This is a genomic window from Streptomyces lunalinharesii, from assembly GCF_039532155.1.
Lineage (GTDB): Bacteria > Actinomycetota > Actinomycetes > Streptomycetales > Streptomycetaceae > Streptomyces > Streptomyces lunalinharesii.
The window spans coordinates 1-56,991 of sequence record NZ_BAAARK010000032.1 but is presented as its reverse complement, the minus strand read 5'-3'; the positions used below and the strand labels follow the sequence as shown (position 1 = coordinate 56,991).

The following is a 56,991-nucleotide window of genomic DNA, read 5'->3' as shown; positions in this document are numbered from 1 at the left end:
CTGGTGCTCGTGGCGGCCTGCACCACCCTGCTGTCGCTGGTCTTCCAGTGGCTCTGGTCGCCCGGCCACGAGCTGATCGTCGGCGGCGACTGGCTCAGCAGCGGCCCGTTCGACGTCACCGGCCCGGTGCTGGTCGCCAAGACCCTGTTCTTCACCGCCTGCGGCATCGCCCTCGGCAAGCTCATCAAGCGGATGATCCCGGCGATGGTGGCCACCGCGTTCACCGTGGTGGTGGTGAACGTGATCTGGGAGGACAAGGTGCGGCCGAAGCTGGGCACGCTGCACGCCCTCACCTACCCGGTCAACGGCGACGGCCCCGGCGTGCCGCGCGGCGCGATCTCGATGGACGACTGGGTGGCCACCGCCGACGGCCGGCTCTTCGGCTTCAGCACCTGCGTCGGCGACGCCAAGCCCGACGCCTGCCGCGCCGCCAAGGGCATCGTCAACCACGTCACCCAGTACTACGACTTCGACCAGATGCCGGGGATGCAGTGGCTCGGCGCGGGCATCCTGCTGGCGCTGACCGCCCTGGTGCTGGCGTTCGTGGTCTGGCGGGCCAGCCGGCGGCCGCTCTGAAACGGGACCGGCCGCGCCGCGGGGGGCGCTTTGACACCCGCCACGGACGGCCCGATCATCAAGCGGTCGGCCGGCGCGGCCCCCGTGGACGGACCGGCCGCACCGAACCGACGACAAGGGCAGAGAGGTGGTGAGCGCCGTCGAGTTCCGCATCGACCGTCGCAGCGGTGTCGCCACCTACCTCCAGATCGTCCAGCAGGTCCAGCAGGCGCTGCGGCTGGGCATCCTGGTCGAGGGCGACCGGCTGCCCACGGCCGCACAGGTCGCCGCCTCGACCAAGGTCAACCCGAACACCACCCTCAAGGCGTACCGGGAGCTGGAGCGCGAGGGCCTGGTCGAGCCGCGGCCCGGGCTCGGCACGTTCGTCAGCCGCACCCTGGCCCGGCCCGACTCCGCGGCCGACGCCGTGCTGCGCGAGGAACTGCGCGCCTGGATGGAGCGTGCCCGGGTCGAGGGCCTGGACCGCGAGGACGTCCGGGCGCTGCTGAACTCCGTCCTGGAGGACCGCTTCCCGGGGGCGTGAGCCGGCGGGCCGGCCGAGCCGCCGGCTTGGGGCGGACGGTACGGACGGACGGTGCGGGACGGACGCGGTGCGGGACGGACGTCCGCGGCCGGCCGCCCGGGCTCACCGCCCCTCCGCCTCCGCCGGCTCACCGCCCGTCCGCGGCCCCGCCCGCTCCGCTCTCCCCGGCCCCGGCCGCCCCGTCGGTCGCGCCAGCACCCCCGGCCCCGCCGTCCCGCTCCGGGCACAGCGCCCCCCGCAGGTCGACGGTGGCCTGCGCGCCGCCCGCGGACGGATTGGCGAAGCGCAGCCCGGCGCCCAGCACCCGGGCCTGACCCGCGGCGATGGTCAACCCGAGGCCCAGCCCCGGCCCGCCCCGGCCGCCGCTCGTACGGAACCGCTGCGGACCGTGCGCCAACAGCGCCTCCGGGAAGCCCGGCCCGGCGTCCCGCACCCGTATCAGCCCGCCGTCGACCTCGACCGTCACCGGTTCCGCGCCGTGCCGCCGGGCATTGCTGATCAGATTGACCAGGATCCGCTCGACCCGCCGCGGATCGGTCTCCACCAACCCGTCGGCCAGCACCCGGACCCGTACGGGACCGTCCACCGCCGCCGGGCCGTCCACCGCCGCCGGGCCGGCCGCCCGCTCCGCACCCGGAGCCCCCCGCCCGGCCGTGCTCCCGCCGGTCCCGGCCGCGGTGCCGCCCCCCTGGCCACCGGCCTGGCCGGACGCCGAAACCGCCCGCCGCACCAGCTCCCCCAACGGACGCACCTCCTGGTCCGCCTCCTCCGTGCGGGCGTCCAGCCGGGCCACCTCCAGCACGTCCTCCATCAGCCCGCGCACCCGCTCGGCCCGCTCCCGCACCATCTCGGCGGGCCGGGACGGCGGCAGCAGCCCGGCCGCGGTCACCAGCCCGGCGACCGGGGTCCGCAGTTCGTGGGCGATGTTCGCAGTGACGTCGCGCTCCGCCCGCAACCGGCCCGCCAGCGTCTCCGCCATGGTGTTCACCGCCGCGGTGAGCTGCGCGATCTCGTCGTTCCCGGTGCGCGGCAGCCGGGCGCCCAGATCGCCCTCCGCGATCCGCTGGGCGGTCGCCGCCGAGACCGTCAGCCGCCGCCCGAGCCGGTGCGCGACCAGCAACCCGACCACGCAGCCCAGCCCGGTGCCGGCCGCCCCGGCCGCCCACAGCATCCGGTCCAGCGCCCGGACGGTCTGCTGCTCCCGGTCGTAGGGGCGCTTGAGCGCGACGATGTCCGGCCCCAGCTTCGTCGCCGCCCACAGGTACGGCGTACGGCCGCCCAGCTCCAGGTAGACGCCCCGCCGACCGTGCTCCACCAGGGCCCGCAGCGGGCCCGGCAGGTCCTTGGGGTTGATCAGCCCCCGCCCGGTGTCGATGCCCGCGGCCCGGTCCTGGACGGTGGTCTGCAACCGGCTGTCGAGGGTGTGCCCGGACAGGTCGAGCTGCGCGTTGACGGTGCGGTGGTGGACGAGCACGCCGACGAGCACCGCGACCACCGCCGCGGTGGCGGCGATGGCGATACCGATCTTGACGCGCAGCCCCATCCGTTCCCTTCTCCGTTCCGTTCGTCCCCCGGTCGCGACCCCGCCCGCGAGCACACCGCCCGCCGCCCGGCCCGGGCCCGGCGGCGGACCGTCCGAGCTATTCGACGTCGGGCAGGTGCAGGCTCACCCGCCCCAGCTCGGCGGCCTTCGCGCCGTGCACCTCGGGCGCGACCACCCCGGCGCTGGAGTAGTACGCGAATCCGCGCTGTCTTTGCAGTCCGCTCAAGGTGACCGTCACCTGGTACGGCGTGCGCACGCACTGCGGCGCGCACCAGTCCCCGACCAGTCCGCCGGCGGCCACCGCGGTCGGCCCGCCCCACGACTTCCAGCGCAGCCCGGTCAGCCGCGCGGTGTCGCCCAGCGGGAGCGCGTCCGGGCGCTCCAGCGGCTGCCCCGCGTCGCCCGCCGCATAGACCGGACCACTGCGCGCGGGGGCGGACGGCGCCACCGGCGGCCCCTCGTCCCGCAGCAGCGGAGCCGGCCCGCCGCACCCCGTGAGCACCGCACCGAGCAACCCCGCGAGCAGCACGGCGAGCAGCACGGCGAGCAGCGCGGCGCCGACGGCCCAGGTGGCTCGGGCGGTGCGGATTGCTGGTCTCACGAAGTCCTCGGGCAGCGGCGGACGGACGGGCGGACGGGCTGCGCACCAGGTGCACGCTGTGCACACAAGCTCGTACAGGATGCGCACACGCGAGCGAATACCTGTTTCCCGACAAATGTAACGGCGGTCCCGCCGATCCGACGTTCCCCTCTCACATACCGACACCGCCCGCCGCCGCCTCCCCTTGACCCTCACGTCACGTCAGGCCACACCCTTGATCCACACCGCGTCCGGCGCCACCCCCGCCGCACCACCACCCACCAGCGAAAGGCACCCCATGGGATACCCGGTAGGCCAGGTCTCCGCCGTCGCCGGGGTCACCGTGCGCACCCTGCACCACTACGACCGCACCGGCCTGCTGCGCCCCAGCGACCGCAGCCCCGCCGGCTACCGCCTCTACAGCGACGCCGACCTCGCCCGGCTCCAACAGATCCTCTTCTACCGGGAACTCGGGTTTCCCCTCGACGAGATCGCCACGATCCTCGCCGACCCCCAGGCCGACGCCCTCGCCCGGCTCCGCGCCCGGCACCGCCGGCTCACCGAGGAGATCCACCGGCTCCAGCGCCTGGTCGAGGTCGCCGAGCAGGCCATGGAGGTGCAGCAGACCGGCGTCCGCCTCACCCCGCAGGAACGCTTCGAGGTCTTCGGCGAGATCGCCTTCGACCTGACCTACGCCACCGAAGCCGACCACAGGTGGCGCGAGAGCGACGGCTACCGCCACTCCATGGCCCGGGCCGCCACGCACACCAAGGACGACTGGGCGCAGCTCATGGCCGAGGCCGCCGCCTGGCGGGCCCGGCTGACCGCCGCCTTCGACGCCGGCGAACCGGCCGACGGCGAACGCGCCATGGACCTCGCCGAGGAACACCGCCGCCACCTCACCCGCTGGTTCACCCCCTGCCCCACCGACATGCACGGCCGGATCGCCGACGACTTCGCCGCCGACCCCCGCGCCTTCGCCCTGCTCGTCCCGCCCGCCGAACAGCGCCCGGGCCTCGCCCCGTACCTGCGCACCGCCGTCCACGCCAACGCGGTCCGCCAGTCGCCCCCGGCCCCCACCGCCGAGCCCACGACCGGCCCCGCTGCCCCCCGACCCGAGGCCGCCCCATGAACATCCTGCTCACCGCCGCCGGCTCGCACGGCGACGTCGCCCCGTACACCGGCCTCGGCGCCCGCCTCCGGGCCGCCGGCCACCAGGTCACCCTCGCCACCCACGACAGCCACGCCCCACTGGTGCGCGCCGCCGGCCTGGGCTTCCGCAGCCTGCCCGGCGGCACCCCGGCCCACCGCGCGGACCGCGACGCCCCGGGCACCCCCACCACCCGCCGCGCCCTGATGCAGCGCGCCGCCGCCTTCGTCGCGCAACTCGGCACCGGCCTGGCCGACGCCGTCGCCCCGGACACCGAACTGCTGCTGCTGTCCACCACCACGGCCCCGCTCGGCTGGCACGTCGCCGAGGCCCTGGGCCTCCCGTCCGCCGGCGCCTACCTCGTCCCCACCGCGCCGACCCGCGCCTTCTCCCCCGTCCTCAGCGGCGGTCGCCGGCTCGGCGGCTGGGGCAACCGCGCCGCCGGCCGCCTCTCCCTACGCGTCGTGGACCGCCTCCACACCGACGCCGCCCGCGCCCTCCGCGCCCACCTGGGCCTGCCGCCCGCCACCCCCGCCGCGGTCCGGCGCCGCGTCGAGGCCGCCAACTGGCCCGTCCTGCACGGCTTCAGCGAACGCGTCGTCCCCCGCCCCGCGGACTGGCGTCCCGGCCTCGACGTCACCGGCTACTGGTGGCCCCACCTCGCACCGGACGCCCACCTCCCGGCCGCCGTCGAAGACTTCCTCGCCGCCGGCCCGCCCCCGGTCTCCATCGGCTTCGGCAGCATGGCCGCAGCCGACGCCGAACGCCTGAGCACCATCGCGGTCCGCGCCCTGCGCCGCGCCGGCCTGCGCGGCCTCCTCCTCTCCGGCAACGCCGGCCTGACCGCCGCCGACGCCCCCACCGACGACGTCCTCACGGTCCCCACCCCGGTCCCGCACGCCCTCCTCTTCCCCCGCGTCGCCGCCGCCGTCCACCACTGCGGCGCCGGCACCGCCGCCGCCGCGCTCCGCGCCGGCATCCCGTCCGTCCCCGTCCCGTTCACCGCCGACCAACCCTTCTGGGCCGCCCGCCTGGCCGCCCTGGGCGCCGCCACCCCCGCCCTCCCCGTCACCACCCTCACCAAGACCCTCACCCCCGACGACGCCGCCACCCGCCTCGCCGCAGCCCTCACCGAGGCCACCACCACCCCGTCCTTGCGCACCCGCGCCCGCACCACCGCCCACCACCTCACCACCGAAGACGGCCCCACCACCGCCCTCGACGCCCTCACCCGCCTCGCCCCGTAACCACATGCAAAAAGCCCCCACCGGATCTCCCGGTGGGGGCTCTACTACACAGCGGACCTGAGCGGACTCGACCCCCTGCCCCCTCATTGCGAACTACGGGCGGGGGTGCGAAGACCCTCCCGCCCGATCACCCGGCCTGCACAGGACGACGACGGTCACCGGAAGCCATCACGGTTGCCGTACTTCGCGCCCGTACAGCGCAGCCAGGCCGCCTCGGGAACTACGAGGCGGGCCCCTTTATCTCCTCGGGCAGGAAGGTCTCGTCGTCCCCGAAGTCCGGGGCCTGGAAGGGGTTTGTCGTCGGAGGCGGCGATGCTGCGGTGACACAGCGGGGTTGCCCTTCCGGGGCGGAGAACAGCGACGTCACGTCGATGAGAGATCTCCCTTTCGTTGCGGGTCCCCGAAGGGGCCTGGCATGCCGTAACCGGGCACGACGGTCCTACAGCTTGGTCATCTTGGCGTACGGGCTCAGGATCCGCATCTGCGCCGAACCGAAGTCCACGAGCGCCGCGATTCCCTCCTCGACGTCGATCACTCGACCGAGGCCATAGATGTCGTGCGTGACCTGGTCGCCCTTGGCAAAGTGCTTGGGCGCGAGCGCGACCGGGGCCTTGAAGGGGCTGGTGGGCAAATGACGCTTCGGTGCATCGGGCTTTGTCATTGCCCCCAGTATGCGCCTACCTGCGTCCCGTTGGCTGCGGCCGTCCGCGTCCAATGCTCTCCACCGCCCCGACGGCAACCCCCCGCTTCAGCGGCAAGCCAGCCAGCCACCCCCTCTGACCTGGCCGTTCGCAGCGCCTGCCAGCGAACCCCCGAGCACCCGCAAGAGCCTGTCGCCTCCCTTGGTTCCCCGCCCTGCACACACACCCCATCGAAACCGACGCGGACGACACGGGCACGGGCACCGCGCAAGCTCGGCACAACCCCCCAAGTAGTCGCTGCACCCCACTACCGCACGACGAGAGAGAGCCCCTACCGGATCTCTCCGGCAGGGGCTCTGACGTCGGTGGACCTGAGGGGACTCGAACCCCTGACCCCCTCGTTGCGAACGAGGTGCGCTACCAGCTGCGCCACAGGCCCTTGCGACGAGTGAAACTCTAGCATCTCGTTCGCCGTGCTCGGAAATCGCTTCCGGCGCTGGTCAGCGGGTGGGCCTCACTCGTTCGCCGCGCGCGGGCGGTCCTCGTCCTCGTACTGGTCGAAGAGGGGGGTGCGACCGCGGGCACGGCGGCCCGGGTGGGTGGGGCGGTCCTGCGAGGCGTCGGGGCGCGGGCGCTCGGGAACGGAGCTGGAGCGGGCGGAACTCCAGGCGTCGTCGGCGTCCAGGTCGACGTGACTGGTGGCGCGCGGGGCGACCGGGGCGGTCACGTAGGTGGGCAGCGGGACCGGGACGGGCTCCCAGCTGCCGGCGGCCGGCCGGGGGCGCTCGCGCTGCTGGTCGACCCACTCGGCGTGGTCGGTCTCCTCGACGAGGGCGCGGGCACCGGTGGCGTGCGGGGGCGGCGCCGGGCGGGACGGCTCGGGGGCGATCTCGGCGGCGTCAGCGCGGGCGTCGGACTGGTGGTCGGCGGCGGGCGGCTGGTCGGCCGCCTGGCGAGGGCGGGGGCGACCCTCCCGCAGTCGTCGTGCTGCCGCCTCCGCCTTGCGCTGGTCCATGGTGAAGGTGAAGCGGCGGCGCTCCTGGGCGCGCAGGTACAGGATGTAGGCGGTCAGCAGCACGGCCGGGAGGGCGGGGGCCCAGAAGAAGGGCAGCCCGCCGACGGCCACGGCGATGGCGCCGGCGGTGAAGACGACGAACAGGACGGTGATGGTGCGCCGGCGGCGGGCCAGGACCTTCGCGCGCTTGGTGCGCTCGGCCAGGGACGGGCGCAGGGGCGCGGCGACCTGGGCGCGGGTGGGCATGTCGTCCGGGGGCGCCGGGGCCGGTGCGGGGTCGACGAAGGACCGGGCGCCGGGCGGGTCGTCCGTGACGTCCGGTTCCTGCTCCTCGGCCGCATCGTCGGCGGGGCGCGCCCCGTGCTCCTTGTCGTAGCGGCGCTGCATGGCTGCGCGCCCCGACAGGAGCCGGATGGCCGTGCTGAAGCGCTCGGTGGGACGGGCCTCGTTGAGCTCGTCCTGCCTACGGAGCCACATCGGCACCAAATAGGCGGCCCAGGCCCCGACGATGACTGCGTAGATGAGGCCGCTGCTTCTCACAACTCACACGGTAGAGGGGTTTCCGTGGGGCCATCCGCCAATTGGGCCGGTGTGTCGCACGATCTGGCTGATATCTCGAACTTTTTTTGTGATTGTTGCGATGAAGTTGTGGTGAATGCAGCGTCGGTCACCGATTAATTCGAACAGGTTTTTTATTTGTGGGATGCGTCGGGTCGGCCGGAGGTGCCGGGTCGGTGGCTCTGCCAGCGGGCGAGGAGCCCTTCCGGCACTTCCTCCGCGGTCAGCGCGAAGACCGCGTGGTCGCGCCAGGCGCCGTCGATGTGGAGGTAGCGCGGGCGGAGACCTTCCTCGCGGAAGCCGAGTTTCTCCACCACGCGTCGACTGGGGACGTTTTCCGGCCGAATGCAGACCTCGATGCGGTGCAGTCCGACGGTGCGGAAACAGTGGTCGACGGCGAGCGCCACGGCGGTCGGCATGACGCCGCGGCCGGCGACTTCCCGGTCGACCCAGTAACCGATATGGCCCGAGCACATCGAGCCCCAGGTGATGCCGGCGACGGTGAGTTGTCCGACGAGGCGACCGCGGTATTCGACGACGAACGGCAGCATCCGACCGGCGTGCGCCTCGGCCCGTAGGTGACGGACCATCTGCCGGAAGGTGGGGCGGTGCGGCACCGGGGCGCCCGGCGGGGGCGGCGGGACGGTCGCCTCCCAGGGGCGCAGCCAGTCGCGGTTGCGGCGGTTGACCTCGCGCCAGGGGCGTTGGTCACGCAGTTTTATGGGGCGGAGGCACACGTCTCCGTCCGTCAGGACCACCGGCCAGGGCGTGTTCAGCTGGGGCTCCCGGAAGGTCTGGGGTGGTCGCCGCCGCGGATCTGGTCGACGGCGTGCGGGAGGATCTCGGCGAGCACGGCCAGGCCGTCGCGCACGCCGCCGGTCGAGCCGGGGAGGTTGACGATCAGGGTGCGGCCGGCGACGCCCGCCAGGCCGCGGGAGAGGGCCGCGGTGGGGACCTTGGCGCGGCCGGCGGCGCGGATCGCCTCCGGGAGGCCGGGGACGTCGTAGTCGAGGACCCGGCGAGTGGCCTCGGGGGTGCGGTCGGTGGGCGAGATGCCGGTGCCGCCGGTGGTGAGGACGACGTCGTAGCCGGCGGCGACGGCGGCGCGCAGGGCGGCCTCCACCGGGTCGCCGTCGGGCACCACTTGGGGGCCGTCGACGGCGAAGCCCATGGCGGTCAGGCCCTCGGCGAGGAGCGGGCCGCCCTTGTCCGCGTAGACGCCGGCGGCGGCGCGGTTGGAGGCGGTGACGACCAGGGCGCGGGCGGGGTTCACGGCCGCCGCCAGTCGCCGGACTTGCCGCCGGTCTTCTCCTCGACGCGGATGTCGGAGATGACCGCGGCCTTGTCGACCGCCTTGACCATGTCGACGACGGTGAGCGCGGCGACCGAGACCGCGGTCAGCGCCTCCATCTCGACGCCGGTGCGGTCGGTGGTCTTGACCGTGGCGGTGATCTCGACGGCGTCGTCGGCGACCGCGAGGTCCACGGTGACGCCGGAGACCGCCAGCGGGTGGCACAGCGGGATCAGGTCCGGGGTGCGCTTGGCGCCCAGGATGCCGGCGATGCGGGCGGTGGCGAGGGCGTCGCCCTTCGGGACGCCCTCGCCGCGCAGCAGCTCGACGACGCGCGGCGCGACCAGCACGCGGCCGCGGGCCCGGGCGGTGCGGGCGGTGACGTCCTTGTCGGAGACGTCGACCATGCGGGCCGCGCCGGCCGCGTCGAGGTGGGTGAGGTGTTGCTGACCGCTGCTCATCGTTCTCCCGGTCCATACTGCCGTTTGTGGGACGACACCGTACCGCTGGGCCCCTTAGGGCATTCGCTACGGGCCGCCCGCTCCCGCCCGCCCGGGGCGGGCGGGTCAGCAGGGGCCGAGCGGGAGGACGTCCACGACGGCGTCGGCGGGCACTTCGGTGGTGTCCTCGGGGATGACGATCAGGGCGTCGGCGTGCGCCATGGCCTTGATGAGGTGGGAGCCGGTGCCGCCGACGGGGGTGACCGTGCCGGCCACCGGGTCGTGGGCGCCGCGGAGGAACTGCCGCTTGCCGCGGGGCGAGGAGCCGAGCGACGCGGTGACGCGGGCGGGGACGGGGCGGCGGTGCACCTCGGGGTGGCCCATGAGCGTGCGGATCACCGGGCGGACGAACAGCTCGAAGGAGACGTAGGAGCTGACCGGGTTGCCGGGCAGGGCGAGCAGCGGGATGCGGTCGGGCCCGATCAGGCCGAAGCCCTGCGGCTTGCCGGGCTGCATGGCGAGCTTGCGGAACTCGACCCGGCCCTCGTCGGTGCCGAGGCCGGCCAGGGTCTCCTTGACCACGTCGTAGGCGCCGACGCTGACGCCGCCGCTGGTGACCAGGACGTCGGCGCGGGCGTACTGGTCCTCCAGGGTGGTGCGCAGCGTCTTCGCGTCGTCGGCGACGGCGCCGACGCGGTAGGCGAGGGCGCCGGCCGCGCGGGCGGCGGCGGTGAGCTGGAAGCTGTTGGAGTCGTGGATCTGGCCCGGGCCCAACGGCTCGCCGGGCTGGACCAGTTCGCTGCCGGTGGAGAGCACCACGACCCGGGGGCGGCGGCGGACCGTGACGGTGTCCAGGCCGAGGGCGGCGAGCAGGCCGAGCTGGGTGGGGCCGAGGACGGTGCCGGCGGACAGGGCCGGCTCACCGGCGCGGGCGTCGCTGCCGGCCCGGCGGACGTGGGCGCCGTCGGCGGCCGGGCGGTGCACCCGGACCTCGCCGCCGGCGTCCTGCGGGGCGTGGCTGTGGGCGCGCATGGTGGCGGCCGGCCCCAGGCCGGTGCCGCCGTCGGTCCACTCGACGGGGACCACCGCGTCGGCACCGGGCGGCACCGGGGCGCCGGTCATGATGCGGGCGGCCTGGCCGGGCTCGACGGTGGGGAGTTCCCCGCTGCCGGCGGCGACGTCGCCGATGACGGTGAGGGTGACCGGGGAGCCCTCGGTGGCGGCCGCGACGTCGGCGGCGCGGACCGCGTAGCCGTCCATGGAGCTGTTGTCGAACGGCGGCAGCGGCAGCGGCACGGTGAGGTCCTCGGCGAGGACGCAGCCCTGGGCGTCGAGGAGTTGCCGGCTGACCGGGGCCGGCAGCTGGAGCTTGGCCAGGATGTCGTCGAGGTGGTCGGCCACCGACCAGACGCGGTCAGGGTGGTGGGCCTGGTCGGTGGTGCCGTTCAACGTCCTACATCTCCTCGGTGACGTAACTGCGCAGCCAGGCCCGGAAGTCGGGGCCCAGGTCCTCACGTTCGCATGCCAGTCTGACAATGGCACGCAGGTAGTCGCCGCGGTCACCGGTGTCATAGCGGCGGCCCTTGAAGACCACGCCGTGCACCGGGCCGCCCAGTTCGGGGTGGGCGGCCAGCACCTGGAGGGCGTCGGTGAGCTGGATCTCGCCGCCGCGGCCGGGGTCGGTCTTGCGCAGCACCTCGAAGACGGCCGGGTCGAGGATGTAGCGGCCGATGATGGCGAGGTTGCTGGGCGCCTCGGCCGGCTCGGGCTTCTCGACCAGGTCGGAGACGGTGACCACGTCGTCGTCGCCGGTGGGAGCGGCGGCCGCGCAGCCGTAGAGGTGGATGTTGGCCGGATCCACCTCCATCAAGGCGACAACCGATCCCCCGTGTTCTTCGCGGACCTCGATCATCCGGCGCAGCAGGGGGTCGCGGGGGTCGATGAGGTCGTCGCCGAGGAGGACCGCGAAGGGCTGGTCGCCGACGTGCGGCGCGGCGCAGAGCACCGCGTGGCCGAGGCCCTTGGGGTTGCCCTGGCGGACGTAGTGGATGGTGGCCAGGTCGCTGGACTCCTGGACCTTGGCGAGCCGGGACCCGTCGCCCTTGCGGTGCAGGGCCTCTTCCAGCTCGTAGTTGCGGTCGAAGTGGTCCTCCAGCGGGCGCTTGTTCCGACCGGTCACCATGAGGACGTCGGTGAGTCCGGCCCCGGCCGCTTCCTCCACCACGTACTGGATGGCGGGCTTGTCGACGACCGGCAGCATTTCCTTGGGCGTGGCCTTGGTCGCCGGCAGGAACCGGGTGCCGAGCCCTGCTGCCGGGATGACAGCCTTGCTGATCCGTGCGTGCGATGGGGTCATGCGCGCCACCCTAACCGGCCCGCACGGACCGGTGATGAGCGTCCGGTTAAGAGATCATGAGAGCCCGAGCGAGGCCCACGATGAGTGTTGAGCACGAGGAAAAGCGCAGGTTGCGGCGGCGTCTCCTGGAGGTGAGGAGAGCGTTGCCGGCCGATGTCGTCGCGGCCCGGGGCGCCGCGCTGGCCCGGCGGGTGCGGGAGCTGGACGAGCTGCGGACGGCGGCTCCGGCGGCGGGTGCCGGGCACCCCGTGGAGGCCGCGCCGACCGTTGCCGCGTACGTGTCGATCGGTGGGGAGCCGGACACCGGGGCCCTGCTCGACGCGCTGCGGGCGGCCGGGGTGCGGGTGCTGCTCCCGGTGCTGCTGCCGGACAACGACCTGGACTGGGCCGTATACGAGGGCCCCGAGCGGCTGGTGCCGGCGGCCTGGGGGCTGCGCGAGCCGGACGGGCCGCGGCTGACCCCGGAGGCGGTGACCGGGGCGGACGTGGTGCTGCTGCCGGGGCTGGCGGTGGACCGGACCGGGCTGCGGCTGGGCCGGGGCGGCGGCTCGTACGACCGGGTGCTGGCCCGGCTGGAGCGGTCCGGCCGGCGGACGTCGCTGGTGGTGCTGCTCTACGACGACGAGGTGGTGGACGCGGTCCCGGCCGAACCGCACGACCGCCGGGTGCACGCCGCGGTGACCCCGTCGGGGGTGCACCGCTTCCGGCACTGACCGTCGTCCCGCGGCGCGGTGTTTCACGTGAAACACCGTCGGGCGGGCCGGAGGTGTCCGGCCCGCCCGATGCGGTGGTGGTTCTGCCGTCCGTTACGGCGACAGGGTCAGGGTGTCCTTTCCGGCCTTCTTCACCGCGTCCTCGCTGAACGCCCAGGGCAGCAGTTCGCCCTTGGCCCACTTGTCGGTCTGGTCGTAGTAGTGGGCTTCGTAGGCGTGCCCGGAGGCGCCGGTGAGGTTGATCCAGCGGGACTTGTCGAGGTCGGCGAGGTTGACCACCATCCGCATGGACGGGACCCAGGTGACCTTGTAGCCGCCGGCGGCGTTCCAGCCGGTGGCGTCGACCGCGGCCTCACCGCCGCCGAGGTTCCACGGCCCGCGGTTGAGCAGGCTCTGGAGGAAGCCCGGGCCCTCCTTGCCGAGGGTCTGGTTGGTGAGGTCCATCTGGTGCAGGCGGCCCCAGGCCCAGTTGTCGATGTTCTTGCCCAGCTTGGACGTCAGCTCGTAGCGGGCGTCCTTCATGGCCTGGGCGAGGAGCTGGTCGCGGTTCTTCAGGCCGGGGTGGCCGGGCCGGTCCTCGGTGTGCCACCACGCGTTGTTCGGGTCGTCGAGGATGTTCCGGACGACCTCGTACCAGCGGTCGCCGCCGTCGGGCTGGGCGGTGTCGCCGGTCCGCTCGCCGCACTCCCGGACCAGCTTGTTCTGGTCGTCGGCCGGACCGGTGTCGCTGGCCGGGCGGACGTAGAGGCACTGGCCCTGGACCCGCAGCTCCTTGGGCATCTTGTTGCCGAAGGCGAGCTTGAGGGTGTTGCGCCAGACCGCGTTGAAGTAGGCGGCCGCGGCGGAGTCCGGCTCCTGGGTGAAGTCCCAGCCGTTGAGCAGCTGCTGGGCGTCGCGGACGTACTTGTCCTTGATGTCGATCTTCGTCAGGTAGGGCGTGAGCAGCCGGGCGATCTCGCTGCTGTTGTCCGTCTGGAACGACTGCATGTCGTCGGTGGAGACCTTGCCGCCGTCCTTGATCTTGGACTCGATCAGGTCGGTGATCCGCTGGCTGCGGGCGCCGTAGCCCCAGTCCTTGGTGATCAGATACGGGTACTTGGCGTTGGTGACGGCCTGGTTGGCGGTGACGATGAAACCGCGCTTGGGGTTGTACTCGTACGGCAGGGCGCTCTGCGGGATGACGCCCTTCCACTGGTAGGCCGGGTCCCAGCCGGGCGCCGGGTAGGTGCCGTCGCCCTTCCCGCGGATCGGGATGGTGCCGGGGGCCTGGTAGCCGATGTTGCCCTTGGTGTCGGCGTAGATGAGGTTCTGCGAGGGGACCTCGAAGTCGGCCGCGGCCTTGCGGAAGCTGGTCCAGTCCTTGGCGCGGTTGAGCTCGAAGACGGCGTCCATGGACTTGCCGGGGCTCAGCGCGGTCCAGCGCAGGGAGACGGCGTAGCCGTCGCCGCGGTCGGGGGCGCCGTTGGTGACCGGGGCGTCCTTGCCGACGCCGGCCAGCTCGTCGTCGCGGTCGGAGACGATCGGGCCGTTGTTGGTGGACCGGACGGTGATCTTGCGGCTCTCGCCGCCGGCGACCTTGATGGTCTCCTGGCGGGTGAGGAACGGCTGCTGCTTGCCGTCGTAGAGGTAGCCGTCGGCGTTGATCTTCTCCAGGTAGAGGTCGCTGACGTCGGCGCCCAGGTTGGTCATGCCCCAGGAGATGTCCTGGTTGTGGCCGATGATGACGCCGGGCATCCCGGAGAAGGTGAAGCCGGCCACGTCGTAGTTGCACTTGGGGCCGGTGGTGCGGCAGTGCAGGCCCATCTGGTACCAGAGCGAGGGCATCTGCGGAGCCAGGTGCGGGTCGTTGGCGAGCAGCGGCTTGCCGGTGGTGGTGTGCTCCCCGGAGACGACCCAGGAATTGGAGCCGATGCCGTTGCCGTTGGGGCCGAGCAGCGCCGGGACCTGTCCGAGGGTCTTGGAGAGCGAGGAGAGCTGCGCCTGGACGCCGGCGGTGGCGTTGCCCGCGGTCCCGGTGCCCGTACCGGTTCCCGCGCCGGTGCCCGTGCCCGTACCGGTTCCCTTGCCCGTGCCGCTGTTGGTGCCGGTGTTGCTGTTGCTGTTGCCCTTGGGGTCGAACTCCTTGGTGGCCGGGTCGACGCTGCCGCCGTCGACGATCGGCCGGTTCCGCTGGTACGGGTACTCCGGGTACAGCTGGGCGATCTGCTGCGGGGTGAACCGACTGGTCATCAGGGACCGGTCGATCTCTTGCTGCATGTTGCCGCGCAGGTCCCAGGCCATCGCCTTGAGCCAGGCCACCGAGTCGACCGGGGTCCAGGGCTCGGGCTTGTAGTCGTTGGTGAAGCCGAGCGCGGCGTACTCCAGGGAGAGCGCCGAACCCTGGTGGTCCTTGAGGTAGGCGTTGACACCGGCGGAGTACGCCTGGAGGTATTTCTTCGTGCTGGCGGAGAGCTTGGTGTCGTATTCCTTCTGCGCCACCTCGTGCCACCCGAGGGTGCGCAGGAACTCGTCCGTCTTGACCTGGCTCTTGCCGAACATCTCGGAGAGCCGGCCGGCCGTCATGTGGCGGCGGACGTCCATCTCCCAGAAGCGGTCCTGCGCCTGCACGTAGCCCTGGGCCCGGAAGAGGTCCTCGTCGGTGTCGGCGTAGATCTGCGGAATGCCGTTGGCATCACGCACGACGTCCACCGGATCGGTCAGGCCCGGGAGTTTGAGCGACCCCGTGGTCTCCGGGAAGGAGGCGCGCACGGTACTGACGCCCCAGTACGCGCCGAAGCCGATGCCCGCCACGAGCAGCAGCACGACCGTGAGCGCGACGAGGCGGCCTCGCCGCCCTCTCTTCTTTTTGGGGGCTGGACCGGACTTGTTGGCGGGCATCTCTGTCCTTCGAGGGGCAGGGTGGGAGTGCTGGAGCAACCATAGGCGCACCGGTTTGACGACCCCTACGCGGAGTCACCGCCGAGCACATTAAACTTTCAAGCAATGGTAAATTGTTAGGGTCAGTAACTAGATACGGTAAGGACAACCAGCCCATCCCGACCAAGGCGCGTGGAAGGATCAGCTCCTGACTGTCGAACACCTCAACGAACTCCTGCTGATCTGCTCACTCGTACTGCTCATCGCGGTGGCCGCAGTACGACTCTCCTCGCGCAGCGGGCTCCCCAGCCTGCTCATCTACTTGGGGATAGGCATCGCGATAGGGCAGGACGGCGTCGGCGGCGTCATCTTCGACAACGCCGAACTGACCCAACTCCTCGGCTACGCCGCACTGGTGGTGATCCTCGCCGAAGGCGGCCTGGGCACCAAGTGGAAGGAGATCAAACCGGCCCTCCCACGGGCCGCTGTGCTGTCCACGTTCGGCGTCGCGGTGAGCGTGGGGGTCACCGCTGCCGGCGCGCACTACCTCGCCGGCCTCGAATGGCGCCAAGCACTGCTGATCGGCGCGGTGGTGTCGTCCACGGACGCCGCGGCGGTCTTCTCCGTGCTGCGCAGCGTGCCGCTGCCGTCCCGGCTGACCGGCATCCTGGAGGCCGAATCCGGCTTCAACGACGCCCCGGTGGTCATCCTCGTCGTGGCCTTCTCCACCGCCGGCCCGGCCGAACACTGGTACCTGCTGCTCGGCGAGATAGCGCTGGAACTGGCGATCGGCGCCGCCGTCGGCCTGGCCATCGGCTGGCTGGGCGCGTACGGGATGCGGCATGTGGCGCTACCGGCCTCCGGCCTCTACCCGATCGCGGTGATGGCCATCGCGGTCTCCGCGTACGCGGCCGGCGCGCTGGCGCACGGCTCCGGCTTCCTCGCCGTCTACCTGGCCGCGGTCATCCTCGGCAACGCCAAACTCCCGCACGCCCCGGCCACCCGCGGCTTCGCCGAGGGACTCGGCTGGATCGGCCAGATCGGCATGTTCGTCCTGCTCGGCCTGCTGGTCACCCCGCACAACCTGCTCGACGACATCGTGCCGGCGCTGCTCATCGGCATGATCCTCACGCTGGTCGCCCGCCCCCTGTCGGTCTTCACCTCACTACTGCCCTTCCGGGTGCCGTGGCAGGAGAAGACCCTGCTGTCCTGGGCCGGGCTGCGCGGCGCGGTGCCCATCGTGCTGGCCACCATCCCGATGGTGAGCGACGTCCCCGGCAGCGAGACGGTCTTCAACATCGTCTTCGTGCTGGTCGTGGTCTACACCCTCATCCAGGGCCCGACGCTGCCGTGGCTGGCCCGCCGGCTCCAGCTGGGCGAGGGCGAGGAGGCCGCCGACCTGGGCATCGAGTCGGCGCCGCTGGAGCGGCTGCGCGGCCACCTGCTGTCCACGTCGATAGGCCCCACCTCCCTGATGCACGGCGTGGAGGTCGGCGAGCTGCGGATGCCGGCGGGCGCCGCGGTCACCCTCGTCGTGCGGGACGGCACCAGCTTCGTGCCGTCCCCCACCACGGTGCTGCGCCGCGGCGACGAACTGCTGGTGGTCGCCACCGACCCGGTGCGGGACGCGGCCGAGCGGCGGCTCCAGGCGGTGTCCCAGGGCGGCAAGCTGGCCGGCTGGCTGGGGACCGGTGCGCAGCGGCGCCCCCAGGAGGGAGCGGCGGAGCGCGGCCGGCGGCGCGGGGTCGGTTGACCCGACGGGCAGCGGGCCCGCCCCGCTTGCCCGACCGGGCGCCGTATGTGCGCTATCTCTCCACCGATAGCAAGGAAATCTGCGGGAAGCCCTGGTTAATCCCAGGGCTTCTTTGCCTTTTGCCTGTACAATCGAGAAGGAAATTTGTACGGATCACGAACCAACTCTGCCTGACGCAGAGCTGGCGCGACCGCTCGGCGGCCGCGGTCCCCTGCCACACGCAGCCACCCCTTTCGGTGCGGACCATGCGGTATCACTCGGTCCTGCGCGAGAGGACAGCTCTCGGCGCGTAACCGGGACGACCTCTCGGGGCAGCGCTACCAGGCGGCAGAAAGGCCCGGCCGTGGCATCCGCGGTCAAGGACCCCCGTCCCGGTTACGGACAACTGCTGCGCACGCCCAGTGCGTGGACCTTCCTGTTGCCCGGCTTCCTGGCCCGGCAGCCGTTCGCCATGCTGACCATCGGCATCGTCCTGCTGGTCCAGTCCACCACCGGCTCCTACGGCACCGCCGGCGCGGTCTCCGCCGCCACCGGCGTCTCGATGGCGCTGTTCGCCCCGCAGGGCGGCAAGCTCGCCGACCGCTTCGGCCAACGCGCCGTGCTCGTTCCCGGCGTCCTGGTCCACGTCGCCGGCGTCTCGGCGCTGATCGTCCTGGCCCTCGCGCACGCCCCGTTGTGGGCACTGCTCGCCGTGGCCGTCCCCACGGGCGCCTCGACGCCGCAGGTCGGCCCGATGGTGCGGGCCCGCTGGGCGGCGAAGCTCGGTGGCAGCCCGCTGATGCCCACCGCCGCCGCCTTCGAGTCGGTGACCGACGAGTTCACCTTCGTCGTCGGCCCGGTCCTGGCCACCGCCCTGTGCACCGGCATCCACCCGGCCGCCGGCCTGATCGCCGAGGCCGTGCTGTCGCTGGCCGGCGGTCTGCTGTTCGCCTCCCAGCGGCGCACCCAGCCGCCCGTCCACCGGGACCGGTCCGACGCCCACCTCCGCGTCTCGGCCCTGTCCATCCCCGGCGTGCGCGTCCTGATCGTGGCGTTCCTCGGCATCGGTTCGGTCTTCGGCGGCATGCAGGTCTCGCTGACCGCGCTGACCGAGAGCATCGGCCAGCCCGGCCTCAACGGCGTGCTCTACGGGGTCTTCGCGGGCGGCAACATGCTCGCCGGCATCGCCTGCGGCGCCATCGCCTGGAAGATCGGCCCCCGCCGCCGCCTGCTCGTCGCCTACGGGCTGCTGGCCCTGGCCACCACCCCGCTGTGGGCGGTGACCGCGCTGCCGCTGCTGGGCGCCGTCGGCCTGGTCGTCGGCCTGTGCATCGCCCCCGCGCTGATCACCGGCTACACCCTCGTCGAGTCGCTGGTCCCGGCCGCCGCCCGGACCGAGGCGTTCACCTGGCTGACCGGTGCGGTCGCCCTCGGCCAGGCGGCCGCGGCCACCTCCGCCGGCCAGCTGGCGGACCGCTTCGGCCCGAGCTCCGGCTTCCTGGTGCCGCTGGCCGGCACCGCGCTGGCCCTGGTGGTCCTGCTGAGCCTGCGGGCCCATCTGATGCCCCACACGTCCAAGGTCGTCACCGGGTCGGCGGAGGTCGCCGACACCCCCACCGACGAGCGCGAACGCGAGCTGAGCCACGCCTGAGCGAACGCCCCGGCGGGTCCGCGCACGGGCGTGGAGTCGGTCACCGTGCGACGTTCACGGTGGACTGGCGCGCGGGAATACTGCAAGATGGAGCGTCGTTAGCACTCAATGAGTGAGAGTGCCAGGAGGAAGTCAAGTGCCGACCTACCAGTACCAGTGCACCGCGTGCGGCGAGGGCCTTGAGGCCGTGCAGAAGTTCACCGACGACGCGCTCACCGAGTGCCCCAGCTGCAACGGACGCCTCAAGAAGGTGTTCTCGGCGGTCGGCATCGTCTTCAAGGGCTCCGGCTTCTACCGCAACGACAGCCGCGGCTCGTCGTCCAGCAGCAGCCCGGCCGGCAACTCCTCGACGCCGTCGAACGGCTCGTCGTCGAGCAGCTCCACCCCCTCGACGTCGACGCCCGCCACCTCGTCGTCCTCGTCCTCGTCCTCCGACGGCGCGTCGAAGTCGTCGACCCCGGCGAGTTCCGGCTCGGCCGCCTGACCCGCGGCAGCAGCCCGGCGCGCGACGACACCGGCAACCGGACTTTCGGGCCCCGCCTCCCCCACCAGGGACGGCGGGGCCCGTCCGCGTTCCGGCCCGGGCCCGCGAACCGAGCCCGTTGGCCCGGAGCCAAGCGGCGCGGCCCCTCGGGCTCCGGCGGATCCGACAGCCCGCCAGCGGACCGCCAGCACGCCCCGATAGTGTGACCGCATGGCTGAGGCGGAGATTGGCGTTATCGGCGGGTCGGGCTTCTACTCCTTCCTGGACGACGTGACCGAGGTCACTGTGGACACGCCCTACGGGCCTCCCAGCGACTCCCTGTTCGTCGGCGAGATCGCCGGCCGCTCGGTCGCGTTCCTGCCCCGGCACGGCCGCGGCCACCACCTCGCGCCGCACCGCATCAACTACCGCGCCAACCTCTGGGCCCTGCGCTCCCTCGGCGTGCGGCAGGTCCTCGGCCCGAGCGCGGTCGGCGGCCTGCGCCCCGAGTACGGCCCGGGCACGCTGCTGGTCCCCGATCAACTCGTGGACCGCACCAAGTCCCGCGTCCAGACCTACTTCGACGGCGAACCGCTTCCGGACGGCAGCGTGCCCAACGTCGTCCACCTCACCTTCGCGGACCCGTACTGCCCCACCGGCCGCGTCGCCGCCCTGGGCGCCGCCAGCGGCCGGGACTGGGAGCCGATCGACGGCGGCACCCTCGTGGTGATCGAGGGCCCGCGCTTCTCCACCCGCGCCGAGTCGCGCTGGCACGCCGCGCAGGGCTGGTCGGTGGTCGGCATGACCGGCCACCCCGAAGCCGTCCTGGCCCGCGAGCTGAGCCTCTGCTACACCTCGTTGACGCTGGTCACCGACCTGGACGCGGGCACCGAGACCGGCGAGGGCGTCTCCCACGAGGAGGTCCTGAAGGTCTTCGGCGAGAACATCAGCCGGCTCCGCGAGGTCCTCTTCGACACCGTCGGCGCGCTGCCCTCCAACGAAGAACGCGGGTGCCGGTGCGCCGACGCGCACCAGGGCTGGGACCTGGGCATCGAGCTGCCGTAAGCACGGGAGCAGCACCGGCCGGGACGGCGACGGCTCGAACACCCCTACCGGGTGACGGAGTTGTCCACAACCGCGGGTTCGTCCACAGGCCGGAGCGGGCCGTCGCGTCGTGCGGCACGGTGGTGAGTGCGGGTCCGAACGCCGGTCCCGCTTCCGCACCCCAGGCGGTGACGACCATGCCTCACCTCCACCTTTCCGCGACCTTCCCTCCGACGCCCCGGGCGCCCTGGGCGCCCGGCCCCCTGCTGACCCCTCTGACGACGGCGACGACCGGGACGGCTGTGACGACGGCGACGGCTGTGACGGCTGTGCGGGCCTCGGCGCCCCCGAAGGTCCCGGCGATCCCGTCGCCCCCGGCCTTGCCCACTCCCCTGCAATGTGAAGTGCCGCACTTCACTCCCGTCCGCGTGGGCGGGCTCGGCCCCATCCGATGGCACGGGGCGGCACGGCGGCGACTGCTCACCCTCGCCCTGGCAACGACCGCCGCAGCACTGGCCACCGGCCTGTCGCAGGACCCGGCGCGCACCGCTTCCGCTCCCACCGGCTGCCCCGCCGCGGCGACCTCAGGGGGGCGATGACCATGGCGGACCAGGGCCAAGATCGAGTGGCGTCCGCCGATCGGGCACGCCAGACTTCTCCGAGTGGCGGGGCACCTGCCGCGCGCCGCACCTCCTGGCGCGCCCGCACCACCGATACCGAAGCCGCTATCGGCACCGCCGCACCAATCGCCGCCGCACGGGCCCTGTCGAGCGGCCGGATCCGCCGCCGACCGACGGCTCCCGGTTCCCGCCCGGCCGCCCGGCCGCCCCGTACGAGTCGCCCTCGGCACGGCCCGACCCCCGGGATCCGTCGTACCAGTACGGAAATCCGCACTGACGCTCTGGTCGATCGCCGGTTCGGGTTGCGCGATTGGACACCTCCGCCCCGCCCTGCCGTAAGTTGCGGTGCTGATTGTCGGTGCACCGTCCAAAGCAAGCGTGGAAAGAGGCTGTCAGGTGAGCGAGAACAAGAGCGTCCTTCAGGGATTCAAGGACTTCCTGATGCGCGGCAACGTCATCGAACTCGCGGTGGCGGTCGTCGTCGGTGCGGCGTTCACGAGCATCGTCAACGCGGTGGTCAAGGGCGTCATCAACCCGATCGTCGGTGCCTTCGGCTCGCAGAACCTCGACAACTACCAGACCTGCCTCAGCACGTGCACGGTGGACAAGAAGACCGGCCTGTACGTGGACGGCATCTACGTCCTGTGGGGCTCGGTGCTCAGCGCGGCACTGACCTTCCTGATCACCGCGGGCGTCGTCTACTTCCTCATGATCCTGCCGATGAACAAGTGGAAGGCCCGCCAAGACGCCAAGAAGCCGGCCGACGACGGTACCGCGGCCCCGACCGAGATCGAGCTGCTCACCGAGATCCGCGACGCCCTGATCGCCCAGCGCAACGGCACCTCGGCCGTTCCGGCGACGGCCGCGGCGGCGGCGGCGATCGTCACGCAGAAGACGCAGCAGTAGCGAGCGCTACGGACGGCCGAAGCCGCCCCGTCGCCTCGCTCAGAGGTGGTGGGGCGGCTTTTCGTCGAGGAAGCGGGCGAGGTCGGCGGCACTGTCCGTGCCGGTGGCGCGCTCGCCCCAGCCGCGATCGGTGTCGTCCGAGGACTGCTGGCTCAACGGGTCGTCGAAGATCAGGGCGGCGGCGCTCCTCGGCGCCGGCCGCGCGGTGACCGCGGGCTCGCCGCCGGCCGGCGCCGCGGGGGCCTCGGCCTGGGCTGCGGGCCCTTCGGTCGCGGCCGGAGCCGGAGCCTCGGCCGGGGCTACGGCGTCGGGCGTCGGGCTCGGATCGCCGGTTCGGGTGCCCCGGCCGCCCCGGGCGATCGGCTCGGGCTCGGCGTGGGGCTGGGACGTGGTGCTCACCCCTCCAGGGTACGGGCGGACACCACGCTTGCCCGGCGCACCGGGTCGTTCATGACGCCGGTCGACGGGGGCGGCGGGAGGGGCGGAGGGGCACAGCGGGGAGGGGCGGGGAGGGGAGGGGCAGAGGGGCGGCGAGCCGGAGGGGCGGCGTCTGGTCAACCGGTGTTCGGTTGAGCGCGGTCCGGTTCTGCGGTTTCCGGTGAGCCGGTGGCTGGTTCGGCGTGGGCCGGTTCGGCGACGGCCGGCGGGCGGGCAGGGCGAGGGCCGGGCCTAGGTGCTCCGGCTGCCGTTCTCGTGGGTGGGTATCGGGTGGGGCCGGTGCGCGTCCTGCGGGCGCGTGGGCGGTCCGTGCTCGGCGCACCGCCGCCCGAGCGCCCGCCCACGCGCAGAACCGGGGAGGGAGAGGGGGACGGGGTGGGGGCGGGGGTGGGGGTGATGGCCCCGGGCTTCACGCTTCGGCATCGCTACCCGGCTTCCGTACGGGGTCGGGAAGGCCCACGCTAGGAGCGCTTCCGGGGCCCGGCCCGCTGGGTGGCGCATCGGGGTGTGGGGGCGCGGGGCGTCGTTCCCTGGGTGGCGTTCCGTGGGTGGCGTTCCGTGGGTGGCGGTGCCTGGGAGGTCCATGCCCGCGGTGCCGTTATTACGTCGGTGTGGGGGCCGTTGCGTCGGCGGGGGGCGGGGCGGACGCCCGAGTCCGGATGAGTGCCCAAGTCCGGGCGCGCGCCCGATTCTGGGTGAGTGCCCGGGGCCGGACGAAGACGCGGAGCCGGAGGAGTACCCAGGTCCCGGCGGCCGGAACGAGCTGTCCGAGGGAGCCGGGGCCGGGATGCCTTGCCGTGGTGTGGGCGGCCTCTGAGGGGGCTGGGTGATCACCGTGTGCTGGGCGGGGCGGGCGTTCGTGGGCGGGGTGTCGGGGCGGTCGGCAGCGTGACGCAGGCCGCGGTGGGGACCGCGGCCTGTAGCGCGTGGGTCAGTCGGTGGGTCAGTCGGTGGCGAGGGCCTCGTGCCACCACTTGTCGCGGCCGGGCTTCCAGGAGACCGGGCGGGAGCAGCGGTTCACCACCAGGACGGTGTGCTGCGGGCTGCCCGCGGTGGCGGTGCGCGCCAGTGCGTGGTCCAGGATCGGCTTCACCGGCCGGGTGGCGCCGTCCCAGAACGCCGCGTCGGCCGTGATCAGCACCCGGATCCCCGTCTCCCGTATGCGCGCGGCCAGTTCCGGGACGGTGAGCGAGACCGGCAGCGTGGTGCGTATCGCCTCCAGGCGACCGCAGGCGAGCGTGGCGATCACCGATTCGGGGACCAGCGGCAGGTGGACCGCGACCCGGTCGCCGGCGCGCACCCCGTAGCGGGCGAGTGCGGCGGCCGCGCGGTCGGCCTGTTCCAGGAGCATGCCGTGCGTCAGCTCCTCCAGACGGCCCGGCTCCCCGCTCCAGGTGAGGGCGACCTGCGACGCATCCGGCTCTTGCACTTCTCGGGCGTCATCTGCATGCTCTGAGATCACACGGCGCAACATGCGCATCAGCATGGGGACCAGCGATCAACGATCGCTGAACGTCCGCTGTACGGCCCCTCTGGGGACCGACCGTACCGACTCTACGGGGCGACGCCGGGCCCCTTCTCGCACCCCGTGTGGTGGCGCGGCGCGTTCCCGCCTCTATCTGCCCCGGTCCGGTGCCCTTCACCCCTCTCTCTTCTCCTCTCTTGTCTTCCTCTTCTCCTTCCTTCTGTGGTTCTTCGTTCGGTGTGTTGAGAGGCGGGTCGTCGGCGCCGTGTTCGTACCTCCTGTGAACGGTCCTTGTCCCCGGGGTCGTTGGGCGCAGGCGGCGTTGGCCGTCGGGGCGTTCTGCGTGCAGTTGGACTCCTTCGCGCTCAATCCGGCGCTGCCCGTCGTCCGGGCCGATCTGCACGGTTCGCCGGCCGCGGTGCCGTGGGTGGTCAGCGGCTACCTGCTCGCCGCCGGCGCGCTGATGCCGGCGGCCGGGCGGTTGGCCGACCTCTACGGGCGACGGCGGATGCTGACGTTCGGAGCAGTGCTCTTCGGTGTGAGCGCTGCACTGTGCGCGATGGCTCCGACGCTGCCGTTCCTGGTGGCGGCGCGGGTGGCGCAGGGCGTCGGCGGCGCGTTGATCATGCCGGCGGGGCTGGCGTTGCTCACCAACGCCGCGCCGCCGGGGCACGGGCGGCGGGCGACCGGGCGGGCGCTGGGCCTGGCCGGGGCGGCCACCGTCTGCGGCCCGTTCCTCGGGGGCGTCCTGGCCCAATCGGCGTCCTGGCGGGCCGTGTTCTGGCTTACGGTGCCGTTCGCCGCGGTCACGGCGTGGTTGGCCCGCAGGGCGGACGAGTCCCGGGACGCGTCCGCGGCGCAGTCGCCCTTGGACGTGGCGGGCGCGTGGACCGCGACCGGTGCCCTGGTGTGCCTGGCGCGGTGGCTGGAGCACGTCGGCGAATGGGGGTGGGCGGCGGGCGCGGTGCTGCTGGGCGCGCTGTTCGTCCGGGCCGAACGGCGGTCCCCCGCACCGCTGGTGGACCTCGCACTCTTCCGGAACCTGCCCTACGTGACGCTGACCGCGGCCGGGGCCGTCGCCAACGCGGCGACGGTGGCGCTGCTGTACGTCCTGCCGTTGACGCTCCAACAGGGGCGCGGGTGGGGCGCGTCGGGTGCGGGGGTGGCGTTCTTGGCGCCGGCCGTGGCGTTGGCCGTCGGGGGGCCGGTGGCCGGGCGGGTGCGGCCCGGGGCGGCCGTGTCGGTGATGGCCTCGTGCCTGGCCTGCGCCGGGGGCGCGCTGTGGGTGGCCGGGGCCGCGACCGGCACGTCGGTCCTGGTGGTGGCGTCGACGGGCGCCGCCGTGGCGTTGGGGGTGGCGGGCGGGCTGGCCCTCACGGGGACCCAGGCGGTGGTCCGTCGGGAACGCGCCGGGGAGGCTTCGGGCGTCACGAAGTCCGTTCTGACGGTGACGGCGGGGCTGGGGTTGGCCCTTACGGGGGCGGGGGCCACCGGCGGCGTGCTGCCCTCCCTGGCGCTGTCGGCGGTGGGGTGCCTGGCGGGGGCGGTGCTGGCGGCGGCGGTGGCGGCCGTGACGGTGGCGCCTGGGCGCCGCGTTGCGGGCCGCGGACGGCGGCGGGGATGAGGCGTGGCCGTGGGTGTGGGGGAGGGCCGGGGCCCTCCCCCACGGGTCAGGCGGGGAGGGGCACCGGGCAGCCGCCCGAGACGTCGCTGACGTCGTCGAAGCCGTGCGCCTCCAGGAGTGCCGCGGCGATCACCGAACGGTTGCCGCTGCGGCAGTAGAGGACGACCGGGCGGGCCGGGTCCAGCTCGTCGAGCCGGTCCAGCAGGGCGGCCAGCGGGATGTTGCGGGCGCCGGGCAGGGCGCCCGCCGCGTACTCGGCCGGGTTGCGGACGTCGATCAACTGGATGCCGTCCGCCGGGTCCAGGGGCAGTCGTTCGAGCAGGTCGGCCAGGCGTAGGCGGGTGCTGCGGCGGGTGCGTTCCGGGGCGCCCGCCAGTACGCCGGCCGGGTCCGGCAGGTGGCCGAGGACCCGGTCGTAGCCGATGCGGGCGAGCCGCAGGCGCGCCTCGTGCTCCGTCCCGGGGGCGGCGAGCAGCACGATCGGGGTGCCGGGGGCCACCACGCTGCCGGCGTACTCCGCGAACCGGGTGTCGAGGCCGACGTGCAGCGAGCCGGCCAGGTGGGCGCGGGCGTAGTCGGCGGCCGGGCGGCAGTCGAGGAGTGCGGCGCCCTGCTCGTCGCGGGCGGTGAGCGCCTCGACCAGGGTGAGCGGGGCCGGTGGCGCGGGGTCCCGCAGGGGGTGGCCGTCGCGGTTGAGGGCCGCGTCGTGGGCGAAGTAGCCGGGTGCGGTGGGTTGTTCGGCGGTGACGAGTCGGACGAAGGCGTCCTGCGTCATGGGTTGGAGTGCGTAGTTGAGGCGGCGCTGGTCGCCGATGGTGGAGCTGGTCTCGGTGGAGATGCTGCGGCCGCAGGCCGAGCCGGCGCCGTGGGCGGGGAAGATCCGGGTCGCGTCCGGGAGGGTGAGCAGTTTGGTGTGCAGGGAGCGGTGCAGGCGCGCGGCCATGTCCTGCGGGGTGTGGCCGGCGGCGGAGAGCAGATCGGGGCGGCCGACGTCGCCGACGAAGAGGGTGTCGCCGGTCAGGACGCCGAACGGGGTCGCGTCGTCGGGGTTCTCGCGGACGACCAGGCAGAGGGATTCCAGGGTGTGCCCGGGGGTGGCGAGGACGGTGAGGGTGACGCCGGATTCCGTGCCCTGGTCCGCGCCCTGGTCCGCCCCCTGGTCCGCCCCCGGTTCCGGGTCGGACGGCTTACGGGGTGCGGCGCCCAGGCAGATGCGTTCGCCGTCCCGTAACCGCCGGATGGGGAAGCCGGTTTCGGCGGCGGCGCCGAAGGCGATCTCGGCGCCGGTCGCCCGGGCCACCTCCAGGTGTCCGGAGAGGAAGTCGGCGTGGATGTGCGTCTCGATGACGAGTTCGATGCGCAGGCCGGCCGCTTCGGCGTCGGCCAGGTACTCGTCGACGTCCCGGCGGGGGTCGACGAGGACGGCGCGTCCGGTGTTCTGATCACCGATCAGGTACGACGCCTGGGACAGGCAGTCGAGGTAGTACTGCGCGAAGTGCACGGTCGGGCCTCCAGGGGTGCGCGGCGCCCGTGCGCGGTTCGGCTCGCTCGGGCTGGGAGCGTGGACGGCTGAATGCACCGTGCATGTCGCTCTGTTGTGCGGATGCACGGATGTACGTACATTAAGTATCCGGTTGGCGGGGGGACAAGCCGGACCCCTCCCCGCGGGCCGGACCACGGACGAGAGGACCGCCATGACGCCGCCCCAGCCCGAACCGACGGGCGCGTACGGCCGGATGCCCCGGCACGACGCCGACCGCGACGGCGACGCGCACGGGCCGCGCCCGTTGGACCGCGGTTCCCCGCTGCCCCTGTGGGCGCAGCTGCTGGACGACCTGCGCCGCCGGATGGAAGCCGGCGCGTTCACCGCGGAGTTCCCGGCCGAGCACCGGCTGACGGGCGAGTACGAGGTCAGCCGCCACACCGTCCGGGAGGCGCTGCGCAAACTGCGCGCCGACGGCCTGGTGATCGCCGAACGCGGCCGCGCCAGCCGCCTCGACGCCCGCCGCATCCAACAGCCGCTCGGCTCCCTCTACAGCCTCTTCCGCGACCTGGAGGCCCAGGGCGTGGACCAGCACAGCGAGGTGCTGCGGCTGGAGCGGACCGCGGACGCGACGGTCGCCGGCCACCTGGGACTGATCCCGGACGCGCCGCTGGTCGTCCTGGAGCGGTTGCGCCTGGCGGACGGCGAACCGCTGGCCCACGACACCGCGTACCTCCCGGCCGACCTCGCCGAGCCGCTGCTGGGCGCCGACTTCGGACACACCTCGCTCTACGGCGAACTGTCCCGGCGCTGCGGGGTGAAGGTGACCGGCGGACGCGAGCGGATCGCCCCGTTCCTGCCGGACGTGCGGCAGGCGTGGCTGCTCGGGCTGGCCGACCGGGAGGCGGCGTTCGCCATCGAACGCATCGGCCGGGCCGGCGAGCGGGTGGTGGAGTGGCGCGAGACGGTGGTCCGCGGCGACCGCTTCGCGTTCGTCGCCGAGTGGTCCGACGCCAGTCGGGCGGTCGCCCTCGCCCCGCGCGCCGCGGCGCCGTCCGTCTGACGGGCCGCCGTGTCCGTCCTCATAGCCGCGACGGCGCTGCCCTGCGGGCTGCTGATCGGCCTGTTGCTCGGCGCGCTCGGTGGTGGCGGTTCGGTGCTGGCGGTGCCGGCGCTGGTCTATCTGATGGGCCAGTCGCCGCACGCGGCGACCGCGGGCGCCCTGGTGGTGGTCGCGGTCGGCGCGGTCAGCGGGCTGCTCTGCCACGCCCGGGCCGGCCGGGTCCGCTGGGCCGCCGGCGCGACGTTCGGTGCCCTGGGGACGGCCGGCAGCTACGCCGGCTCCCGTTGGAGCGCGGCCCTGGACCCCGGCGTCCTGATGGCCGCGTTCTCGGTGCTGATGCTGGTGGTGGCGGCGGGAATGGTGCTGCGCGGGAGACGGCGGAGCGTACGGGCCACCGCGGGGGACGGGGCACCGGAGCCGGCGCCCCCCAAGGAGCCGGCGCCGCGGTCGACGCCCCGAGGGTGGCCGACGCGCTTACGGGAGGGGCGGCGCGCGCAGGAGCCGGCGCGCCCCGCGGAGTACGGGCACCGGCCCGAGGTCCCGGCCGCCCCTCGCACCCGTCCGCTGCGCACCGTCCTGACCGCCTCAGCGGTGGGGCTGCTCACCGGCTTCTTCGGGGTGGGCGGCGGCTTCGTCGTGGTGCCGGCCCTCACCCTCGTCCTCGGGCTGGAGATGCCGGTCGCCGTCGGCACCTCGCTGCTGGTGATCCTGGTCAACTCCGGTGTGGCGCTGGCGACCCGGGCCGGGACCGGGTCCTTGGACTGGCCGCTGCTGGCCACCCTCGCGGCCTGCGCCGCGGTCGGCAGCCACCTCGGCAACCGCCTCGCCGGCCACCTGCGCCCGCAGACCCTCAGCACCTCCTTCGCCGCCCTCGTCACCGTCCTCGCGCTGGCGATGGCGGCCAGCACGCTGCCCGGCCTGTGAGACCGCCGCCCGGACGCCACGACGTCCCACCGCGGGCCCGCGCCCCGGCCCGCACCGGTGCCCGGGAGCACACCGGAGCGCCCCGCGCCCCCGGCCCTTGCGGAACCCCAACCCCCAAGAACCACCCACGAGTCAGGAGACCCGCATGACCCGGCCCGCCGCCGACGCGGACCCCGCGCCCGCCGCCACCCCCGTCCACCACCAGGTCCTGATCGTCGGCGGCGGTACCGCGGGCATCACCGTCGCCGCCCGGTTACGCCGCGCCGGCGTCCGGGACGTCGCCCTGCTGGACCCCGCCGACACGCACTGGTACCAGCCGCTGTGGACGCTGGTCGGCGGCGGCCAGGCACCGCTGCGCGCCGCGCTGCGCCCGGAGGCCGAGGTCATTCCGCCCGGCGTCCGCTGGCTGCGGGAGCGCGCCACCGCCGTCGATCCGGTGGCCCGGACGGTCACCACCGCCACCGGCCGGGTGTTCTCCTACGGGCGGCTGGTCCTGGCGCCCGGTCTGCACCTCGACTGGGACGGCGTGCCGGGGCTGGCCCGGGCCGTCGGCCACCACGGGGTGAGCAGCAACTACCGGGCCGACCTCGCCCCGTACACCTGGGAGTTGATCCGCCGGATGCGGCGCGGAACGGCCGTGTTCACCATGCCGTCCGGGCCGGTCAAGTGCGGTGGCGCACCGCAGAAGATCGCGTACCTGGCCGCGGACCACTGGCGCAAGCGCGGCGTCCTGGGCAACATCCGCACCGTCCTCGCCCTCCCGGAACCCAGCCTCTTCAAGGTGCCGGTCTTCGCCCGGGCCCTGGAGGGGGCCGCCCGCCGCTACGGCATCGAGGTGCGGCTGCAGACCGAACTGACCCAACTGGACGGCCCGGGGCGGGCCGCCGTCCTCACCGACCATGCCACCGGCCGCACCGAGACCGTCCGCTACGACCTGCTGCACGCGGTCCCGCCGCAGCGCGCCCCGCAGTGGCTCGCCGACGGCCCGTTGGCGGATCCGGGCTCCCCGCACGGCTACGTCAAGACGGACCCGCACACCCTCCAGAGCCCCGACTTCCCCGAGGTGTACGCCCTGGGGGACGTGGCCCACCTGCCCACGTCCAAGACGGGCGCCGCGATCCGCAAGCAGGCCCCGGTCCTCGTCGCCAACCTCCTCGCCGGGCTCCGCGGCCGGCCCGCCACCGCCCGCTACGACGGCTACACCTCCTGCCCCCTGGTCACCGCCCGGCACAAGATGCTGCTGGCCGAGTTCGACTACGACCTGCGCCCCGCACCGTCGATCCCCTTCCTCGACACCACCCGGGAGCGCACCGACATGTGGTTCCTCAAGCGCTACGGGCTGCCGCAGCTCTACTTCCAGGGAATGTTGAAGGGGCGGGCGTAGCGGCCGGGGGCGGGCCACCGCCCGGCGGGGCGCGCGGATCGACCGCGCCCCCGCCGGGCAGGGATCTGGCAAGGGGCCCGCACACCCCCTAAGGGCACCCCGTACGGGCCCGCCCCGCCCCCGCCCCGCTCAGGCCGCCGCTGCCGCCTCCACCACGTCCGCCACCACGCATCCGACGTTGTCGGGGGCGCCGGCCTCGTGGGCGAGCCGGACCAGGTCGGCGACGGCCTGGTGGGGCGTGGCCGCGCCGGCGAGGGCCGCCCGGATCGCCTCGGGCGGCACGACGGCGGTCAGGCCGTCGGTGCACAGCAGGTAGCGCTCGCCGGGGCGGGCGTCGAGCAGGTGGAGGTCCGGGGCGAAGTCGGTGCCCCCGTCCAAGGACCGCGACAGCAGTGCGCGCTGCGGGTGCGAGGACGCCTCCTCGGGGGTGAGCCGGCCCTCGTCGACGAGGGACTGCACCAGGGTGTGGTCGTGGGTGAGGCGGACCAGCCCCGCGTCGCGCAGCACGTAGGCGCGCGAGTCCCCGACGTGCAGCAGCGCCAGCCGCGCACCCGAGCGCAGCACGGCGGTGAGGGTGCTGCCGGTCGACTCGCCGGCGGACGGCGCGGCCCGGTGGGCGCGCCGGGCCGCCTCCTCCAAGACGGCCAACAGGTCGTCCGCGCCCACCTCCTGGCCCTCCAGGTCCTTCAGCGCCTCGACGGCGGCGGTGGCGGCCGGCCCCCCGCCGGGGCCGTAGCCGTCGGCCACCGCCAGCAGGCGCGGGCCGGCGTGGGCCGCGTCCTGGTTGGCGGGCCGGACCAGCCCGCGGTCCGTCAGGGCGGCGCACCGCAGCGTCAACGGGGCGGTGGGGTCGTGGGGTTCGGTCATCGTGGTGTCCTTCCGTTCCAGCTGGTCCACGAGGAAGGCGGCCAGGTCCCGGCGGGCGGCGAACTCGGTCTCGACCTGCGCCCAGTACGCCGCGACCGACCGGGCCGCGACGGCCGGCGCCAGCCCGCACACCTCGCGGATGCGGGCCAACGGCATGCCGAGCCGCCGCAGCCAGGCGACCGACCGGGCCCGCTCCAACTGGGCCGGGGCGTAGTAGCGGTAGCCGCTGTGCGGGTCGACGTGGACGGGGGTCAGCAGGGCGAGTTCGTCGTACAGGCGCAGTGCCTTCGGCGAGAGCCGGGACGCCCGTGCGAACGCCCCGATCGTCAGCAGTTCCCCGTCCACCCGGTGCTCCTTTGCGCTCCGCGCGCCGCCGACGAACGGCGTCCGTCCTCCTCGTGCCGGGCACCGCGCCCGGCCCCACCGATGCTGGGCCTTCCCCCAAGGACAAGGTCAACGAGCCGTTCGCCCCGGTGCCCGGCGGGACCTCCGGGGCCCGACCGCTGCCCTAGGCCCGGCCCAGCTGCGCCAACGCCGCCACCGTCAGCGCCTGCACGCCCGTGGACAGGGTCGGCCGGGCGACCGGCACGAAGCGGGACGAGTGGTTGGAGGGGATGTCCTGGGCCAGCCGCCCGGCGGCCAGCGCGGTGCGGAACGCGTCCGGGTCCCAGCCGCCCAGCCACCAGTAGTACAGCGGCGCCCCGGCGGCCGTCGCCAACAGGCCGGCGTCCTCACTGCCGGTCGCCGGGTCGAAGGCGAACACCCGCTGGTCGCCGAAGTGCCGCGTGAAGTCCGCGGTGACGGCCGCCAGCACCGCGTCGTCGTTGACCGTCACCGGGAACGAGTCGAGCACCGTCGTCTCCGGCTCCTCGGGCGCGCCGGACGCGGCCGCCTCGGCCCGCGCGATCCGTTCGACGGCCGCCAGCACCGCGGTCCGCACGTTCGCGTCGAAGCTGCGGACGCTGAGCCGCACGACGGCCCGGTCCGGGATCACGTTGGCGGTGTCGCCGGCGTGGAACGAGCCGACCGTGACCACCGCCTGCTCCTTCGCCGCGATCTCCCGCGACACCACCGACTGCACCCGCTGCACGAACGCCGCCGCCATCAGGATCGGGTCCACCGTCGTCTCCGGCCGCGACCCGTGGCCGCCCGTCCCGTGGAACGTGATCTCCAGCGTGTCCGCCGCGGCCATGCAGGCGCCCGGACAGTACGCGATCAGCCCCGCGCCGAACGGGGCGACGTGCTGCGCCAGCACCACGTCGGGCACCGGCACCAGCTGCTTGCTGTAGAGGCCGTCGTCGAGCATGGCGCGGGCGCCGCTGCCGGCCTCCTCGGCCGGCTGGAACAGCACCACGAGCGTCCCCGACCAGCACGCGCGGCCGGCGGCCAGCAGGTCGGCGGCGCCCAGCAGGCACGTCACGTGGACGTCGTGCCCGCAGGCGTGCATCCGCCCCGGGACGGTCGAGGCGTACGGCACGTCGGAGTTCTCGGAGACCGGCAGCGCGTCCATGTCGGCGCGCAGCAGGACCACCGGCCCCGGGCCGTTGCGCAGCACGCCGGTCACGCCGGTCACGCCGATGCCGGTCGTGACGTCGTAGCCGTACGCGGTCAGCCGGCGGGCCGCCTCGGCGGCGGTGCGGGTCTCCTCGTAGGCGAGTTCGGGGTGGCGGTGCAGGTCTTCGTAGAGCGCCACGAGGTCCGCGAGGCGGGCGTCGAGCGGTTCCAGGACGGATGCGGGGGAGGAAGGGTCACGGTCGCTCATACGCGCATTCGACCACGCGCGGACGCCGCCGTCTGCCCCCTGGCGCGCCGGTCCGCGCCGCCGGCCGCCCCGTGCGCCCTGGCCGGTACCCAGCGGTTCACCACCCCTCCCCCCGTGACACCACCGCCACCGCCTGCAACCGTGGATCACCATGCCTGCGACGTGGCGCAGCGCAGGCCCAAGCCGACGACCGGAGGCTGACGTTGGCCACTTCACCCACCCGACCGGCGGACGAGCCCGGCGACCTCGCGACCCACCTCATGGACCAGGCCCTGGGCCACCTCTTCTCCGCCGCGCTGCGCACCGCCGCCCACTACCGCATCGCCGACCGGCTCGCGGTGGGCCCGCGCACCCCCGAGCAACTGGCCGCCGCCACCGACACCCACGCCCCCCACCTGCGCCGGGTGCTGCGCTACCTCGCCGCCCGCGGCGTCTTCCGGGAGGACGCCGCGGGCGCGTACCAGCTGACCCCGGCCGCCCGGCAGCTGCGCACCGACGTGCCCGACTCGCTGCACCCGGCGGTCATGATGCTCACCGACGACCTGTTCCTGCGGACCTCCGCCGGCCTGACCGAGGCGGTGGCGCACGGCGGCGCGGCCTTCGAACGGCTCTTCGGTACACCGTTGTTCACCCACCTGGCGTCGGACGCGGCCAAGCGGGAACTCTTCGACGACGGCATGGCCTCCCTGGCCGCCCCGGCGGACGACGCGGTGGCCGCCGCCTACCCCTTTCCGGAGACCGGCACCGTCGTCGACGTCGGCGGCGGCCGGGGCGGCCTGCTGCGCGCGGTGCTCCGGCGCCGTCCGCAGGTCAGCGGCGTCCTCTTCGACCTGGCGCCGCCGCTGGCCCACCACCTCCTGGACACCGACGACCTGAAGGGCCGCTGGCGCACCCAGGAGGGCGACTTCTTCGCGGCGGTCCCCGAGGGCGGCGACGTCTACGTCCTCAAGCACGTCCTGCACGACTGGCCGGACGAGCCCTGCCGCCGCATCCTGCGCAGCTGCCGCGCGGCGATGGCGCCCGGCCGCCGCCTGCTGGTCGTCGACTCCGTCCTGCCGCCGGGGAACGCCCCGCACTTCGGCAAGACGATGGACATCGCCATGCTGGCCGTCCTCGACGGGCAGGAGCGCAACGCGGACGAGTTCGCCGCGCTGCTGGCGGCGAGCGGCTTCCGGCTGACCCGGGTGCTGCCGACGGCCGCCTTCCCCTCCATCGTGGAGGCGGTCGCGGACTAGGCCGCGGGCCCGCGACACGCCGCGGGCCCGTTGCCCCCGCCGCCCTCGCGCCCGCGCTGTACTGAGTGCCACCCCATCAGCGGTCGACGAGAGGGGCTGGTGCACCGTGCCGGTTCTGATGCGTGCGCGCGGTCGTGCGGAGTCGCACCGCGCCTCCACCCCACTGGAGCTGTTCTTCGACCTCTGCTTCGTGGTGGCGGTCGCCCAGGCCGGCCGCCAACTGGTGCACGCGCTCGCCGAGGGCCATCCGGGGCACGGCGTCGTCGGCTATCTGATGGTGTTCTTCGCCATCTGGCTGGCGTGGCTCAACTTCAGCTGGTTCGCGTCGGCGTACGACACCGACGACCCGCTGTACCGGGTGGTGACGCTCGTTCAGATCGTCGGGGTGCTCGTCCTGGCCGCGGGCGTGCCGCGGGCCTTCACCGCCGGGGACTTCCGGATCGTCTGGGTCGGCTATGTGGTGATGCGGTTGGCGCTGGTCAGCCAGTGGCTGCGGGCCGCCCACGACACCCGGGGCGCGGAACGGCGGACCGCCCTGCGCTACGCCTCGGGGGTGACCCTCTGCCAGATCGGCTGGGCGGCGCTGCTGCTCCTGCCGCCGGCCGACGCCCCGTGGGTGTTCATCGTCATGGGTGCGCTGGAGCTGTCGGTCCCGGCGCTCGCCGAACGCGACCGGCCGACCGGCTGGCACCCGCACCACATCGCCGAACGGTACGGGCTGTTCACCCTCATCGTGCTGGGCGAAACGGTCTCCGCGGCGACCGTGGCGGTCCAGTCCGCGCTCGACGAGCACCACGACCTGGCCGTCCTGCTGCCGATCGCGGCCGGCGGCCTGCTGCTGGTCTTCGCCGCGTACTGGATCTACTTCGCCGTCCCCATCCACCTCCACCTGCGCTCCAACCAGCAGGCGTTCCTGTGGGGCTACGGCCACTACCTGGTGTTCGGTTCGGCCGCGGCGATCGGCGCGGGCATCGAGATCGCGGTGGAGGAGTCGGCCGGCCGGGCCCACCTGTCGGCGCACGCGGCGGCGGCCTGCGTCACGGTGCCGGCGGCGCTCTACCTGGTCACGGTGTGGCTGATCCACTCCCGCCACCAGAAGCGCGGGCCGGCCCAGCAACTGGTGTTGCCGGTGGCCGCCGTAGCGGTGTTGGCCTGCACGTTCGCGGGGTCGGCGGCGGTTTTGGCGGCAGGGCTGGTGGCGGCGGTGACGGTGGCGGTGGGGATCACCCTGACGGCCCGCCAGGGCACCGCACTGGCGGAGGAGTAGCGGCCCTCCGGTCGCCGCACGGCGCGCACGGGCGCGAGCGACGCGCGGCCCGCCGCGCCGTCCCCCGTTAGCGTGCCGAACGGCCGTGCGCGCGCCCGTCCCGCCCCGCGCCCCGCGCCCGCATCCGCCGAACGCGCGCATAGCGCGTCAACTCACCGCACACGGGGCAGACTTGGGCCGCATTCCGGCCAACTTGGGGCGGCCTCCCGCGCCCCCGGGGCACCCTCCGGAGCGCCCTCTCCACCCCGCCTGTCCGGCCAATCGGCGCATTCCCCCGCCAAAGGTTCACCCGGCGTGCGGCGTCGTCCTGCTGCCCTCTACCGTTCACCACAGCCCGCGGAAGCGGCCCGGCCGGAACGCGGTAGGGTGCAGATTGCCCTTTTTATGCCCGGGGGTCCGCCGTTCACGGTGTCCCACGGGCCGTCCACCCGCCCGTACCTGAGGAGACGCCAGACATGGCAGCCCGCCACGCTCAGTCCCGTGCGCGCAGGAGACTGTCCCGGCGCAGCAAGGCCGTCAGCGGCCTCGCGCTCTCCACCCTGGTCGGCACCGCCCTGTGGGCCTGGCCGGCCTCGGGCGACGACCACAGCGGCCGACCGGACGCCAAGAGCGGTTCGGCCCACGCGGCGTCCAGCCCGAACACCCCGGCGCCCGCACAGGCCGCACCCCAGACCGCCCGCGGCCTGCGGGCCATCCCGGACCTCAGCGACGCCGCCCGAAAGCGCATACCGGCCAACGCCCGCCAGGTCCTCGTCGTCACCGGCAAGGCCACCGACTCGTACGAGTCGCGGGTCGTCCTGTACACCCGCGAGGACGGCTCGGACTTCTGGGAGGCCGGCCCCGGCTGGGCCGCGCACAACGCCGCCCACGGCTGGACCAGCGACCACCACTACGGCGACCTGCGCTCCCCCGAGGGCGTCTACGCCCTCACCGACGCCGGCGGGCGACTGCCGGCCCCCGGGGGCACCAAGCTGCCCTACGACCACAACCGCAGCTTCGTCGCCCACGGCACCGGCGTCGAGGGCGAGCCGCTGGCCGGCGCCTTCGACTACGTCATCGCCATCAACTACAACCGCGTCCCCGGCACCTCCCCGCTGGACGGGCAGCGTCCGCTCGGCGACGAAAAGGGCGGCGGCGTCTGGCTGCACGTCGACCACGACGGCCCCACCCAGGGCTGCGTCAGCCTCAAGCCGGAGGTGATGCGCGAACTGCTGCGCACCCTCGACCCGGCGCTCCACCCGGTCGTCGTGATGGGGCCGGCCGGCCACTGAACGGGCTGCGCGCGTGGTACGCATGGCCCCATGACCGACGCGCGGCAGCACCAGCGGCACCAGGGGGGCGAGGCCACCCCTCACCCCCCGGGCCCGCACGACGCCCTGACCGACGTTTCCGGCCTGCGGGTCGGCCACGCCCAGCGCACCGGCGACGGCTGGCTCACCGGCACCACCGTCGTCCTCGCCCCCGAAGGCGGCGCCGTCACGGCGGTCGACGTGCGCGGCGGCGGCCCGGGCACCCGGGAGACCGATGCCCTCGACCCCCGCAACCTCGTCCAGCGCATCGAGGCGGTCGTCCTGACCGGCGGCTCCGCGTTCGGCCTCGACGCCGCGGCCGGTGTCGCCGGCTGGCTGGAGGAGCAGGGCCGCGGCTTCCGGGTCGGCCCCGACCCCGCCCAGGTCGTCCCCGTCGTTCCCGCCGCCGCCCTCTTCGACCTGGGCCGCGGCGGCGACTGGCGGGCCCGCCCGGACGCCGCCCTGGGCCGCGCGGCCGTCGAGGCCGCCGCCCGCACGACCCCCGGCGCGCCGGTCCCCCAGGGCAACGTCGGCGCCGGCACCGGCGCGGTCAGCGGCGGCATCAAGGGCGCCATCGGCACCGCCAGCGCGGTGCTGCCGTCCGGGATAACCGTCGCCGCGCTGGCCGCCGTCAACGCCGCGGGCTCCTTCGCCGACCCGCACACCGGCGCCCTCTACGGCGCCCCCACCCAGCTCCCCGACCCCGCGGTCCACGCGACCGCCCGGCGCCGCCTCGTCCGGGCCCGGGAGATCTCCGCCGGCCGGTCCGCCGCGTCGGTCCACCCGCCCCTCAACACCGTCCTCGCGGTGGTGGCCACGGACGCCGACCTCACCCGCGCGCAGGCCCACAAGCTCGCCGGCACCGCCCACGACGGCCTGGCCCGCGCCCTGCGCCCCGTGCACCTCCTCAACGACGGCGACGCGGTCTTCGCCGTCGCCACCGGCGCCCGCCCGCTGGCCACCGCGGAGGCCCTGGCCGACCCCGTCTTCGGCGTCCACCTGCAAGCCGGCGCCCTCAACGACGTCCTCGCCGCCGGCGCCGACGTGCTGACCCGGGCCATCGTCAAGGCCGCCCACGCCGCCACCTCGGTGGACGGCCCCGGCGGCCTCTTCCCGTCGTACTCGGACCTCTACGGCCCGCCGGCGGACGACGCCCCGGAGCGGTCCTAGGCCCCTACCGCCCCCAGCAGCGTGCCCGCCACATAAGTGACCGCCATGGCCAGTGCGCCGCCGGCCACGTTGCGCAGTACCGCCGGGCCCACCGGTGCCGACCCCAGGCGGGCGCTGGTCCAGCCGCACAGGGCCAGCGCCGCCAGCACCGCGACCACCGTGATCCACAGGCGTTGGCCGGTCGGCGGCAGCACGATGGCGAGCAGCGGCAGCAGCGCGCCCGCGGTGAAGGCGAGGAAGCTGGCGCCCGCCGCGTGCCAGGGGTTGGTGAGGTCGTCCGGGTCGATGCCCAGCTCCACCTCGGCGTGCGCGCGCAGCGCGTCATGGTCCGTCAGCTGCTCGGCGACCTCCCGGGCGAGTTCGGGGCCGAGGCCCTTGCCCTCCAGCAGTTCGGTCAGTTCGCGCAGTTCGGCCTGCGGCTCGGTGGCCAGCTCGCGCTTCTCCAGGGCCAGCGCGGCCTTCTCGGAGTCGCGTTGGGTGGAGACCGACACGTACTCGCCGGCCGCCATGGACATCGATCCGGCCAGCAGGCCGGCGAGTCCGGCGGTGAGCAGGGTGGCCTGCGAGTCGGTGGCGCCGGCGACGCCGACGACGAGTCCGGCGGTGGAGACCACTCCGTCGTTGGCCCCGAGGACCGCCGCCCGCAGCCAGTTGAGGCGACTGCCGAGCCCGCCGCCGTGGGCCTCGTCGTGGTCCGGTGTCTGAAGGGTCACCGGTCGAGCGTCTCATCCGGGGCCGGCCGACGGGGCCTTGCCTCGCCCGGTGCCCCTCGGTGCCGGCCCGGTACCACCCGGTGGCCGTCCCGGGCCCACCGGTGCCCGCGCGTCGGGCCCCGGTGGGCCCGGTGGTAGAAACGGCCGTATGTCCGCATCGCCGCCCCCCACCCCGCCCCCGCCACGGTCCGGCCGGCGCGCCGCCGCGCCGTCGGGTGCGGAGCCGCCGCCCCCGCCGCCGCCCACGTTGGTGCAGCCGGCACCGCCCGGCCCCGGGGGCGCCCGCCCGCCGGCCGGTCGTCGGGAGTCCGTCCGTCAGGAGCCGGTGCGGCGCCGCCGGTTGTGGTGGCACCGGTTGATACTCGGGCTCTGGTACCGGCCGGTGGACGTGTTCGACGAGGCGCGGGACCGCAGTGCGTGGGGCGCGGCGGTGCTGCTGTGCCTGATCAGCGGCGGGATCGGGATCGTGTCGGTGGACGCGTTCCGGGCGCAGTGGGCGGCCAACCACACGGCGGCGCTCCAGTTGGCCGGGATGGCCGAGGCGATCGTGCTGCTGGCCAGTCTGGCGCTGGGGGCGGTCGCGCACGCGATAGCGCGGACGCTCGGGGGCAACGGGCGGTTCGCGCCGACGGCGAGTCTGTTCGTGGTGGTCTTCTGGGTGACGGACCTGCCGCGGTTGCTCATCGCGGCCTGGTTGCCGACGAGTTCCACGTTCGTGCAGGCCGCCACCTGGACGACCTGGGGGTTCGGCTACTTCCTCGCGGTGCTGCTGATACGCGGTCAGCACCACCTGCCGACCCGTAAGGCGGCGACTGCGGTGTCGGTCCAGATGCTCGCGGCGCTGGCGCTGCTGAAGCTGGGGCCGGTGCAGTGAGCCGGGCGCACCCGTGGGGCGCGAGCCCGGTCGGCCGGCGCCGGGTCAACTGCGGCTGCTGAGCTGTCGCACGAGGTCGTCGAACGCCTGGCGTTCGGCGGGGGTGAGGTCCACGTTCTCGGAGGGCGGGCCGCCGGGGCCGGTCTGGCGCGGTACGGCGTCGAGCCGGGCCCGGGAGCGCGGTGGGCGCCGCCCGTAGGACGTGGGGGTGCCGTAGGTGCCGCGCCGGGTGAGTCTGACCAGGCCGACTGCCCAGAGGACGACGACGACCAGCAGAACGCCTAGGCCGATCTGCTGGAGAATCGAAACGGAGGGGACCATGCTGTTCCTCCCGAACAAGTGGGCGCTGGGCAAGCCCCAGTAGACACCACGCGTCTGGGCTTCCAACAGGGGATCTTGGGTTGTAAATCGGTAAGTGACACATCTCCTATGACATTTCCCAGCATTCCAGACACCACACGCGTAGCGCTCCTCCACTCTGCGGTCCGTCGCCGGCGTTCCCCTCCCGCTCCGGCGCGCCACCGGCCGGACCGGCGCACTGCCGCGCCGGCCGTTGGACACCGCGGCGGCTTCCCCGCGGCGCGGGGGTCGGCCAACGATGGCGGCACCCCGTCCCCGACGTGAGGAGTTCGCCCGTGCCCCGGCAACACCACCGGACCGCCCCCCGCGCCCTCGACGGCGTCCTCGTGGCCGACTTCAGCCGGGTCCTGGCCGGCCCGCTCGCCGCCGCCACGCTCGCCGACCTCGGCGCCGAGGTCGTCAAGGTCGAGCGGCCGGGGGTCGGGGACGACACCCGCTCCTGGGGGCCGCCGTTCGCCGACGACGGCACCGCGGCGTACTTCGACGCCGCGAACCGCTCCAAGCGGGGGCTGGCGCTGGACCTGGCCGATCCCGAGGACGCGGCCGCGGCCCGGGAATTGGCCCGGCGGGCGGACGTCCTGATCGAGAACTTCCGCCCCGCCTCGCTCGCCAAGTACGGCCTGGACCCCGCGGCCACGCTGGCGGCCAACCCGGGGCTGGTGCACTGCACCATCAGCGGTTTCGGTTCCGGGGCGGGGGCGGCGCTGCCCGGCTACGACTTCGTGGTCCAGGCGGTGGGCGGACTGATGAGCATCACCGGCGAGCCCGGCGGGGCGCCGCTGAAGGCGGGGGTGGCGCTGGTGGACGTGCTGACCGCCAAGGACGCCGCGACGGGGATCCTGGCGGCGCTGCGGCATCGCGACCGGACCGGCGCGGGGCAGGCGGTGGAGGTGAACCTGCTCTCGTCGCTCCTGGGGTCGTTGGTGAACCAGGCGTCCGGCTATCTGGCCACCGGGCGGGACCCGGGGCCGATGGGCAACCGGCATCCGAGCATCGCCCCGTACGAGACGTTGGCGTGTCGGGGCGGGCTGTTGGCCGTGGCGGTGGGCAACGACCGGCAGTTCCGGGCGCTGGCGGGGGCGCTGGGGGCGCCGGAGTTGGCGGAGGACGTGCGGTTCCGTCGGAATCAGGATCGGGTGCAAAACCGTACAGAACTGGTCAAAGAACTGGAAGATCGCCTGGTCGCCGACACTCCGCGTGGCTGGGCGGAGCGGCTGGCGGCGGTTTCGGTGCCGTGCGGGCCGGTCAACACCGTGTCGGAGGCGCTGGAGCTGGCGGCGCGGCTCGGGCTGGACCCGATCGTCCAGGTCGGGGCGGGGCGGATCCCCCAAGTGGCCAGCCCGCTGCGGCTGTCGGGCACGCCGGTGACCGAACCCGGTGCGCCACCCCGCCTGGACGAAGACGGCGCGGCACTGCGAACCTGGTTGGCAGGGCCGGACGACCGACCCCTGCCGTCGAGATTGTGACCTCCGTCACAACAGGACCGTATCCGCAACCAAATCCACCCGTTGGTGCTGTTTACCAGCACGGAATCACAACACCCCTGTATGGAGCAGCTCGTGACATCGCTGGACAACCCCGCGCCCGCCCAGTCCCGCACCGACCACCAGCCGCTTCACCACGAGGCGCGGGATTCCGCCGCACCCCGCCGCAACCGGCGGATGCGCCGCACCCTGGCGCTCACCGCCCTGCTCGCCGCGGGCGCGCTGTCGCTGACGGCCTGTGGGGGCGACGCCGAGGCGGGGCAGGGCGACGGCAAGAACGGTCAGGCCGGCGCGGACGCCGCGGCCGCCAAGGACGCCTCCGACGCCAAGATCAAGGTCACGTCGAAGGACGGCGCCACCGACGCCAGCATCAACGACACCGGGGTGAAGGTCACCGGCGGCAAGTTGACCGACGTGAAGCTCACCGCCGTCGACACCGGCAAGGACGTCGCCGGCGCCATATCGTCGGACGGCCTGTCCTGGAAGCCCGGGGCGCAGCTGGACCGCGGCGCCAAGTACAAGATCGTGGCGAACGCCAAGGACGCCAAGGGCCGCCCGGCGACCGAGAACGCCACCTTCACCACGGTCTCGTCGGCCAACAGCTTCATCGGCTCGTTCACGCCCGACAACGGCAAGACCGTCGGCGTCGGCATGCCGGTGTCGTTCAACTTCGACAAGTCGATCAGCAACCGCAAGGACGTCCAGTCCCACATCACGGTGACCTCCAGCAGCGGCCAGCAGGTCGTCGGCCACTGGTTCGGCGAGCGGCGGCTGGACTTCCGGCCCGAGGACTACTGGAAGGCCGGCTCCAAGGTCACCATGAAGATCGACCTGGACGGCGTGAAGGGCGGCCAGGGCATCACCGGCGTGCAGTCCAAGACGGTGTCCTTCACCATCGGGCGCTCGCAGGTCTCGACGGTCGACATGAACACCCAGACCATGACCGTCAAGCAGGACGGGAAGGTCATCAAGTCCGTCCCGATCTCCGGCGGCAGCCCGGACCACCCGACCTACAACGGCCAGATGGTGATCTCGGAGAAGTTCGAGCAGACCCGGATGGACGGTTCGACGGTCGGCTTCGGCGGCGAGTACGACATCAAGGACGTGCCGCACGCCATGCGCCTGTCGTCCTCCGGCACGTTCATACACGGCAACTACTGGGGCAGCTCCTCGATCTTCGGCCGCACCGGCACCAGCCACGGCTGCGTCGGCCTGGAGGACAACAAGGGCGGCGGTGGCGACACCCCGGCCAAGTGGTTCTACGACAACTCGCTGATCGGCGACGTGGTGATCGTGAAGAACTCCCCGGACAAGACCGTCAAGCCCGACAACGGCCTCAACGGCTGGAACATGTCCTGGTCGGAGTGGACCGCGGGCAGCGCCTCCTGACGGCCGCCGGCCGCACCCGCTGAGCGCACGAGGCGGTGACCGCCCTCCGGGAGGAGCGGTCACCGCCTCGTCGTGCGTGCGGCCCGGTGCGCGCGGCGGGTCACGCCGGCGGTGCCCCGGCGTGCAGCAGTTCCACCACCGACCCGAGGCTCTCGTGGCCGTGCCCGTCCGCGACCCGGCGCTTCATCAGCTCCCACAGCGGACCGAAGAGCTCCGTGCTGACGCCCTGCGCCCGGCTGACGTCGCCGATCCCGTCGTGCGCGACCTGCATGGCGAGGTGGGAGCCGGTGGCACCGTAGTCCCCGGCCGCCACCTGCGCCGCCATCGCGAGCAGTTGGCTGTCGGCCATCGCCCGCAGCCACGGCACCAGCAGGTCCCGGGTGAACGCGTCGACGTTCCCGCCCGCCGACCGCACCAGGGCCGCGGCGTGCAGGAATCCACCGAACATGCCGTACATCCCGGTCAGCAGCGCCAGGTCGTGCAGCGGCGCCGCCCCGGGATCCGCGCCCAGGTAGACGCTTCGCGCCATGGCGTCCAGCACCCCGCGATGCGCCGCGAAGGCGGCCTCGGCGCCGCTGTAGAGGACGAACGCCTGGGGTTGCCCGATGATGTCCGGAACGGCCATGACGCCGCCGTCGAGGTAGTGCGCGCCGAGCCCGGCGACCCGCTCAGCGAGCACCCGCGCCTCGGCCGGCGAACCGTTGGTCACGTTCACCACGACGCGGCCCTCAAGCGCCGCACCGGCGCCGTCGTCGGCCAGCAGCGGCGCGATGTCGGCGTAGTCCAGGATGCAGACGATCACGACCTCGCTCGCGGCGATCGCCGCGGCCGGGGACGCGGCGCGCCGGGCGCCCTCGGCCACCAGCGCATCGGCCTTGTGCGCCGTGCGGTTCCACACCGTCACCCGGTGGCCGGCCGCCAGGAGCGCCGACGCCAGCGCCCTGCCCATGTCCCCCAGGCCGAGCACCGCGACGTTCTCCGGCGTCGTTCCCGCACTCGTGCGTTCCCCGGCCGTCTGCGCCCGGCCCGTGTTCTCCGTCGACATCACGGAACTGCCCCCCGCCTCGTTCTTCGCACTGATCACTTGCCGATCAGTTGCTGATCACTTGCCGATCAGTTTTGGCGGGAGGGCAGTTCCGGACAAGTACCTACTTCTTAGTGGGTGGTTACCTCTCGGTGCGTGCTCACCTGGGGGTGCGGGGCGTCGGCGGCGGGTCCGTCCGTGCCCGGAGTTCCGGCCGCCGGGGTCCGGAGGCTCTTGAGGAGGACGACCAGGGCGGCGCTGACGACGGTGCCGGCGGCGACGGCGAGCAGGTAGAGCAGCGGCTGGCCGATCAGCGGGACCACGAAGACGCCGCCGTGCGGGGCGCGGAGGGTGCAGCCGAAGGCCATCGACAGGCCGCCGGTGACCGCCCCGCCGACCATCGCGGAGGGGATCACCCGCAGCGGGTCGGCGGCGGCGAACGGGATGGCGCCCTCGGTGATGAAGGACGCGCCGAGGACCCAGGCGGCCTTGCCGTTCTCCCGTTCGGCCCGGGTGAACAGGCGGCCCCGCACGGTCGTGGCCAGCGCCATCGCCAGCGGCGGGACCATGCCGGCCGCCATCACCGCGGCCATCACCTTCAGGCTGCCCGGGTTGGGGTTGGCCAGGCCGCCGACCGCGAAGGCGTAGGCGACCTTGTTCAGCGGCCCGCCGAGGTCGAAGCACATCATCAGGCCCAGGAGCACGCCGAGGATGACGGCGTTGGCTCCGGAGAGGCCGGACAGCCAGCCGGTGAGGGCCTCCTGGAGCGCGGCGATCGGCTTGCCGACCACCAGGAACATCAGGAAGCCGACCACCGCCGAGGAGAGCAGCGGGATGACCACCACCGGCATGATGCCGCGCAGCACCGGCGGCACGTCGATCCGTTGGATCGCCCGCACCACCGCGCCCGCCAACAGGCCGGCGATCAGCCCGCCCAGGAAGCCGGCGTTGACGGTCAGCGCGACGGCGCCGCCGACGAAGCCGGGGACCAGGCCGGGTCGGTCCGCCATCCCGTAGGCGATGAAGCCGGCCAGGACCGGGACGAGGAAGCCGAAGGCGGTGCTGCCGACCTGGAAGAACAGCGCCGCCCAGCTGGCCGACTCGGTCCACAGGAAGTGGTCGGCGACCGACGGCGCCTTGTCGACGGTGTAGCCGCCGATCGCGAACGCCAGGGCGATCAGCAGCCCGCCCGCGGCGACGAACGGGACCATGTAGCTCACGCCGGTCATCAGCCAGGTGCGGAGCCGGGTGGCGTAGCCGTCGGCGGCCCCGGCGCCCTCGTCCATGGGGGCGGCGCGGCGGGCGGACGCGTCGGGGGCCGGGACGGGGCCCCGGGCGGCCTTCTCGCGGACCTCGGCGATGAGTTCCGCGGGACGGTTGATGCCGGCCTTCACCCCGACGTCGACGAGCGGCTTGCCGGCGAACCGCTCCCGGTCCCGCACCTCGACGTCGTGCGCGAGGATCACGCCGTCGGCCGCCGCGACCAGCTGCGGGTCGAGGCGCTGGAAGCCGGCCGATCCCTGGGTCTCGACGGTGAGTTCGACCCCGGCCGCCCGCGCGGCCTTGGCCAGCGATTCGGCGGCCATGTAGGTGTGCGCGATGCCGGTGGGGCAGGAGGTGACGGCGACGATGCGGAACGGGGCCGGGGCCGGGGCCTCAGGGGTGGCCGTGGGGGCGGCGGACGGGACCTCGGGACTCGTCGGCTCCGGAGCCGACTCCGACTCCGACTCCGACTCCGACCGCGGCTCCTCTTCCGGCTGTTGCTCCGGCTGTTGTTCCGGCTGTTCGCCCCGGATGAGTGCCGCCGCCCGCGCCGGCTCGACCGCCGACCGCAGTGCGCCGGTGAACGCCTCGTCCATCAACTGGCGGGCGAGCGACGACAGGATCGACAGGTGGTCCGCGTCGCCGCCCGTCGGAGCCGCGATCAGGAAGATCAGGTCGGCCGGGCCGTCCGCGGCGCCGAAGTCGATGCCGGCCGCGCTGCGCCCGAAGGCCAGCGTCGGCTCCGTGACGTGTGCGCTGCGGCAGTGCGGGATGCCGATGCCGCCGTCCAGCCCGGTGGGCATCTGGGCCTCGCGGGCGGCGACGTCCGCGAGGAACCCCTCCAGGTCGGTGACCCGACCGGCGGCGACCATCCGTTGCGCCAACGACCGGGCGGCGGCGTCCTTCGTGGCGGCGGACAGGTCGAGGTCGACCAGGTCCGCGCTGATCAACTCACTCATCGCGGGCTCCCTTGCGCGCGGTACCGCCGGGCGGGCGGTGGGGACGGGGTGCGGGCGGATCGGGGACCGGTTCCGTCAGCGGCCGGCCGAGCGGCACTTCGGCGCTCAGCACGACCCGTTCCGGGGCCAGGTCCGCGGGCGTCGGCATCAGGCTGCCGGGGAGTTGCACGGCGGCCGCGCCGTGCGCCACCGCCGCGGCCAGCGCCGGGGCGCCGCTGCCGCCCGCGGTGAGGAAACCGGCGAGCGAGGCGTCCCCCGCACCGACGTTGCTGCGGACGGCGGCGACCGGGGCGCTGCCGAAGCGGGCGCCGTCCGCGTCGACCAGGAGCTGCCCGTCCGCCCCCAGCGAGGCCAGGACGGCCCGGGCGCCCCAGGAACGCAGTTCCTCGGCGGCCTCGACCGCGTCGCCGACGGTCGTCAGCGGGCGGCCGACGGCCTGGGCGAGCTCCTCGGCGTTGGGTTTGACGACGTCGGGGCGTTCGCGCAGGGCCGCGGTCAGGGACGGGCCGGAGGTGTCCAGGGCGATCCGGGCACCGGCGCGGTGCGCCCTGGCGACCAGTTCGGCGTACCACTCGGGGGCCAGGCCGCGCGGCAGGCTGCCGCAGCAGGCGATCCAGTCGGCACCGGCGGAGCCCTCGCCGACCGCGGTCAACAGCGCCTCGGACTCCTCGGGGGTGAGTTCCGGACCGGCCGCGTTGATCTTCGTCAGGGTGCCGTCGGGTTCGGCGACGGCGATGTTGGAACGGGTCTGGCCGGCGACCGGGACGCCCGCCACGTCGATGCCCTCGGCCCGCAGCAGCCCGGCCAGCGCCGCGCCCGCGGGACCGCCCAACGGCAGGACGGCGCGGGTGCGGTGGCCGGCGGCGGCGACCGCACGGGAGACGTTGACGCCCTTGCCGCCGGGGTCGACGCGGTCGGCGGTGGCCCGCAGCACGGCGCCGCGCTCCAGCGCCGGGACCTCGTAGGTGCGGTCCAGGCTCGGGTTGGGGGTGACGGTGAGGACGATCATGGGTGTACCGGTCCGGTGGGGTGGGCGACGCGGGTCGCGGTCGTGGCGGTGGCGGCGTGGCGGGCGGGCCCGTGGGGCGGCGTCATGCGCGGACCACTTCCGTGCCGGCGCGTTCGATGGCCCGCGCGTCCTCGGGGCTCAGCCCGGTGTCGGTGATCAGCAGGTCGACGTCCGCGAGGTCGCCGAACCGGGCGAAGTGCTGCTGCCCGAACTTGGCGGAGTCGGCGAGCAGCACCACCCGGCGGGCCGCGGCGATCAACGCCCGCTTGACCGCGGCCTCCGCGAGGTCGGGCGTGGTCAACCCGCCCTCCAGGGAGAAGCCGTTGGTCGCCAGGAAGAGCACGTCGGCGTTGATCTCCCGGTAGGCGCGCAGCGCCCAGTCGTCGACCGCAGCCCGGGTGCGGTGCCGGATCCGGCCGCCCACGAGGTGGAGGGTGAGGCCGGGGTGGTCCGCCAGCCGCGCGGCGACCGGCAGGCCGTGGGTGACCACGGTCAGTTCGGCCTCCAACGGGATCTCCGCGGCGAGCCGGGCCGCGGTGGTGCCGGCGTCGAGGATCACGCTGCCGGGGCCCTCGCCGCCGGGCAGTTCGGCGAGCGCGGCCCGGGCGATGCGCTGCTTCTCGTCGGCGGCGACCGCGTCCCGCTCGGCGAGGTCGGGTTCGAAGTCCAGGCGGCCGGCCGGGATGGCGCCGCCGTGCACCCGGCGGACGAGACCGGCGCGGTCCAACGCCTTCAGGTCACGCCGGACGGTCTCGGCGGTGACCTGGAACTCCTCGGCGAGGGAGAGCACGTCGACCCGCCCGCGCTCACGGGCGAGCCGCAGGATCTCCTGCTGGCGCTCGGGGGCGTACCTCTGCATCTGCGTCCGTGTCCGTTCCATGCCCGAACCTGTGGTTTCACCGGGATGCTACGCCCACACCATCCCCAAGTAAACAGATACGGGCATCCAATCGGACTCAAACGGGCATGATCACGCATGACGGGCCCCCTCCGGGCACGCGTGGGCCCACCCGGGCACACAGCACGCCCTCGTACACGAACCCGTGGACGCCACCCCTTGGACACGACCCCGCGGACACAAAGGAGCCCCGACGCCGTCACGGCACCGGGGCTCGCCCAAAAAACGCCTGCACCCAGGGCCGACGTCACCGCCGGCCCGGCATCACCGCGGGCCTGACGTCACCGGCGGGCCACCGCGGAACCCCGCGCGCCCGACGTCACCGTCGTGCGGGCCCGCCCCGGGGACGCGGCTCAGGCCGCCGCGTCGAACCCGGTGTCCCGCGCCATCCGCTTCAGCTCCAGCAGCGCGTGCTTCTCGATCTGGCGGATCCGCTCACGAGTCAGACCGTGCTGCTTGCCGACCTCCGTCAACGTCCGCTCGCGGCCGTCGTCGATGCCGTAGCGGGCCTTGATGATCGAGGCGGTGCGCTGGTCGAGGCGGTCGATCAGGTCCTCCAACTCCTCGCTGCGCAGCAGCGTGAGCACCGACTGCTCGGGCGAGGCCGCGGAGGTGTCCTCCAGCAGGTCGCCGAACTGGGTGTCGCCGTCGTCGTCGACCGACATGTTCAGGCTGACCGGGTCGCGGGCCCAGTCCAGGACGTCGGTGACGCGGGCCGCCGTGGAACCCAGCTCGCCGGCCACCTCCTCCGGCTCCGGGTCGCGGCCGTTCTCGCGGTTGAACTCCCGCTGCACGCGGCGGATCCGGCCCAGCTCCTCGACGAGGTGGACGGGGAGCCGGATCGTGCGCGACTGGTCGGCGATGGAGCGGGTGATGGCCTGGCGGATCCACCACGTCGCGTAGGTCGAGAACTTGAAGCCCTTGGCGTAGTCGAACTTCTCGACGGCGCGCACCAGACCGGCGTTGCCCTCCTGGATCAGGTCGAGCAGCGGCAGGCCGGCGCGGGGGTAACGGCGGGCGACGGCGACGACGAGGCGCAGGTTGGACCGGATGAAGACGTCCTTCGCGCGCTCGCCCTCGGCGGCCAGCGCTTCCAGCTCCTCACGCTGGGCGCCGGCGGCGTTGCCTTCGGTGATCTCGCCGTCCAGGATCTGCTGGGCGTAGACGCCCGCCTCGATGGTCTGGGACAGCTCGACCTCCTTGGCGGCGTCGAGCAGCGGCGTGCGCGCGATCTCGTCGAGGTACATGCCGACCAGGTCGCGGTCGGCGATGTCTCCGCCTGCTGCGCGAACGCTGTTGGCCTGGCCAGAGCCGGTGGTGCTGGCCTGACGACGGGCGACGGCACGGGTTGCCATGCGGATGCTCCCTTAGCGCTGAGTCGGTCGCGGGACAGTGGAGCGGGTCGTCGGCCTGGGGACCGCGTGCGGCCAACCGGCTGACCCGTCCGAAGGAAACAACGGCCGGAATCCGGACAGAATTCCCAAGCCGTCCTTCGATTTTTCTGATCATGCAGTACCCTGCGCCGTCACGAGGGAGGACAGATGTCGCCTGAGCGCGGGGAAGTGCAGGTCAGAGCGGGCGCCGAGACGGACCTCACAGCCCTTACGGATCTTTACAATCACTACGTCCGTGAGACGGCCATCACATTCGACACGGAGCCCTTCAGCCCCGACCAACGTCGCCCGTGGTTGCTCTCCCACCCCAAAGACGGTCCGCACCGCCTTCTGGTTGCGCGGTCCGCGGGAGAGGGGGACGGCTCCCTGCTCGGCTACGCGACCAGCAGCGCCTTCCGCCCCAAGGGCGCGTACGTGACCTCCGTGGAGACGACCGTGTACTGCGCGCCGGAGGCCGGCGGCCGGGGCGTCGGCACGCTCCTGTACCGGGCGCTCTTCGCGGCGCTGGCCGACGAGGACGTGCACCGCGCCTACGCCGGGGTCGCCCAGCCCAACGAGGCGTCCGTCCGGCTGCACGCCCGCTTCGGCTTCCGCCCCATCGGCACGTTCACCGAGGTGGGACGGAAGTTCGACCGCTACTGGGACGTCGCCTGGTACCAGAAGGACCTGCGGTAGGCGCGGGACGGACCGGCGGACGCTCCGGCGCCGCGCGGGCCGCTCCCCTCGCCCGCGGGGCCGCTCCGGTTGCCGGCGCCGGTGCCCGGGTGTCGCCTGGACAGGAAGAAGGGCGAACGAGAGGAGCCCGTCATGGACCAGCACGCGCATGGCGACCAGCCCGCCCGCCGGGGCGAACCGTCCGGCGCCCGGGCCGCCCGCTCGCACGGCACCGTCGAGCCGGAGCACGGCGCGTCGGCCTCCGGCCCCGCCGAGCACGCCGCCCCCAGGCGCTCCGTCGCCGACACGATCCGCCGCGCCCCGCTCACCGTGACGCTGCCGATCATCGCGGCGCTCTGCTTCGGCTGCTACACGATCTGGATGGACCACACCAACGGGGCCAAGGGCGGCCAGGCCGCGCTCCTCGGGCTGATCGCGGCGGTGGTCACCGGGATCCTGGGCGTCACGTTGGCGCACTTCCAGTCGAGCATGCTCACCGAGTCCCGCGCCCTGGCCTACGGCGCGCTCTTCGGGGCGTCGATGGGCTGGCTCTACTCCCTCGGCGGCAGCCGGCCGTCGGTGCTGGCTTCCGTGGCGTGGGGCATCGGGATGTTCTTCGCGATGTTCCTCGTCTCGCTCTACGTCTTCCGCACCCACCGCAAGCGCGAGCCGCACGGCCTGCACCGCCCCCACGAACCGCACGCGGCCGGACGCCACCGCCTGCACGCCGCACACTGACCGCACCCGGGCGACCGCCCCCAAGTGCGAGGCTGCTCCACCCCCTTGACGCAGCGTCGACCGACCGCACCCCCTCCCCGGCCAACTCAGCCCTCCAGCACCTCCAGCACTTCCAGCACTTCCGGATCCTCCGACGTCCGTCGCATCGTCCGCAGCGGCCGGCCCGGCCGCCAGACCTCCAACTTCATGAACGGGGCCTCGACGGACGTCCGCGCCACCTCCGTCAGCAGCGCCCGGAAGAGATGGAACGGCTCCGGCGGCTGCACCGCCGCCGCGTACCGCGCCGTCAGGCCCGGATCGCTCACCTCGACCGCCCGCCCGGACACCCGCACGTCACCCCCGGCCAGGTCCGTCCCGCCGCCGGGGTTGACGTGCAGTCCGAACCGGGGGTCCCGCCGCAGGTCCTGCACCTTGCGCGAGCCCGCCATCATGCCCAGCCACAGCTCCCCGTAGCGGAAGTCCGCCTCCAGCCCGGTCAGTCGTGGCGCGCCGTCCTTGCGCAGCGTGGCCAGCACGTGGTGCCGGTGCAGTCCGAACCGCTCCCGCACCAGCGCGGCGAACTCCGGCACCGCCGCCTCCACGGCCGCCCAACCGACCGCCTCGCCTCCGGCCCCCGCACCGCTCCCGTTCCGTCGTCCACGCGCACGCGTCATGCCGTCCAGGCTCCCGCCCAAACCCGACACCCTCCGTCCGGATTCCCGTCCGGAATCCGCATCCGAGGTCCGCATGACCGAGCCCCCCCCCCACCCGCCCTGCACACCCTGCACGCCCTGAACCAACCCAACCCCCTTCCGTACCCGCCCACTTCAGCGCCTCACCCGTCGACTTCAGCGTCGCACCGACCACTGACAACGCCCCGTCGCGCCGCCGGCGTCCCTGCTCGTGGCCGCGCGGCACCCCCGCCCGCCGGCCGGCCGCACCGCGCCCCCTGCCGCGTTCCACCACCCGCCGTAAGACCAAGGCCGTAGTCCCACCGGCCGGTTGGGGATCCGTCCGCGGCCCGTTACCCGGCCCCGGGGCCCGGTCCTAGCCTCGGTCCATGGATACGACGAGCGGCACACTCGACGAAGCCCTGGAACGCCTCCACACCACCGGGCCCGAGTTCAAGGGTTTCCTCAGCAATCACGGCCCGATGGCCGTGGAGGCCCTGGTCCGGCACGGCCAGGCGCGCACCGTCCACCGCTGGCTCGACGACTACGCCACCCGGCTGGAGGACGTACCGAGCACGCGGACCACGATCACCGAGGCCAACTGGCAGGAGGCGCTGGGCGATCCGCGCCGGGTCACCGACTGGACCGCGCACCTGACCCGCCAGGTCGCCGAACGCCCCTGGCGGGAGGTGCTCGCCGAGTGGTGGCCCCGGCTGCTCCCCGGCATCGCGGGCGCCGCCACCCACCCGGTGATCCGCGTCGGCCACGCCGTGCGCACCCTCCTGGAGCAGGGCGAAGAGGAGCCGCGGATCGCGGAGTTGGCGCACGCCATCGGCTACTGGGCGGCCCGCCACACCACGCTGCCGGTGTCCGTGCGACCGAGTGGCACCGCCGCCCCCGACGACGCGCTCGCCACGCTCCCGCACGTCGCCGACCAACAGACGTCGGTCGTCGACGGACTGGCCCAGCTCCCCGGCACTCAGGGCTGGCTGGCCGCCGCCGAGTCGCTGCGCGCACCACAGGGGCCCGAGGACGCGCGCGAGCAGCTGGCCGCGCTGGTGCGGGCCGCCACCCACCGGTACCTGGACTACGGCCACGGCAACGCGGTCCTCCTGGTGCACGCGGCCACCGCGCCGAACGCGATCCTGCGCACCCTCCCGGTGCTCCCCCGCGAGCTGTGGGCGCCCTCGCTCGCGGCGGCCTGGACGGCGAGCGCCGCGCTCACCTCCGTCTACAGCCCGGCCGAGCCGTTGCCGGCCCTCAAGGCCGGGGCGCTCACCCCGCAGGAGGTCTTCGAGCGGGCCGCCGCGCACGGCGACGAGCACGCGATCAAGCTGACCGACACCGCCCTCGACGTGGCGTCCTGGACCCCGGACGGCGACGACCGCGCCCTGCTGGCCGCGCTCCGGTCCATGGAGTTGATCACTCCGGGCGAGGACTGATCGCGCCGGCGGCTCACCGGCGCCGCTCCGGACGTCCGGGCACGCGGGCGGGGCGGCGCCCGGACGGCACCCCGGCCGAGAAATGGTTTCGACATTAACGACATAACGGCGCCACGGCGTCACACTGGCGTTATCCGACCGCCCCGCGACGCCGGCCGTCCCACCGCGGGGCGCACGCACCTGCGGCCGACCCGGATCCCCCGCGCCCGGGGCCCCGCACCGCGCCGTTCGTCGGCACCGGCCCCCCGACCGGAAGAAGACCGTTCTCAGCCGAACCAGCATTGTTAAATATTCAATAATTAGCATGGCGGTGAGAGAGTGGATGGCATGAGCAACGAATCCGCGACCGAGCCGCGCTGGCTCGACGACGAGGAGCAGCACGCCTGGCAGGCGTACCTCCACGCCACCACGCTCCTGGAGGACCACTTGGACCGCCAGCTCCAGCGTGACGCCGGGATGCCGCACGTCTATTACGGCCTGCTCGTCCAGCTCTCCCGCGCGCCGCGGCGCCGGATGCGGATGACCGAGCTGGCCCAGAACGCCAAGATCACCCGGTCCCGGCTCTCCCACGCCGTCGCCCGCCTGGAGAAGAACGGCTGGGTCCAGCGCGAGAACTGCCCGTCCGACAAGCGGGGCCAGAACGCCCACCTCACGGACGAGGGGCTGCGGATCCTGGAGAAGGCCGCCCCCGGACACGTCAACGCGGTCCGGGCCGCGATCTTCGACCGCCTCACACCGGAACAGATCAGCCAACTCGACGAGATCTGCTGCGTGATCGCCGACGGCCTCCAACCGCAGGGCGCCGACCTCCCCTGGCTCCGCTGAGCGTCAGCGGAACGGGGGGAGGCCGGCGCAGCGCCACGCGTTCGGATGGTTTCGGGGCGTGCGGAAGCAAGGGGGCGCAGCGGCCGCACCGGCCGCCCGACGCCGCGCCGGTGTCGGCGCGGCGTCGTCCCGCGGGCCCCGCCCGCCGTCCCGTCCTCAGTGCACCAGCACCGGGACCTGCACCGACTCCTCGGCGCCGGCCGACGCCCCCGCACCGTCGTCCGACGACGCCGCCGGCGAACCGCCGCCGGGCCGCCCGGTGTTGATGAGGGTGAAGGCGATCACCGCCGCCAGGGCCAGGATGCCCACCGCCCACCAGATGGCGGAGGCGTAGCCGTGCACCATCGACTGGAGCTTGAGCAGGTCCGCCGAGCGGGCGCCGGCCGCGTGCGAGGTCGCGTACGCGGTGGTGGCGCTGGCCGCAATGGTGTTCAGCAGGGCGGTGCCGATCGCGCCGCCGACCTGCTGCGAGGTGTTGACCATCGCGGAGGCGACGCCGGCGTCCCGCGGCTGGATCCCGTGCGTGGCCAGCGACATGGCCGGCATGAACGCCGTCCCCATGCCCAGGCCCATCAGGACGAAGCCGGGCAGGATCAGCGCCGGGTAGGACGTGTCCAGGTCGATCTGGGTCAGCACCAGCATGCCGAGCGCGGCGACCGTGAAGCCGGGCGCCATCAGCAGCCGCGGCCGCACCCGGGTCATCAACCGGGCGCCGATCTGCGTCGAACCGGTGATCATGCCCGCGACCATCGGGAGGAAGGCCAGACCGGTCATCACCGGCGTGTAGCCCTTCACGATCTGCAGGTAGTAGGTCAGGAACAGGAAGAGGCCGAACATGCCGATCACGGCCAGGCCCAGCGACGCGTAGACGCCCGCGCGGTTCCGCTCGGCGACCACCCGCAGCGGCAGCAGCGGCGCCGCCACCTTGGACTCGACCACGACGAACGTCAGCAACAGCACGGCCGCCGCGGCGAACAGCCCCAGCGTCACACCCGCCAGCCAGCCGTCCGACTCGGCCCGGGTGAAGCCGTAGACCAGCGAGACCAGGCCGAGCGTCGCCAGGATGACGCCGGGCACGTCCAGCCGGGAGGAGTTGCGGCCCTCCGCGGGCTCGCGGATGACCAGCACCGCGCCGGTCGCGGCGATCACGGCGAACGGGATGTTGACGAAGAACGTCCAGCGCCAGTTCATGTACTCGGTCAGCACGCCGCCGAGGATCAGGCCGACCGCGCCACCGCCACCGGCGATCGCGCCGAAGATGCCGAACGCCTTGGCGCGCTCCCGGGCCTCCGTGAACGTCACCGCCAGCAGCGACAGTGCGGACGGCGCCAGCAGTGCGCCGAAGACGCCCTGCAGCGCCCGCGCGCCCAGCAGCATGCCCTCGTTGAGCGCGGCCCCGCCGACCGCGGAGGCCGCCGCGAAGCCGATCAGGCCGATGATGAAGGTCCGGCGCCGGCCCCACAGGTCGGCGAGCCGCCCGCCGAAGAGCAGCAGGCCGCCGAAGGCCAGCGCGTAGGCCGTGATGACCCACTGCCGGTTGGCGTCGCTGATCCCCAGGTCGTCCTGGGCGGAGGGCAGCGCGATGTTCACGATCGTCGAGTCGAGGACGACCATCAGTTGCGCGAGGGCGATGAATATCAGCGCTTTCCAGCGCCGGGGATCGACGGACGGGACGGTTTCAGGCATGACGGGGTCCACCTAGTGGTGCGTAACGGAACGGAGGCGAAGAACGGGGCAGGACCGAGGAACTGCGGAACTGAGGAACTGCGGAGTCGTGGAGTGCGAAGTCGTGGAGTGCGAAGTCGTGGACTGGTGCGGACGGAAGATCGGGAAGCGGGCGCGCACCCGCGGGGGGAGGGGGACGGATACGGAAGACGACGTCCCGGCGGAGGACACCGGAGGACATTGGAGGACACCGGACACCGGACACCGGAGTCCGGCGGCGCGACGGGCCGGTCGGTCCGGCCCCGCCCGCCTCAGCCGCCGCGGCTCACGAGCAGCGGCGCCTCAGGTCCCCCAACGTGACGGCGCAGCCCGGTAGTTCGGACCGGCCGGGGGCCCGTAGGCCGTCCAGGAACAGCTGGAGGTGCCGGTGCGCGAACCTGTCGAAGTCGTGACAGCCACCGCCCGGCAACGGGCGCGTGAGCTGGGTGAGCGCGACCATCAGGTCACCGACGGCGATGTCGGCGCGCAGCTGGCCGCTGTCCCGCGCGGCACCCATGACGACCTCGATGGCCGCGTCCAGGCGCCCGCGCGCGGCGAGCAGATCGGGATGGGCCGGGTCGATGCCGTCGGAGAGCAACGGGCACAGCGCTCCGATCCGCTCCTCCACCGCGTCGTGGACGAAGCGCCGCAGCGCTTCAAAGGCATCTGACTCCTCGGCGAGGGCACGCTCCGCGCGGTCCGCGATACGGGACATGACGGAAAGCGTGACGTGGTGGATCAACTCCCGGCGATCCGTGAAGTGACGATAAAGCGTCGCATTGCCGACACCTGCGCGTCGAGCGATTTCATCGAAGGGCACCTCGGCGCCGAATTCGACCATCGTCTCCCGCGCGGCCGCGATGATCCGCTCCCGGTTGCGCACCGCATCGGCCCGCAGCCGCGGCGGCACACTCTTCACCCGCACCTCTCCGGACACGTCGGCACACTCCCTTCGCACTCGCCACACCCACGAAACCGGGGAACCACTCCCCGCTTCGCCCAACACCACCTACAAACGGGGATCGGCTCCCCGGATATTTCCCACCCGCCGTGTGACCTGGAGCACATGCGACCGCGCCCGGCGGGGCCCCTCGGCGAGACGGCCCGGCCGACCGGTCGCCACGGCCGCGGGACCGAGGGAACGACCCTTCACCCCCACCCCATCCGACTCCCCCGACCTCACCCCACCCTCCGGCCGGAAGCGAAGCCCCGTACCGCTCCCGGCGGGGACGAGCCCCCGACGTGCGCCGACCATCCCTCCGCACTACCCCAGCCCTCCATTTGACGCATCCCCACGCGCGGGCGAACATCCCCCGTCGCAGGCTGAGCAGCATGAGGCAGAAGGCATCCGCCCAATGACCGGGACGGTCCGCCCGCACCCCGGCCCGGGCGCCGCGCACACCGGACCGCGCCGCACGGCCGCCGGCCCGCCCGCGGCGGACGCCCGCCCGCACCGCACCGCCACCGCCCCGCACCCCGCGCACACCGGCACGCCCGAGGCACCCTCATGCGCCCCCTGACGCACCAGCTCTGCGCCGGCCTGGCGGCGACCGCCACCTGCGTGGCCGCCGCCCTCGCCCTGGCCACCCCGCGCTCCGCCACCGCCGCACCACCACCCCCCGGCACCCAACCCGTCACACCGCCCACCGCAGCCACCGCGGCAGCCTCCACCGCCACCGGCGCCACCACGGCCACCAAAACCACCCCCGCACCCCCCATCGCCCCCCACCCCCCG

The 56,991-nt window shown here is 73.8% G+C and carries 51 protein-coding genes, 1 tRNA gene and 1 pseudogene (1 of these 53 only partly in view); 27 read left to right on the top strand and 26 right to left on the bottom strand.

Translation table 11 applies throughout. From position 1 onward, the window contains the following. Together ABD385_RS32555 and ABD385_RS32550 are read left to right on the top strand one after the other, a co-directional pair. On the top strand, positions 1–576 hold the 3' portion of the coding sequence (locus ABD385_RS32555; protein WP_344582763.1) for an ABC transporter permease. Its footprint begins 408 nt before the window's first position; the window shows 576 of its 984 coding nt (coding positions 409–984); its start codon lies beyond the left edge, outside the window; it ends in the stop codon at positions 574–576. Positions 577–703: 127 nt separating this feature from the next. Further along, positions 704–1,099: a GntR family transcriptional regulator gene (locus ABD385_RS32550; protein ID WP_344582761.1), complete on the top strand. Its 396-nt coding sequence runs from the start codon at positions 704–706 to the stop codon at positions 1,097–1,099. Positions 1,100–1,226: 127 nt separating this feature from the next. On the opposite strand, the gene ABD385_RS32545 is transcribed toward ABD385_RS32550, so the two are convergent. Further along, a complete protein-coding gene (locus ABD385_RS32545) occupies positions 1,227–2,642 on the bottom strand; it encodes an ATP-binding protein (RefSeq protein WP_344582760.1) in 1,416 nt (471 codons plus the stop codon). Between the two features lie 97 nt (positions 2,643–2,739). After that, the gene (locus ABD385_RS32540; protein WP_344582758.1) at positions 2,740–3,243 is read right to left on the bottom strand and encodes a hypothetical protein; all 504 of its coding nucleotides are present in this window, start codon (positions 3,241–3,243) and stop codon (positions 2,740–2,742) included. Between the two features lie 277 nt (positions 3,244–3,520). Between ABD385_RS32540 and ABD385_RS32535 the strand changes: the two genes are divergently transcribed. Both ABD385_RS32535 and ABD385_RS32530 read left to right on the top strand, forming a co-directional pair. Continuing rightward, positions 3,521–4,354 (top strand): MerR family transcriptional regulator, encoded by an 834-nt coding sequence (locus ABD385_RS32535; RefSeq protein WP_344582757.1) that lies wholly within the window; start codon positions 3,521–3,523, stop codon positions 4,352–4,354. Beyond that, a complete protein-coding gene (locus ABD385_RS32530; RefSeq protein ID WP_344582756.1) occupies positions 4,351–5,619 on the top strand; it encodes a glycosyltransferase in 1,269 nt (422 codons plus the stop codon). The genes ABD385_RS32535 and ABD385_RS32530 overlap by 4 nt, the downstream gene beginning before the upstream one ends. Before the next feature lie 439 nt (positions 5,620–6,058). Here ABD385_RS32530 and ABD385_RS32525 read toward each other — a convergent pair whose 3' ends face one another. The 8 genes from ABD385_RS32525 to galU all read right to left on the bottom strand — a co-directional run bounded on the left by ABD385_RS32525 (position 6,059) and on the right by galU (position 11,920). Further along, positions 6,059–6,280 carry a hypothetical protein gene (locus ABD385_RS32525; RefSeq protein WP_344582754.1) on the bottom strand — a complete coding sequence of 74 codons (222 nt, stop codon included), beginning with the start codon at positions 6,278–6,280 and terminating at the stop codon, positions 6,059–6,061. Between the two features lie 346 nt (positions 6,281–6,626). Next, positions 6,627–6,699 (bottom strand) — tRNA-Ala (locus ABD385_RS32520). 75 nt (positions 6,700–6,774) lie between these two features. Further along, positions 6,775–7,815 (bottom strand): divisome protein SepX/GlpR, encoded by a 1,041-nt coding sequence (gene sepX / locus ABD385_RS32515; protein WP_344582752.1) that lies wholly within the window; start codon positions 7,813–7,815, stop codon positions 6,775–6,777. Between the two features lie 152 nt (positions 7,816–7,967). Beyond that, positions 7,968–8,609, bottom strand: a complete 642-nt coding sequence (locus tag ABD385_RS32510) for a GNAT family N-acetyltransferase (protein ID WP_344582800.1) — start codon at positions 8,607–8,609, stop codon at positions 7,968–7,970. Beyond that, complete coding sequence (locus ABD385_RS32505) at positions 8,606–9,106, bottom strand: MogA/MoaB family molybdenum cofactor biosynthesis protein (protein WP_344582751.1); 501 nt, start codon at positions 9,104–9,106, stop codon at positions 8,606–8,608. The genes ABD385_RS32510 and ABD385_RS32505 overlap by 4 nt, the downstream gene beginning before the upstream one ends. After that, positions 9,103–9,585 carry a cyclic pyranopterin monophosphate synthase MoaC gene (gene moaC, locus ABD385_RS32500; RefSeq protein WP_344582749.1) on the bottom strand — a complete coding sequence of 161 codons (483 nt, stop codon included), beginning with the start codon at positions 9,583–9,585 and terminating at the stop codon, positions 9,103–9,105. The genes ABD385_RS32505 and moaC overlap by 4 nt, the downstream gene beginning before the upstream one ends. Positions 9,586–9,690: 105 nt before the next feature. Further along, on the bottom strand, positions 9,691–11,013 hold the full coding sequence (gene glp / locus ABD385_RS32495) for a molybdotransferase-like divisome protein Glp (RefSeq protein WP_344582747.1): 1,323 nt from the start codon (positions 11,011–11,013) through the stop codon (positions 9,691–9,693). 4 nt (positions 11,014–11,017) lie between these two features. After that, the gene (galU, locus tag ABD385_RS32490) at positions 11,018–11,920 is read right to left on the bottom strand and encodes a UTP--glucose-1-phosphate uridylyltransferase GalU (RefSeq protein WP_344582745.1); all 903 of its coding nucleotides are present in this window, start codon (positions 11,918–11,920) and stop codon (positions 11,018–11,020) included. 80 nt (positions 11,921–12,000) lie between these two features. On the opposite strand from galU, the gene ABD385_RS32485 reads away from it, so the two are divergent. After that, positions 12,001–12,633 carry a 5-formyltetrahydrofolate cyclo-ligase gene (locus ABD385_RS32485; RefSeq protein ID WP_344582743.1) on the top strand — a complete coding sequence of 211 codons (633 nt, stop codon included), beginning with the start codon at positions 12,001–12,003 and terminating at the stop codon, positions 12,631–12,633. Positions 12,634–12,726: 93 nt separating this feature from the next. Here ABD385_RS32485 and ABD385_RS32480 read toward each other — a convergent pair whose 3' ends face one another. Further along, positions 12,727–15,510: a penicillin acylase family protein gene (locus ABD385_RS32480; protein WP_344582741.1), complete on the bottom strand. Its 2,784-nt coding sequence runs from the start codon at positions 15,508–15,510 to the stop codon at positions 12,727–12,729. Between the two features lie 187 nt (positions 15,511–15,697). Here ABD385_RS32480 and ABD385_RS32475 point away from each other — a divergent pair, with 187 nt between their 5' ends. The 5 genes from ABD385_RS32475 (at position 15,698) to mscL (ending at position 21,905) form a co-directional block, all read left to right on the top strand. After that, entirely contained in the window at positions 15,698–17,242 is a 1,545-nt protein-coding gene (locus ABD385_RS32475) for a potassium/proton antiporter (RefSeq protein WP_344582798.1), read from the top strand. Positions 17,243–17,585: 343 nt separating this feature from the next. Continuing rightward, positions 17,586–18,872, top strand: a complete 1,287-nt coding sequence (locus ABD385_RS32470; RefSeq protein ID WP_344582739.1) for an MFS transporter — start codon at positions 17,586–17,588, stop codon at positions 18,870–18,872. Between the two features lie 136 nt (positions 18,873–19,008). Next, entirely contained in the window at positions 19,009–19,356 is a 348-nt protein-coding gene (locus tag ABD385_RS32465) for an FmdB family zinc ribbon protein (RefSeq protein ID WP_344582738.1), read from the top strand. Positions 19,357–19,566: 210 nt separating this feature from the next. After that, positions 19,567–20,400, top strand: coding sequence for an S-methyl-5'-thioadenosine phosphorylase (locus tag ABD385_RS32460; protein ID WP_344582736.1), 834 nt, complete (start codon positions 19,567–19,569; stop codon positions 20,398–20,400). 995 nt (positions 20,401–21,395) lie between these two features. Then, on the top strand, positions 21,396–21,905 hold the full coding sequence (gene mscL / locus ABD385_RS32455; RefSeq protein ID WP_344582735.1) for a large conductance mechanosensitive channel protein MscL: 510 nt from the start codon (positions 21,396–21,398) through the stop codon (positions 21,903–21,905). Between the two features lie 39 nt (positions 21,906–21,944). On the opposite strand, the gene ABD385_RS32450 is transcribed toward mscL, so the two are convergent. Next, positions 21,945–22,304 (bottom strand): hypothetical protein, encoded by a 360-nt coding sequence (locus tag ABD385_RS32450; RefSeq protein ID WP_344582804.1) that lies wholly within the window; start codon positions 22,302–22,304, stop codon positions 21,945–21,947. 982 nt (positions 22,305–23,286) lie between these two features. Next, positions 23,287–23,772 (bottom strand): AMP-binding protein, encoded by a 486-nt coding sequence (locus ABD385_RS32445; RefSeq protein WP_344582734.1) that lies wholly within the window; start codon positions 23,770–23,772, stop codon positions 23,287–23,289. Positions 23,773–24,151: 379 nt separating this feature from the next. Between ABD385_RS32445 and ABD385_RS32440 the strand changes: the two genes are divergently transcribed. Beyond that, on the top strand, positions 24,152–25,432 hold the full coding sequence (locus ABD385_RS32440; RefSeq protein ID WP_425585528.1) for an MFS transporter: 1,281 nt from the start codon (positions 24,152–24,154) through the stop codon (positions 25,430–25,432). A 46-nt stretch (positions 25,433–25,478) separates the two neighbouring features. On the opposite strand, the gene ABD385_RS32435 is transcribed toward ABD385_RS32440, so the two are convergent. Next, positions 25,479–26,933, bottom strand: coding sequence for a rhodanese-like domain-containing protein (locus ABD385_RS32435; RefSeq protein ID WP_344582732.1), 1,455 nt, complete (start codon positions 26,931–26,933; stop codon positions 25,479–25,481). Between the two features lie 193 nt (positions 26,934–27,126). On the opposite strand from ABD385_RS32435, the gene ABD385_RS32430 reads away from it, so the two are divergent. From ABD385_RS32430 to ABD385_RS32420, 3 genes are all read left to right on the top strand, one after another. Further along, positions 27,127–27,978 (top strand): GntR family transcriptional regulator, encoded by an 852-nt coding sequence (locus ABD385_RS32430; protein ID WP_344582731.1) that lies wholly within the window; start codon positions 27,127–27,129, stop codon positions 27,976–27,978. Between the two features lie 9 nt (positions 27,979–27,987). Then, positions 27,988–28,902, top strand: coding sequence for a sulfite exporter TauE/SafE family protein (locus ABD385_RS32425; RefSeq protein ID WP_344582730.1), 915 nt, complete (start codon positions 27,988–27,990; stop codon positions 28,900–28,902). Between the two features lie 145 nt (positions 28,903–29,047). Beyond that, entirely contained in the window at positions 29,048–30,286 is a 1,239-nt protein-coding gene (locus tag ABD385_RS32420; RefSeq protein WP_344582729.1) for an NAD(P)/FAD-dependent oxidoreductase, read from the top strand. A gap of 129 nt (positions 30,287–30,415) precedes the next feature. Here ABD385_RS32420 and ABD385_RS32415 read toward each other — a convergent pair whose 3' ends face one another. Together ABD385_RS32415 and ABD385_RS32410 are read right to left on the bottom strand one after the other, a co-directional pair. Continuing rightward, positions 30,416–31,498, bottom strand: a complete 1,083-nt coding sequence (locus tag ABD385_RS32415; RefSeq protein ID WP_344582728.1) for a MerR family transcriptional regulator — start codon at positions 31,496–31,498, stop codon at positions 30,416–30,418. A gap of 163 nt (positions 31,499–31,661) precedes the next feature. Next, complete coding sequence (locus tag ABD385_RS32410) at positions 31,662–32,915, bottom strand: amidohydrolase (RefSeq protein WP_344582726.1); 1,254 nt, start codon at positions 32,913–32,915, stop codon at positions 31,662–31,664. A 203-nt stretch (positions 32,916–33,118) separates the two neighbouring features. Between ABD385_RS32410 and ABD385_RS32405 the strand changes: the two genes are divergently transcribed. From ABD385_RS32405 to ABD385_RS32390, 4 genes are all read left to right on the top strand, one after another. Continuing rightward, on the top strand, positions 33,119–34,150 hold the full coding sequence (locus ABD385_RS32405; protein ID WP_344582724.1) for a methyltransferase: 1,032 nt from the start codon (positions 33,119–33,121) through the stop codon (positions 34,148–34,150). A 106-nt stretch (positions 34,151–34,256) separates the two neighbouring features. After that, positions 34,257–35,417 (top strand): low temperature requirement protein A, encoded by a 1,161-nt coding sequence (locus ABD385_RS32400; protein WP_344582722.1) that lies wholly within the window; start codon positions 34,257–34,259, stop codon positions 35,415–35,417. A 455-nt stretch (positions 35,418–35,872) separates the two neighbouring features. Beyond that, entirely contained in the window at positions 35,873–36,688 is an 816-nt protein-coding gene (locus ABD385_RS32395) for a L,D-transpeptidase family protein (RefSeq protein ID WP_344582720.1), read from the top strand. Positions 36,689–36,718: 30 nt separating this feature from the next. Next, the gene (locus ABD385_RS32390; protein WP_344582718.1) at positions 36,719–37,876 is read left to right on the top strand and encodes a P1 family peptidase; all 1,158 of its coding nucleotides are present in this window, start codon (positions 36,719–36,721) and stop codon (positions 37,874–37,876) included. On the opposite strand, the gene ABD385_RS32385 is transcribed toward ABD385_RS32390, so the two are convergent. Then, on the bottom strand, positions 37,873–38,589 hold the full coding sequence (locus ABD385_RS32385) for a VIT1/CCC1 transporter family protein (protein WP_344582717.1): 717 nt from the start codon (positions 38,587–38,589) through the stop codon (positions 37,873–37,875). The genes ABD385_RS32390 and ABD385_RS32385 overlap by 4 nt on opposite strands. Before the next feature lie 148 nt (positions 38,590–38,737). On the opposite strand from ABD385_RS32385, the gene ABD385_RS32380 reads away from it, so the two are divergent. Further along, positions 38,738–39,463, top strand: coding sequence for a Yip1 family protein (locus ABD385_RS32380; protein ID WP_344582716.1), 726 nt, complete (start codon positions 38,738–38,740; stop codon positions 39,461–39,463). Positions 39,464–39,508: 45 nt separating this feature from the next. Here the strand turns inward: ABD385_RS32380 and ABD385_RS32375 are convergent, their stop codons facing one another. Next, positions 39,509–39,784, bottom strand: coding sequence for a hypothetical protein (locus ABD385_RS32375; RefSeq protein ID WP_344582714.1), 276 nt, complete (start codon positions 39,782–39,784; stop codon positions 39,509–39,511). 314 nt (positions 39,785–40,098) lie between these two features. Between ABD385_RS32375 and ABD385_RS32370 the strand changes: the two genes are divergently transcribed. Further along, complete coding sequence (locus tag ABD385_RS32370) at positions 40,099–41,289, top strand: CaiB/BaiF CoA transferase family protein (RefSeq protein ID WP_344582713.1); 1,191 nt, start codon at positions 40,099–40,101, stop codon at positions 41,287–41,289. 81 nt (positions 41,290–41,370) lie between these two features. Then, entirely contained in the window at positions 41,371–42,696 is a 1,326-nt protein-coding gene (locus ABD385_RS32365; RefSeq protein ID WP_344582711.1) for a L,D-transpeptidase, read from the top strand. A gap of 100 nt (positions 42,697–42,796) precedes the next feature. On the opposite strand, the gene ABD385_RS32360 is transcribed toward ABD385_RS32365, so the two are convergent. The 5 genes from ABD385_RS32360 to ABD385_RS32340 form a co-directional block, all read right to left on the bottom strand. Then, positions 42,797–43,741: an NAD(P)-dependent oxidoreductase gene (locus ABD385_RS32360; RefSeq protein ID WP_344582710.1), complete on the bottom strand. Its 945-nt coding sequence runs from the start codon at positions 43,739–43,741 to the stop codon at positions 42,797–42,799. 110 nt (positions 43,742–43,851) lie between these two features. Further along, complete coding sequence (locus tag ABD385_RS32355; RefSeq protein ID WP_344582709.1) at positions 43,852–45,942, bottom strand: PTS fructose transporter subunit IIABC; 2,091 nt, start codon at positions 45,940–45,942, stop codon at positions 43,852–43,854. Further along, positions 45,935–46,948, bottom strand: a complete 1,014-nt coding sequence (pfkB, locus tag ABD385_RS32350; protein ID WP_344582797.1) for a 1-phosphofructokinase — start codon at positions 46,946–46,948, stop codon at positions 45,935–45,937. The genes ABD385_RS32355 and pfkB overlap by 8 nt, the downstream gene beginning before the upstream one ends. Positions 46,949–47,033: 85 nt before the next feature. Beyond that, positions 47,034–47,831, bottom strand: coding sequence for a DeoR/GlpR family DNA-binding transcription regulator (locus ABD385_RS32345; RefSeq protein ID WP_344582707.1), 798 nt, complete (start codon positions 47,829–47,831; stop codon positions 47,034–47,036). Between the two features lie 371 nt (positions 47,832–48,202). Beyond that, positions 48,203–49,204, bottom strand: a complete 1,002-nt coding sequence (locus ABD385_RS32340) for a sigma-70 family RNA polymerase sigma factor (RefSeq protein WP_344582705.1) — start codon at positions 49,202–49,204, stop codon at positions 48,203–48,205. 186 nt (positions 49,205–49,390) lie between these two features. Here ABD385_RS32340 and ABD385_RS32335 point away from each other — a divergent pair, with 186 nt between their 5' ends. Further along, positions 49,391–49,918 carry a GNAT family N-acetyltransferase gene (locus ABD385_RS32335; protein WP_344582704.1) on the top strand — a complete coding sequence of 176 codons (528 nt, stop codon included), beginning with the start codon at positions 49,391–49,393 and terminating at the stop codon, positions 49,916–49,918. A 132-nt stretch (positions 49,919–50,050) separates the two neighbouring features. Beyond that, positions 50,051–50,635 carry a hypothetical protein gene (locus ABD385_RS32330; RefSeq protein WP_344582702.1) on the top strand — a complete coding sequence of 195 codons (585 nt, stop codon included), beginning with the start codon at positions 50,051–50,053 and terminating at the stop codon, positions 50,633–50,635. A gap of 86 nt (positions 50,636–50,721) precedes the next feature. On the opposite strand, the gene ABD385_RS32325 is transcribed toward ABD385_RS32330, so the two are convergent. Further along, positions 50,722–51,288 carry a pyridoxamine 5'-phosphate oxidase family protein gene (locus tag ABD385_RS32325; protein WP_425585527.1) on the bottom strand — a complete coding sequence of 189 codons (567 nt, stop codon included), beginning with the start codon at positions 51,286–51,288 and terminating at the stop codon, positions 50,722–50,724. Positions 51,289–51,674: 386 nt separating this feature from the next. On the opposite strand from ABD385_RS32325, the gene ABD385_RS32320 reads away from it, so the two are divergent. Both ABD385_RS32320 and ABD385_RS32315 read left to right on the top strand, forming a co-directional pair. Then, on the top strand, positions 51,675–52,727 hold the full coding sequence (locus tag ABD385_RS32320; protein ID WP_344582701.1) for a questin oxidase family protein: 1,053 nt from the start codon (positions 51,675–51,677) through the stop codon (positions 52,725–52,727). A gap of 327 nt (positions 52,728–53,054) precedes the next feature. After that, on the top strand, positions 53,055–53,552 hold the full coding sequence (locus tag ABD385_RS32315) for a MarR family winged helix-turn-helix transcriptional regulator (protein WP_344582699.1): 498 nt from the start codon (positions 53,055–53,057) through the stop codon (positions 53,550–53,552). 156 nt (positions 53,553–53,708) lie between these two features. Here the strand turns inward: ABD385_RS32315 and ABD385_RS32310 are convergent, their stop codons facing one another. Together ABD385_RS32310 and ABD385_RS32305 are read right to left on the bottom strand one after the other, a co-directional pair. Beyond that, entirely contained in the window at positions 53,709–55,238 is a 1,530-nt protein-coding gene (locus ABD385_RS32310) for an MFS transporter (RefSeq protein WP_344582697.1), read from the bottom strand. A 304-nt stretch (positions 55,239–55,542) separates the two neighbouring features. Beyond that, on the bottom strand, positions 55,543–56,193 hold the full coding sequence (locus ABD385_RS32305; protein WP_344582696.1) for a TetR/AcrR family transcriptional regulator: 651 nt from the start codon (positions 56,191–56,193) through the stop codon (positions 55,543–55,545). Positions 56,194–56,611: 418 nt separating this feature from the next. On the opposite strand from ABD385_RS32305, the gene ABD385_RS32300 reads away from it, so the two are divergent. Both ABD385_RS32300 and ABD385_RS32295 read left to right on the top strand, forming a co-directional pair. Beyond that, the gene (locus tag ABD385_RS32300; RefSeq protein WP_344582694.1) at positions 56,612–56,776 is read left to right on the top strand and encodes a hypothetical protein; all 165 of its coding nucleotides are present in this window, start codon (positions 56,612–56,614) and stop codon (positions 56,774–56,776) included. Beyond that, a pseudogene (locus ABD385_RS32295) lies at positions 56,764–56,991 on the top strand (M6 family metalloprotease domain-containing protein); the annotation flags it as partial. The gene ABD385_RS32300 and the pseudogene ABD385_RS32295, both read left to right, overlap by 13 nt.

Bases quoted from the DNA above. Each gene is read 5' to 3' on its own strand.
- ABD385_RS32545 (WP_344582760.1), bottom strand. From the start codon at position 2,642: ATGGGGCTGCGCGTCAAGATCGGTATCGCCATCGCCGCCACCGCGGCG.
- ABD385_RS32535 (WP_344582757.1), top strand. From the start codon at position 3,521: ATGGGATACCCGGTAGGCCAGGTCTCCGCCGTCGCCGGGGTCACCGTG.
- ABD385_RS32530 (WP_344582756.1), top strand. From the start codon at position 4,351: ATGAACATCCTGCTCACCGCCGCCGGCTCGCACGGCGACGTCGCCCCG.
- ABD385_RS32525 (WP_344582754.1), bottom strand. From the start codon at position 6,280: ATGACAAAGCCCGATGCACCGAAGCGTCATTTGCCCACCAGCCCCTTC.
- moaC (WP_344582749.1), bottom strand. From the start codon at position 9,585: ATGAGCAGCGGTCAGCAACACCTCACCCACCTCGACGCGGCCGGCGCG.
- galU (WP_344582745.1), bottom strand. From the start codon at position 11,920: ATGACCCCATCGCACGCACGGATCAGCAAGGCTGTCATCCCGGCAGCA.
- ABD385_RS32485 (WP_344582743.1), top strand. From the start codon at position 12,001: ATGAGTGTTGAGCACGAGGAAAAGCGCAGGTTGCGGCGGCGTCTCCTG.
- ABD385_RS32480 (WP_344582741.1), bottom strand. From the start codon at position 15,510: ATGCCCGCCAACAAGTCCGGTCCAGCCCCCAAAAAGAAGAGAGGGCGG.
- ABD385_RS32460 (WP_344582736.1), top strand. From the start codon at position 19,567: ATGGCTGAGGCGGAGATTGGCGTTATCGGCGGGTCGGGCTTCTACTCC.
- ABD385_RS32430 (WP_344582731.1), top strand. From the start codon at position 27,127: ATGACGCCGCCCCAGCCCGAACCGACGGGCGCGTACGGCCGGATGCCC.
- ABD385_RS32420 (WP_344582729.1), top strand. From the start codon at position 29,048: ATGACCCGGCCCGCCGCCGACGCGGACCCCGCGCCCGCCGCCACCCCC.
- ABD385_RS32410 (WP_344582726.1), bottom strand. From the start codon at position 32,915: ATGAGCGACCGTGACCCTTCCTCCCCCGCATCCGTCCTGGAACCGCTC.
- ABD385_RS32395 (WP_344582720.1), top strand. From the start codon at position 35,873: ATGGCAGCCCGCCACGCTCAGTCCCGTGCGCGCAGGAGACTGTCCCGG.
- ABD385_RS32390 (WP_344582718.1), top strand. From the start codon at position 36,719: ATGACCGACGCGCGGCAGCACCAGCGGCACCAGGGGGGCGAGGCCACC.
- ABD385_RS32380 (WP_344582716.1), top strand. From the start codon at position 38,738: ATGTCCGCATCGCCGCCCCCCACCCCGCCCCCGCCACGGTCCGGCCGG.
- ABD385_RS32375 (WP_344582714.1), bottom strand. From the start codon at position 39,784: ATGGTCCCCTCCGTTTCGATTCTCCAGCAGATCGGCCTAGGCGTTCTG.
- ABD385_RS32365 (WP_344582711.1), top strand. From the start codon at position 41,371: ATGGAGCAGCTCGTGACATCGCTGGACAACCCCGCGCCCGCCCAGTCC.
- ABD385_RS32360 (WP_344582710.1), bottom strand. From the start codon at position 43,741: ATGTCGACGGAGAACACGGGCCGGGCGCAGACGGCCGGGGAACGCACG.
- ABD385_RS32355 (WP_344582709.1), bottom strand. From the start codon at position 45,942: ATGAGTGAGTTGATCAGCGCGGACCTGGTCGACCTCGACCTGTCCGCC.
- ABD385_RS32345 (WP_344582707.1), bottom strand. From the start codon at position 47,831: ATGGAACGGACACGGACGCAGATGCAGAGGTACGCCCCCGAGCGCCAG.
- ABD385_RS32340 (WP_344582705.1), bottom strand. From the start codon at position 49,204: ATGGCAACCCGTGCCGTCGCCCGTCGTCAGGCCAGCACCACCGGCTCT.
- ABD385_RS32335 (WP_344582704.1), top strand. From the start codon at position 49,391: ATGTCGCCTGAGCGCGGGGAAGTGCAGGTCAGAGCGGGCGCCGAGACG.
- ABD385_RS32330 (WP_344582702.1), top strand. From the start codon at position 50,051: ATGGACCAGCACGCGCATGGCGACCAGCCCGCCCGCCGGGGCGAACCG.
- ABD385_RS32325 (WP_425585527.1), bottom strand. From the start codon at position 51,288: ATGACGCGTGCGCGTGGACGACGGAACGGGAGCGGTGCGGGGGCCGGA.
- ABD385_RS32320 (WP_344582701.1), top strand. From the start codon at position 51,675: ATGGATACGACGAGCGGCACACTCGACGAAGCCCTGGAACGCCTCCAC.
- ABD385_RS32315 (WP_344582699.1), top strand. From the start codon at position 53,055: ATGAGCAACGAATCCGCGACCGAGCCGCGCTGGCTCGACGACGAGGAG.
- ABD385_RS32310 (WP_344582697.1), bottom strand. From the start codon at position 55,238: ATGCCTGAAACCGTCCCGTCCGTCGATCCCCGGCGCTGGAAAGCGCTG.
- ABD385_RS32300 (WP_344582694.1), top strand. From the start codon at position 56,612: ATGACCGGGACGGTCCGCCCGCACCCCGGCCCGGGCGCCGCGCACACC.